The following is a 57,671-nucleotide window of genomic DNA, read 5'->3' on the forward strand; positions in this document are numbered from 1 at the left end:
TGCACGTGCGTGCAGCCCCGGAACCGGCATCCGGGCGCCAGCTCGCGGAATTCCCGGAAACACGAGGCGAGATCCGCGTCCTTGAGCTCCGCGAAATCAAGCTGGCTGAAGCCCGGCGTGTCCGCCACGTAGCCCCCGCCGCCGATCGGCACGAGCTCCGTATGCCGCGTCGTATGGCGGCCCCGGCCGAGCTTCTCGCTGATCTCGTTCGTCGCCAGCGTCAGCCCCGGCACGATCGCGTTGAGCAGCGACGACTTGCCGACGCCCGACTGACCGCAGACGACGGACAGCCGGCCGGCCAGCGCCTCGCGCAGCTCGTCCAGCCCTTCGCCGGTCCGCGCGCAAGTCGCGATCGTCCGGTAGCCGATCGCCGGATAGATGCGCGTGACGGTCTCCAGCGCTTCCCGTGCCTCCTCCCCGTCCGGCCCGTCGATCAGATCCTTCTTGCTCAGGCAGATCAAGGCGTCGATGCCCGCGTGTTCGATGAACGCCAGGAATTTGTCCAGGAGCTGCAGGTTGAGCGCGGGCTCCGCGACGGAGAAGACGACGACCGCCAGCTCGATGTTGGCGACCGGCGGACGGATCAGCTCCGAGGTGCGGGGATGGATCCGGTCGACGGTCCCCTCCCCGCTTCCGGTCACGGTATAGTCCACCCGGTCGCCGACGAGCGGCGTTTCCCCCCGTTTTTTGAAAATGCCGCGCGCGCGGCACCGGATCGGCCCTTCCGCCCCCGGTTCGGGCCGGTCCGGTGCCACGAAATAGTACCCAGCCAGCGCTTTGACGATGCGTCCGGTTGCCACGCGTCAATCCTCCTGATGCCCGTCTTCGGCCTGCGAACCGCCGCTTTCCGCTTCGCCGCCGTCGGCACCGGAATCGGCCGGTTCTCCGGCCTCCGTCTGTTCCGCATCCCGGCCGGGCGCCTGCACCGCACCGATCTCTTCCTGCGGGCCCGACGCCTGCTGCTCTTCCCGGGCCGCCGGCGTGCCCGGCACGGACTGGACGCCCCGACCTCCGGCCTTCGCTTCGTCATAGGTTACCGAGAACGTATCGGTGAACTGGCCGTCCCGGTAGATCGTCACGACCGCCTCGGTGTTCGGCGCGAGCACGACCTCGACCGGGAACGATTCCGTCTGCTCGATCCGGCGCGTACCCCATTCGATCTTCTCGCCGGTCGCGTCGGAATACTCGATCCTGACCTGGCTCGCCCTGCCGGCCACGGCCGGCGAGATCAGGATGTTGAACGTGTACCGCACCGCGTCCTCCGGCAGCATCCCGGAGCTGACGGTCAGCGTCACCTCGCTGCCCTTTGCGACGGGATCACCCGGCATGTACGGGAACTGGGAGATGACCGTGCCCTCGGGCTTGTAGCTCGGCTCGCGCGCGATGCCTTCGCCAGGCCCCAGTTTGAGGCCGGCTTGCTCCAGTTCTTTCAACGCCTGCTCCAGCGTCATGTTCGTCAAATCGGGCATCGGGAACGTTTCCCGTCCCTTGCTGACCGTGAATTTGATGCGGACCGTCTCCGGATCGAACCGTTCGCCGGGCGCGATCGACTGTTCGAGGATGTCACCCGGCTCGGAATCATCGAACACTTCCTCGTGCTCGATCCGGTCGGCCGTGACGCCGAGGGCTTCCAGCAGCATCTGCGCCTCGGCGAGCTTGCGTCCGACGAAATTCTCCATCGTCTCGAGCTTCGGCCCGCTGCTGACGGTCAGCTGGATGTACGAACCGGTCTTCACGCGCATGTTCATTTTGTTCTGCGCGATGACGACGCCCGCCGGCACCTCGTCGTTCTCCTCGTAAATCACCGGCTCCTCGACGTTCAGCCCGGCCTCCGCCAGCCGCTCGCGGGCCACCGCCTCCTGCAGGCCGACGACATACGGCACGTCGACTTCGTCAGTTTTGAGCAAATCGCGCGCCAAACGCATGCCCCATATCATCAGCGCGATGAAAATCCCCGTCAGGACGAGCGCCGCGACCGGCTTCACCCATCTGCGGCGCGGCCGCTCCTCGTCGATCCATTCCGACTCCTCGGGAAACGCCGGACCGGATTCGCCGCCCTCGTTCCTCTCCCTTTCGCGGGATCGCGACGTCGCCAGCGCGGCGGCCGTTCCGCGGATGGCCGGCATGACGCGCGTTTCCTCCAGATCGATGTCGTCGAACGTGATCTTCGGCTCATGCAGCCGTTCCGGATTCAGGCAGGTCTCCAGATCGTCCAGCATCTCGCGGGCAGAAGCGTACCGCTCGTCCGGGTTCTTGCGCATCGCGCGAAGGATGACGTTCTCGAGGCTCTGGGGGATGAGCGGATTGACCTTGCGCGGTTCTTCGAATCCGTCCTGCAGATGCTTCAGGGCGACGCTGATCGGGCTGTCGCCGAGGAACGGCAGGCGTCCCGTCACCATCTGGTACAATACGACGCCGAGGGAATATAAGTCCGATTTCTCGCCCGTGACGACGCCCTTCGCGTGTTCCGGCGACAGATAGTGCACCGACCCGACCACCGATCCCGTCTGGGTGATCGTCGAGGACGTGACGGCGCGCGCGATGCCGAAGTCCGTCACCTTCACCCGGCCGTTCTTGCCGATCAGAATGTTGTGCGGCTTGATGTCGCGGTGGATGATTTGGTTGTTATGGGCGTGGTCGAGCGCGTCGCAAATCTGCGCGGCGATCCGCACCGCTTCTTCCGGCTGCAGCGGCGCGCGCTCCTTGATGATGTCGTTCAGGTTGCGCCCCTCGACATACTCCATGACGATGTAGTGCGTGTCGTCCTGCTGGCCGACATCGTAGACGCTGACGATGTTCGGGTGGGACAGCGAGGCCGCGGCCTGCGCCTCCCGGCGGAAGCGCCGCACGAACTCCTCGTCGTTGGCAAACTGCTGGCGCAGAATTTTTACGGCAACGTTGCGGTTGAGGAGAATGTCGTGCGCCCGGTAGACGAGCGCCATGCCGCCCCCGCCGATCCGCTCGATGATCTCGTAACGGCCTCCGAGTTCGAATCCGATCATGCCGGCTGCTCACCCCCCGGATCTCCGCCCGAGTGCTCGATGAGCAGGACGGTCACGTTGTCTTCGCCGCCCGCTTCGAGAGCAAGCTCGATCAGCCGGTTCGCCTTCCCGTCGAGATCGAGCGCATCGTCGAGCAGCGTCTCGCGGATCTCCTCTTCGGACACCATCGCGTACAGACCGTCGCTGCAGAGCAGCAGCCGGTCCCCCGGCATCCAGGAGAAACCCTTCAGATCCACTTCCACTTCCCGCTCCGTCCCGAGCGCCCGCGTCAGCACGTGGCGGCGCGGATGGTTCGCGGCCTCCTCCGGGCTGATCTGTCCGGATTTCGCGAGCTCGTTGACGAGGGTGTGGTCTTCCGTCAGCAGCCGGAGCGTGTCGCCGCGCTGCCTGTACGCCCGGCTGTCCCCGATATGTCCGATGAACCCGGCGTCCGACAGCAGCAGCGCGGCCACCACGGTCGTGCCCATGCTGCGGTAGTGCTCGTTGCGGTTGGCCAGCTCGAACACCGCTTCGTTCGCCTGCAGGATCGCCTGACAGAGCGCCGTTTTCGCCTGTTCGTGCGTCAGCTCCGCCTGGACGGACGTGATCGCTTCGCGAAAGGTGTCAACCGCGATCTGGCTGGCGACGTCTCCGGCCTGATGCCCGCCCATGCCGTCCGCCACGATCGCGGCCGTCACGCCGCTCGGCAGCTCGGCCACCCAGGCGCGGTCCTCGTTCACGAGCCGGATGCGCCCGACGTCGCTTCGGTTGGCCGTTCTCAAACCGATATCACCTCATCGATTCAACGATTCCATGTATTTCGCCCGCAGCTGTCCGCAAGCCGCGGCGATGTCGTGCCCCTGCTCCCGGCGGATCGTCGTGTTGATGCCGCGGCTCTGCAGGATGCGCTGGAACGTGAAAATGTCCTTCCGCGGCGTGCGCACGTATTTCCGTTCCGGCACGTGGTTGACCGGAATGAGGTTGACGTGGCACAGCAAGCCCTTCAGCACGTCCGCCAGTTCCTCGGCGTGTTCGGGCCGGTCGTTCACGCCCCCGATCAGCGCGTATTCGAACGTGACGCGACGGCCCGTCTTCTCGATGTAGTACCGAACCGCCTTCATCACCTCGTCGAACGGATAGCGCCGGTTGACCGGCATGAGCTTCGAGCGGAGCTCGTCGTTCGGCGCGTGGATCGAGATCGCGAGGTTGATCTGCGTGTTCTCGTCCGCGAACCGGTAGATGTTCGGCACGATGCCGCTCGTCGAGACCGTGATGTGGCGCTGGCCGATGTTGAGCCCTTTCGGGTGCGTGACGATGCGCAGGAACGCCATCGTCGCGTCGTAATTCTCGAACGGCTCGCCCGAACCCATGACGACGATGCTCGAGATCCGCTCGCCGGATGCGTCGAGCATCCGCTGCGCCGTCACCACCTGCGCAACGATCTCGCCGGCCGTGAGGTTCCGCTTGAGCCCGCCCAGGGTCGAAGCGCAGAACGTGCAGCCGATCCGGCAGCCGACCTGCGTCGTGACGCAAATGCTGATGCCGTAATGGTGCCGCATGACGACCGTCTCGATCGCATGGTTGTCGTGCAGGCCGAACAGGTATTTCTCCGTGCCGTCCTTCGAAGTAAGCCGCGTGATCTCTTCAAGTGCCGCGAACGCGTAAGTCTCCTCCAGCTTCGCCCGGAGCGCCTTCGGCATGTTCGTCATCTCCGCGAACGACCGGACGCGCTTCACGTACAGCCAGTCAAACAGCTGGTCGGCGCGGAACGCGGGCTCGCCGGCTTCCTGCATCCATGCCTTTGCCTGATCATGCGTCAAATCGTATATGAACGGTTTCATGCTTTCGCCCCATCCGCCGGTTCGATTGACGTCATCCGCCGGAGGCCCGTCCGGACCGCGGCCGGCGGAAAACGCCTCAATCCATCCTATTGTACCACAGGCGGACGGGTCCGAACCACTTCGACCGGCATTTGCCTCTTACTTCAGCCTCCGCAGCCGCGCGATGAAGAAGCCGTCCGTCCCCGCCATGTGCGGCAGCAGCGTCAACGATCCGGTGCCGGGGTCGGGCTCGGGCAGCCCGGCGCCGCGGAACGCTTCCAGCACCGGCCGCGGCCAGTCGGCATCCGGCGCGAATTCGGGATGCGCGGCGAGAAATCTCGCGATCTGCTCCCCGTTCTCGCGCGGCTCGAACGTGCAGGTGCTGTAGACGAGCAGACCGCCGGGCTTCACGACCGCGGCGGCGGCCTTAAGCAGCCGGTACTGAACCGCGGCGAGCTCGTCGATGTCCTCCGGCTTTTTCTTCCAGCGGATTTCCGGCTTGCGGCGGATGACGCCGAAGCCGCTGCACGGCGCGTCCAGCAGCACGATGTCCATCGTTCCGCGGCCGACGCGGTACGGCAGGTCGGCGGCGTCGCCCACCAGGGTGCGGACGGACGTAAGGCCGAGACGCCCGGCCTGCTCGACGATCAGCCGCTCCTTGTGCGCGTGGATGTCGTTCGCGAGCACTTCGCCGACGTCGCCCATCAGCTCCGCGAGATGGGTCGACTTGCCGCCGGGCGCGGCGCAGCAGTCGAGCACCCGCATGCCCGGCTCGGGGTCGCAGATTTCCGCGACGAGCATCGCGGCCTCGTCCTGCACCGTCCATTCGCCGCCGCGGAACCCGTCCGTGTCGGCCAGGTTCCCGCCCCGGCGGATGACGATGCCGGACTGCGTGATCAGCGACAGCTTCGCGTCGTAGCCCTCCGCCCGGAGCCGCTCCAGCACCGATCGGCGTCCGCCGCGCAGCCGGTTCACGCGGATGCACGTCCTCGGCCGCTCGTTGAGCGACGCCATGATCCGGTCCGCCGTCTCCTCGCCGTACACCTCGATCCAGCGGGCGGCCATCCATTCCGGGAACGAATGCTTCAGTGACAGCCGGCGGACCGGATCGGGATCGTCCGGAAGCCCGAGCTCGTCCCGGCAGCCGGCCAGGCTGCGCAGAACGCCGTTCACCAGGCTCACGATGCCCGGATGCCCGCGCTTCTTCGCGATCTTGACCGCTTCGCCGACCGCCGCGTGCGGCGGAATCCGGTCCAGGTACACGAGCTGGTACAGGCTCATCCGAAGCAGCGCGAGCACCCACGGCTGCAGCTTGTCCAGCCCGCGCGCGACGAACCGCGACAGCCAGTGATCGAGGGTCAGCCGCCGCTGGATCGTGCCGTAGACCAGTTCGGTCGCAAGCGCCGCGTCGGCCCGCGAGAGGCCGGCCGCGCCCAGCGTCCGGTTCAGCTCGATGTTGCTGTAAGCGCCTTCCGTCTCGACGCGCAGCAGCATGTCGAGCGCAACTTCCCGCGCCGATGTGCCGCGTCTTGCAAGCATCGCCATCATCCTCCGAACGAAGCGCCGGGACTCAAGCGCACGCCCTTGAGCCATTCGGCGGCCGGCATCGCCTTCTTGCCGGCGGGCTGCACCTCGAGGAGCTCGAGCCAACCGTCGCCCGTGGCGACGAAGAGCCGGCCCCCCTCCGCCCGGATCGTCCCCGGAGGGGCGCCCGCCGCTCCGCCCGGCACTTCCGCCGGTCTGCATTTCCATACCTTGAACACTTCGCCGTTCAGCAGCGTGAAGGCGCCGGAGAACGGCACGAGCCCGCGCACCTGGTTGTAGAGCTCGCGCGCGCCGCGCGACCAGTCGAGGCGTTCGTCTTCGCGCGTCAGATTCGGCGCGTAGTTCGCCTCCTCGTCATTCTGCGGCACGGCCCGCGCCGTGCCCGCGATGATGTCCGGCAGCGTGCGGACGAGCAGTTCGGCTCCCGCCTCGCTGAGCTTCCCGAACAGCGTGCCCGCCGTGTCCTCCGGTTCGATCGGCACCTCGACCTTGCTGATCATGTCGCCGGTATCGAGCCCCTCGGCCATGTACAGGATCGTCACGCCCGTAACCGTCTCGCCGTTCATGATCGCGCGCTGGATCGGCGCACCGCCGCGGTATTTCGGCAGCAGCGAACCGTGCACGTTGATGCAGCCGAGGCGCGGGAGGTCAAGCAGCGGCTTCGGCAGAATCTGCCCGTAGGCCGCCGTGACGATCAGGTCCGGTTTGTACGCGGCGATCGCTTCGATTGCCTCCGGACGGCGCACGCGCTCGGGCTGCAGCACCGGAATCCCGAGCTCCTCCGCCGCCGCCTTCACCGGCGTCGGCACGAGCAGCTTCTTGCGTCCCTGCGGCCGGTCCGGCTGGGAGACGACGGCCGCGACCGTGTAGCCCGCCGACACGAGCGCGCGGAGCGACGGCACCGCGAACTCGGGCGTACCCATGAATACGATCCGGACGTCGCTCATGCTTCCTCTTCTTCCCGTTCTTCCGAATGTTCCGGGGGAACCCTGTAGACTTCGTCCGCGATGTCGGTGAACAGCACGCCGTTCAGATGATCGACCTCGTGCTGGAACGCGCGCGCGAGATACCCCTCCGCCTCGACGGTGAACGGGTTGCCGTTCCGGTCCTGACCCTTCACGACGACCCGCTGCGCCCGCCGGACAATGCCGTTAAGGCCCGGGATGCTGAGGCAGCCCTCGGGCCCGATCTGCTCGCCCTCACGCTCGACGATCTCCGGGTTCACCATCTCGATCAGCCCGTGCTCGTCGCCGATGTCGATGACGATGACGCGCTTCAGGATGCCGATCTGCGGCGCGGCAAGCCCGACGCCCTTCGCGTCGTACATCGTGTCCGCCATGTCCTTCAGCAGCTTGTGCAGGTTCGCGTTGAACTTCGTCACTTCCTTCGCGCGTTCCCGCAGGACGGGATCGGGATCCTTCACAATCAGCCTGATGGCCATTCGGTTACGCACATCCTTCTGGTCACAGAATCATTTGCGGGTCGACGTCGACGCCGATCCGGACGTCGCCCGCGTCACGGTCCGCGGCCAGCGCTTCGGCGGCCCGCCGGAAAAGCCCGGCCGCGTCGACATTTCCCCGATATTTTATCATAACTTGCCACCGGTAGCGATCTTTCAGGCGCGGAATCGGCGACGCGGAGGGTCCGACGATCTCGAGCGCGGTCTCCGCGCCGCCCGCCAGCGGCCTGAGCAGACCGGCTTCGGCGGCGGCGCTCCTGAGCGCCGCGGCGAACGCCTCGGCCGCCGCGGCGAGCTTCGCCGGATCGGGATGCGACAGCGTCGCGAGCGCAAGCCGCGAATACGGCGGATAGAAGAGCAGCCGCCGCGCGCGCAGCTCCTCGCGCACGAACCCGATGTAATCGTGGTGCTGTGCCGCGCGGATCGCGTAGTGGTCCGGCGTGTACGTCTGCACGACGACCTCGCCGGGGAGCTCGTGCCGCCCGGCCCTGCCGGCCACCTGCGTGATCAGCTGGAACGTCCGCTCCGCCGCGCGGAAATCCGGCAGGTGGAGCGACGTGTCGGCCGCGATGACGCCGACCAGCGTCACGAGCGGAAAATCGAGCCCCTTCGCGACCATCTGCGTCCCGAGCAGCACATCCGCCTCGCGCCGGCCGAACGCCGTCAGCAGCCTCTCGTGCGCCCCCTTCGTGCCGGTCGTGTCGACGTCCATCCGGATGACGCGGATGCCGGGGAACGTGCGCTTAAGCTCCTCCTCGACGCGCTCCGTCCCGGTGCCGAAATAGCGGATGTGCGGGCTGCCGCACGAGGGGCATGCCTCCGGCTGCCGTTCCGCATATCCGCAGTAATGGCAGCGCAGCACGCCGCTCCGCCGGTGGTAGGTAAGCGAGATTTCGCAATGCGGGCAGCCGGCCGCGTACCCGCAGGAGCGGCACATGACGAAGGTGCTGTAGCCGCGCCGGTTGAGCAGCAGCACGGTCTGCTCGCCCCGTTCGAGCCGCAGCGTCAGCGCCTCGCGCAGCCGGCGGCTGAACATCGACCGGTTGCCCGCGGCCAGCTCCGCGCGCATGTCGACGATCTCCACCGGCGGGAGCGGATTGCCGAGCGCCCTCCCGGGCAGCGGCAGCCACTCGGCGGAGCGGAGCGCCGCGCCGGGCGTGACCCGGACGACCGGCCCGCTTGCTTCCCTCGCCGCGGCCGCGGGCACGATCCGCGCGGCGGCGAAACTTTCGAGCGACGGCGTCGCCGAACCGAGGACGACGACCGCGCCGTGTTGTCCGGCCCGGTACACCGCCACGTCGCGCGCGTGATATTTCGGGCTTTCCTCCTGCTTGTAGGAGGATTCGTGCTCCTCGTCGATGACGATCAGGCCGATCCGCTCGAACGGCGCAAACACGGCCGAGCGCGCGCCGATCGCCACCCGGACGCGGCCGTCGCGGACCTTGCGCCATTCGTCGTACCGCTCGCCCGCCGACAGGCGGCTGTGCAGGACGGCGACGTCGCCGCCGAACCGCCCCTTGAAGCGATCCACCATCTGCGGCGTCAGCGCGATTTCCGGCACGAGCACGATCGCCTGGCGGCCGGATGCGATACACCGTTCGATCGCCTGCAGGTATACCTCCGTCTTGCCGCTGCCGGTTACGCCCTGCAGCAGCATCACGGCCGCTTGCCCGCTCTCCAGCGCCCGGCCGATGCGATGCAGCGCCGCGGCCTGCGCGTCCGTGAGCGGAAGCGGCCCGGTCGGCGCGAACGCGCGGCCGGCATACGGATCGCGGTCCTCCTCGACCGCTTCGATCCGGATCAGCCCCTTGTCCGCGAGCGCGCGGAACACCGCTTCCGACAGCCCGCTCTCTTCCGGCAGCCGGCGCAGCGGAACCGGCCCGCTCCGCTCCAGCATATGCAGAAGCGCCTGCCGCTGCTTCGCCAGCCGGGGCGGCATGGCGTCGGCCGCCGACCGGGCGGCCTCGCGATCTTCCGGCGGGAAAGCGGCCAGCACCTTCTTCACCGACAGTCGGTCCCGGACCCGCACCGATTCGGTCAGGATGCCGGCGCGCAAGGCGCCGACGATCGCGCGCTCATGTCCGGGATACCGCTCCAGCAGCAACTCGAGCTTCACCGGCCCGTAACGTTCCAGATAGCGGAACAGTTCTTCCGGCAGCCCCTCCGCGGCTTCCGGCTCCGGGACGTCTTCCCCGTCCCGGGTGCGGCCGTCCCCGGCCCGCGCCGGTCCGCCGTCCCGGGCGAGGCCGACCAGCCGCTCCGCCCGGCCCTTGAGCGCCGCGGGGATCATCGCCTGCATCGCCGCCGTCCAAGTGCAGCCGTAGGTGTCGGACATCCAGCGCGCCAGCTCGATCAGATCGGGACGGAGCGGCGGCGTCGGATCGAGCAGCTCGGCGATCGGCTTGAGCCGTTCGGGCTCCACTTCGGCTTCCCGCGCGAAGCCGACGACGAACCCCTGCACCGTCCGACCGCCGAACGGAACGGCGACGCGGCTGCCGATCCCGATCCACACGCTCGCTTCCTCGGGCACGAGGTAATCGAACGGACGGTCCGTCTGGCGCACGGCGACATCGACGACGACGCGGGCGATCACCCCGGATTGCCCTCCCGCGCGGCCAGCCGCTCCGCCGCGAGCCGCATGAGGCGCAGCCCGATCTCCCGCTTCGTAAGAAGCGTCCATTCGGCCGCCCGGCCGCCCGCGTCGAACACGATCACGCTGTTCGTGTCGGTATTAAAGCCCGCGCCCGGCTCCGTCACGTCGTTCGCGACCACCAAATCGCAGTTTTTGCGCCGCAGCTTGTCCATCGCGTTCGCCTCGAGGTCCTCCGTCTCCGCCGCGAAGCCGATGAGGAACTGCCGCGTCTTGCGCCGCCCCGCCTCGGCGAGGATGTCGGGCGTCCGCTCGAGCTCGATCGTGAGGCGGTCCTCCTTCTTTTTGACCTTGGCAGCGTGGCGCACCGCGGGGCGGTAGTCGGCGACGGCGGCCGCCTTCACGACGATGTCCGCCCCCTCGAACCGCTCCATGACCGCGTGCAGCATCTCTTCCGCCGACTCGACGCGGACGATTTCGACGCCGCCGGGCAGCGGGACGGACACGCGCGCCGCGACGAGCGTCACCTCCGCCCCGAGATCGCGCGAGGCTTCGGCGATCGCGATGCCCATCTTGCCGGACGAGTCATTCGTGATGTACCGCACCGGATCGATCCGCTCGATCGTGCCGCCGGCCGTCACGACGACCCGACGGCCCGCCAGCGGCCCCTTCGCCCCGCCGGCTCCCTTCTCCGCAAGCAGCGCCTCGGCGGCGGCCAAAATCTCCTCGGGTTCGGCCATCCGGCCCTTGCCGACGTAGCCGCACGCGAGCGGACCCGTGCCCGGCTCCGCGAACCGGACGCCGCGCTCGGCGAGCAGCCTCAGGTTCGCCTGCACCGCCGGATGCGCGTACATGTGGACGTTCATCGCAGGCGCCACGAGGATCGGGGCGGTCGTCGCAAGCAGCGTCGTGCTCAGCATGTCGTCCGCCAGCCCGTGGGCCATTTTCGCGATGATGTTCGCCGTCGCCGGCGCCACGATGAAGAGGTCCGCGCGGTCCGCGAGATCGATGTGCGAGATGACGGCGGGATCCCGTTCGTCGAAGATGTCCGTATGGACCGGATTGCGCGACAGCGCCTGGAAGGTGAGCGGTGCGACGAACCGGGTGGCCGATTCCGTCATGATCACCCGCACGTCTGCGCCCCGCTGCGTCAGCCGGCTGACGAGCGCCGCCGCCTTGTACGCGGCGATGCCGCCCGTCACGCCGACCACGATCGTCCTGCCCCGCAGGCTGCCCGTCTCCATGGACGTCCGATTCCTCCTTGCAAGCAAAACGCCCGGCCCGCTCGAGGCGGCGGGTCCGTTTTGCGATTCCGTGATGCGATGACGGCCCGTTGCTCCGGCCGCCAGTCCTTCCGGACCCGGGAACAAAAAAGAACAACCCGCGTCCAGGGGTTGTTGCCGTGTCCGTTATTTCGCGTTCTTGACGTTCGGTTCCTCTTCGATGACGACGAGGTCGTGATAAATCTCCTCGAGCGCCACGCCGACCGGCTTGTGGGATTTGGGCGATTCCAGCTTCGACTTCGCGCCGTCCTTGAGCATGCGCGCCCGCTTGGCGGCCGCCACGACGAGCGAATATTTGCTGTCGACCTTCTTCATCAGTTCGTCAATCGACGGATACAGCATCCGCATCACCTCTTCATGCTTTCTGGATGAGGGGCATCAGGCCCGCGTATTCCCGCACGACCCGGTCGCGCCGGCAATGCTCGGCGATGATGATGCTCTGGATCCGGCGGCAGGCCGCTTCGATCTCGTCGTTCACGACGGCGTAGTCGTATTCGGAAATCATGCTGATCTCCCGGCTCGCCTCCGACATCCGAGTGTCGATGACGGACGGCGTCTCCGTGCCCCTCCCGGAGATGCGCTGCCTCAGTTCGTCCAGCGACGGCGGCAGCAGAAAAATGAATACGCCCTGCGGATAGTTCCGCTTCACCTGAAGCGCGCCCTTCACGTCGATCTCCAGGATGATGTCCTTGCCTTCCGCGATCGTCCGCTCGACGGGCTCGCGGGGCGTGCCGTACAGATTTCCGACATACTCCGCGTATTCGAGCAGCAAGCCGCGGTCGATCATCTCCTGGAATTGTTCCCGCGTCTTGAAATAATAGTCCACGCCGTCGGCCTCGCCGGCCCGCGGCGCACGCGTTGTCGCAGACACCGAATAGACGAGCTCCGGCATCATGCGGCGAAGCGCCTTGCAGACGGTGCCCTTGCCCACGCCGGACGGTCCCGACAACACGATCAGCAATCCTTCTCTCATGATGCGCCCCGATTCACTCGTCGTTGTCTTCGTCCTTCACGGACAGGCGGTGCGCCACCGTCTCGGGCTGCACCGCGGACAGGATGACATGGTCGCTGTCGGTGATGATGACGGCCCGCGTGCGTCTTCCGTACGTGGCGTCGATCAGCATGTGCCGGTCGCGCGCCTCCTGGATGATCCGCTTGATCGGCGCCGATTCCGGACTGACGATCGAAATGATCCGGTTGGCTGAAACGATGTTTCCGAATCCGATGTTGATGAGTTTGATTGCCATAGAGGTCTCCTCCCGGTCGTCACACCCGTTCCGCGCGTTCCGAAAGCCGCGGCGGAGGACCGCCGGAATGAACGGGTACGACGCTTGCGCGCATCGGCGCTGCGTATGCGGGCGGCTTGCACTATTGTTGACAACCGTCGTCCGGTGCATACGTCCGCGCCGCCACCGTTCGGCCTCGGGACCGCTGGGCATCCCGGCCGGGCCGCGGCGGCTTCCGGTCCGATCCGTGGCAGGTGTAACCATTGGACTCTATTTTAATTCATTTTTGCCGGAGGAACAAGAGATTTCGCACGTTTCCAGGCGCGCTTTCGCCCGGACGTACCCGGTGAGCCTCACCGTCATGTCATAGAACATGAAAGGCGTCATCAGATAAATGCCGTTGAAAAATTGCAGCGCCGCGTCCAGGAGCTCCTCCGCGATCCGGATCCCCTCCGCCCGGCCGGCTTCCCCCTCCAGCCCGGCCATCCGCCTGCGGACCTCGTCCGACAGCTCGATGCCCGGCACCTCGTTGTGGAGAAACTCGGCGTTGCGGCCGCTCGCCAGCGGCATGATGCCGATGAAGATCGGCACGCCGATGTGGCGGGTGGCGTCGGCGATCCGCTCGATGAGCGCGGCGTCGTACACCGGCTGCGTCATGATGAAATCGGCACCGCATTCGACCTTCTTCTCGAGCCGCCTGACCGCCTTGTCCAGGTGCTTCACGTTCGGATTGAAGGCGGCGCCGACGATGAACCGCGCCCGCTGCCGGAGCGGCTTGCCCGAAAACGCGATCCCCTCGTTCAGCTGCTTGATCATCCGGATCATGTCGAAGCTCGTCAGATCGTAGACCGAGCTCGATCCGGGCAGATCGCCGAACTTCGCCGGATCGCCGGTGACCGCGAGCACGTGGTCGATGCCGAGCGCATGCAGCCCCATCATGTGCGACTGCGTGCCGATCAGGTTCCGGTCCCGGCAGGCGACGTGCACGAGCGGCCGGATGCCGACCCGCTCCTTCACGATCGCGCCGAGCGCGAGATTGCTCATGCGCGTCACCGCGAGCGAATTGTCGGCCATCGTCAGCGCGTCCGCGCCCGCATCCCGGAGCGCCCGCGCGCCGGCCATGAACTTCGTGATGTCGAGATCCCGCGGCGGGTCCAGCTCGACGATGACGGTGGGCCGCCGGCGCACGAGCTCGACGAGCGTCGGATCGTCCCCGCCTCCCGGAGCCTCGCCCCCCGGCGCGGACGGCGCGGGCTCCGCCGTCACCCGGATCCGCGGCCGGGATTCCGCGGCCGGCGCCGCGTCGGCGGCCTTCGCCCCGGCATCCCGCATCGCGGCCGCCCGGGCTTGTCCGCCGGCGGGTGCCCCATCCTGCGCCATGCCCGCCAACGCGGAAGCGATCGCCCGGATGTGTTCGGGCGTCGTGCCGCAGCAACCGCCGATCAGCCGCGCGCCCAGCCCGGCGAAACGCTTCGCGCAGTCGCCGAAGTACGCCGGCCCGGCGGCGTACGTAATCCGCCCGTCGACGTAATCGGCGCCACCCGCGTTCGGATACACGGAGATCGGCAGGTTCACCGCTCCGCCCAGCGCCTCGATCGCATGCAGGATGCCGTTCGGACCGCTCTCGCAGTTGAAGCCGACGGCGTCCGCGCCGGCCGCCTCGAGCCTGCGGAACGCTTCGGCGATCGGCAGCCCCGTGTAGAGCAGTTCCGTTCCGACGGCCGCGAGCTGGCAGATGACCGTCGTGTCGGACCGCTGCCGCACGAGGCGAAGCGCGAGCAGCAGCTCGTCGAGATCGTAGAACGTCTCGAGGAGAATGCCGTCCACGCCCGCTTCGAGCAGCGCGTCGATCTGCTCGGCCAGGGCGCGTTCGATCGCCGGGAGCCCGACGGCCCGCAGCCGGCCGGCGCGGATCGCGCCGACCGCGCCGACCACCCACGCGTCCGCGCCGACCGCCTCGCGCGCGATGCGCACCCCCTCGCGGTTGATGCGCCTGGCTTCGTCCTCCAGCCCGTATCGGGCCAGACGCTCCGCGTTCGCGGAGAACGTGTTCGTCTCGATGACGCGCGCGCCCGCTTCATAATATTGCCGGTGCACGGCGGCGATCGTCTCCGGACGGGTCATGTTGAATTCCTCGTATGACACGCCGATCGGATGCCCGAGCTGATGCAGGTACGTCCCCATCGCTCCGTCGCCGGTCAGAACCGAAGTCCTGAGCGCATCCCGCAGAACCGGTCTCATCCGTCTTCCTCCCCAGCGGCGCCCGGGTCCCGCAGACAGCAGAAAAGCAGCCCGGTGAATCCGGCCGCTTCTCCCGTCCTTCCGGGGCATTGCTCATGCCCTTATGTTAACCGTACGGGCGCCGTCAGGCAAGCGTTCCGGAGAACACTTCCGCCGCCGGGCCCGTCATGTACACGCGGTTGTCCGCTTCGCTCCATTCGATGAACAGATCGCCGCCCGCAAGCGACACCGTCGCCCTCCGGTCGGTGAGCCCGCAGAGCACCGAAGCGACCAGCGTCGCGCACGCTCCCGTGCCGCATGCGAGCGTCGGACCCGCGCCCCGCTCCCAGACGCGCATGACGGCGTGCGACCGCGAGACGACCGTGACGAACTCGACATTCGTCCTGCGCGGGAAGAGCGGATGCGCCTCGAGCAGCGGTCCCCAGCGGTAAAGATCGAACGACGGCGCGTCGTCCACGAAAATGACGCAATGCGGATTGCCCATCGAGACCGCCGTGAAGCGGAACGTGCGGCCGCCCGCCTCGATCGGATGGTCCACGACCGGCGTCCGGTCGACCGTCGTCGGCACGTCAAGCCCGCGCAGGATCGGCTCGCCCATGTCGACGCGCACCCGGACCGCCTTGCCGCCCACGGACGTGATTTTGAGCCGCTGCACGCCCGCGCCGAGCGTCTCGATCGCGATCTCGTCCCGCGCGACGAGCCCGCGGTCGTAGACGTACTTGGCGACGCAGCGGATCGCGTTGCCGCACTGCTCGGCCTCCGAGCCGTCCGGGTTCAGGATGCGCATGCGGAAATCGGCGCGTTCGGACGGCAAGATGTAGACGAGTCCGTCCGCGCCGACGCCGAAGTGGCGGTCGCACAGCCGGACGGCGAGATCGGACGCGTCTCCCGGCAGCTCCCGCTCGCCCGCCACCACGATGAAGTCGTTCCCGAGGCCATGCATTTTCACAAATTCCACGGTTTTGCACTCCCTTGTCTCCGGCGATGCCGCCGGGTCCGCTTGTTCTGCTGTCAGCATACCCCAAGCGGCGGAAACGGGAGTATTGATCCTGGCGTCTTTTGTTTGCACTTGACCGCATGCGGCGGCAGGGCGCCGGCGGGAGCGGCGCGGGAACGTCCGGCGGAAGACGGCGCCGGGGCCGCCGACGGACGGAGACGGTCATCGGGGGATGGTGCCGGCGCCGCCGTACACGATGCGCCTCCGCTTGCGGCGGCCGGGCGTGCCGAGGACGCTGCCGATGCCCATGACGAACGTCGGAATGCCGGCGGCGACGAACACGAGCGACCAGTCGCGGAAATCCAGCGGCACCGTCTTGAAGATCGCCTGCAGCGGCTCGACGTACAGCACCGGAATCATGAGCGCGAGCGACGACAGCACGGCCAGCACGAGCCAGCGGTTTTCCAGCAGGTTCCGGTGGAAAATGGACCGCGAGCTGCGGCAGTCGAACACATGGATGAGCTGGGCCATCACCAGCGTCGTGAACGCGACCGTCTGGGCATGCCTGAGATCGCCGCTCGACCTCAGCGTCAGGACGAACGCGCCGAGCGTGCACAGGCCGATCAGCACGCCGCGGCTGAGGATCTTCCAGCCGAGCCGGCGCGCGAAGATGCTTTCCTTCGCCCCGCGCGGCGGCTGGCGCATCAAATCCTTCTCCGGCGGATCGACGCCGAGCGCCATCGCCGGCAGGCCGTCGGTCACGAGATTCACCCACAGGATCTGGATCGGCACGAGCGGCAGCGGCAGCGCCAGCAGCATCGCGAGGAACATGGTCAGGATTTCGCCGACGTTGGAGGCGAGCAGGTAGCGGATGAATTTGCGGATGTTCTCGTAGATGCCGCGCCCCTCTTCGACCGCCGCGACGATCGTCGCGAAGTTGTCGTCGGCCAGGACGAGCGACGACGCTTCCTTCGCGACGTCCGTACCCGACTGTCCCATCGCGATGCCGATGTCCGCCGCCTTGATCGCCGGCGCGTCGTTCACGCCGTCGCCCGTCATCGCGACGACGTGGCCGCGGCGCTGCAGCGCCCGGACGATGCGCAGCTTGTGCTCCGGCGCGACGCGGGCGTAGACGTAGGTGTCCTCGACGATCCGGTCGAGCTGCTTATCCGACATCGCCGCAAGCTGCCGCCCGTCGATCGACCGGCCGCCGCGCGGCAGGATGCCGAGCTGGGATGCGATCGCCTCGGCGGTGAGCCGGTGGTCGCCGGTGATCATCACCGTCCGGATGCCCGCCTGCCGGCACATCGCGATCGCGTCCCGCACCTCCCGGCGCGGCGGATCGATCATGCCGGCGAGACCGACGAAGATGAGCTGCTTCTCGACGTCGGCATCGCGCTCCGCCGGCTCCTGGGGATGCAGGTCGCGGTAGGCGAGGGCGAGCACGCGCAGCGCCGATCCGGCCATCCGCTCGGCCGCCTCGGCCGCCTTCTGCCTCAAGCTGGGCGTGAACGGCACGACCTTGTTGTCCCAGAGCGCGTAGGCGCACCGCTCCATCAGCAGGTCGGGCGCCCCCTTCGTGCAGACGAGGCGGCCGCCCTGGTGGCTGACGAGCACGGACATCCGCTTGCGTTCCGAATCGAACGGATATTCCTTTTCCCGGCGGTACAGCCCTTCGAGCGACGAGACCGTGACGCCGAGCTTGGCCGCGAGCACGATGAGCGCACCTTCCGTCGGATCGCCCTGCAGGACCCAGTCGTCCGCGTTATCCGCGCGCCTGCCCGCGCGCCCCGGACGCCCGGCCTCTTCGGCGCGGACGAGCCGCGCGTTGTTGCACAGCGCCGCAACCTGCACGAGCCGGCGCAGCGCGGCGTCCCGTTTCAGATCGACCGGCCTGCCGTTCTCGAGCACTTCACCCCGCGGCTCGTAGCCTTCCCCGGTCACTTCGAGCGTCCGGCCTTCCGTCCAGAGCCGGACGACGGTCATCTTGTTCTGTGTCAGCGTGCCCGTCTTGTCCGAACAGATGACCGTGGCGCAGCCGAGCGTCTCGACGGACGGCAGCTTGCGCACGATCGCCCGCCTGCGGATCATCCGCTGCACGCCGAGCGCCAGCGCGATCGTGACGATTGCGGGCAGCCCTTCCGGAATGGCCGCGACGGCGAGGCTGACGCCGGCGAGGAACATGTCGTAGGCCGGCTGGCCGTGCAGGATGCCCGCGATCACGACGACGACCGTCAGCGCGATCGCCGCCGCGATCAGCACCTTGCCGAGCTGCGCGAGGCGCCGCTGCAACGGTGTCTCGGCCTCCCCGGCCTGCTCGATCATGCTGGCGATCTTGCCCATCTCGGTCCGCATGCCGGTGCGGATGACGATGCCCTTGCCCGTGCCGCGCGTCACCATCGTTCCCATGAACGCGATGTTTTTCAGATCGGCCGTGCCCGGCTCGTCCCCTTCGATCGGCCGGGCGTGCTTGCCGACCGGCACCGACTCGCCCGTCAGCGCGGATTCTTCCACGTACAGGCTGTTCGCTTCCAATAGCCGCAGGTCGGCCGGCACCCGGTCGCCGCTCCCGATCAGGACGATGTCGCCGGGCACAAGTTCGGCGGCCGGAATCACGCGCTCCTTCCCCTCCCGGACGACGCGCGCCGTCGGAGCGGACAAGGCCTTGAGCGAGCGCAGCGACCGCTCGGCGCGATATTCCTGGATGAAGCCGAGCACGCCGTTCAGCACGATGATGGCCAGAATCGCGGCGGCGTCCATCCATTCGCGGAGAAATCCCGAGATCAGCGTCGCTCCGGCGAGCACCAGCACCATGAAGTCCTTGAACTGGTTCAGAAACAGCGCGATCGGCGGCGTGCGCTTTCCTTCGGCGAGTTCGTTCCGGCCGTGTCCGGCCAGCCGGCGCTCCGCTTCCGCCGCGGAAAGCCCACGCTCCGCGTCGCTCTCGAGCGCGTCGACGAGTTCGCGCGGGTTCATCCGGTGCCACATCGTCTGTTCCATCCGTCTCCCTCCCGAAATCCGCTCTCCGGCCCACCCCGGGAACGAATGGGCGGACAGCCTCGTTACAGGGATAAATCTATTCGGACAACCGGGGAAATATCCCAACGGAGCGGGACGGCGTGCGGCGGAACGCGGCCCCTTAAGTTTTTCTCCGAACTATGGCATGATAGAGATTGGTCCGTGTACGCATATTTCCACGCATTTTTCGTCAAGGTGGTCATGTTCCGATGTCACTCGACGGCATGGTCGTGCGCGCGATCGCGCACGAGCTCCGGCAGCTCGCCGGAACCCGGATTCACCGCATTCATCAACCCGACGACCATACGCTCGTGCTGCAGCTCAGGGGCGGCGGGCTGCGCGGACAGCCCCGCCTGCTGCTCTCCGCGAATCCGACGTATCCCAGAGTCCACTGGGTCACGCGGCCGCAGCAGAATCCGCTGGAAGCGCCGATGTTCTGCATGCTGATGCGCAAGCACTGCGAAGGCGGCGTCATCGAATCCGTCACGCAGCCGGGATGCGAGCGGATGCTGTACATCGACATCCGCCAGCGCGACGAACTCGGGGACGACTCGCTGAAGCGGCTCGTCGTGGAGCTGATGGGACGGCACAGCAACCTCATCCTCATGGACCCCGCGACGGGGCGCATCTTCGACGGCATCCACCACGTCACGCCGGCGATCAGCAGCTACCGGGTCGTCCTGCCCGGCAGCGCCTATACGCCGCCGCCCGTGCAGGAGAAAGCCGACCCGATCAAGACGGAGGACTTCGGTCGTTTCGCCGAAGCGCTGTCGTCGGCCGGAGACGCGCCGCCGGAACGGCGGCTGGTCGACGCGTTCACCGGCCTGAGCCCGCTGATCGCGCGCGAGATCGTGCACCGCGCGGCCGCATCCGGCGCGCCGGACGATCCGGAGGCGCTGTGGGGGGCTTTCCGGGAAATGATGGCGGCGTTCCGCGCGCATGCGTATGAACCGAACATCGTGGAGAGCGGCGGGAAAACCTTTTTCTCGGTGACCCGGCTGACCCACCTGGACGGCGCGGCGCGCCCGTTCGCTTCGGTCCTCGAGTGCCTCGAGGTCTATTACGGGGACAAGGCCGAGCGGGATCTCGTCCGCCAGAAATCGGCCGATCTGTACCGCTTCCTGCAGAACGAGAAGGCGAAAAACGAGAAAAAGCTCGAGAAGCTGGAAGCGACGCTGAAGGAGGCGGAGGAGGCGGACCGGTACCGGGTCATCGGCGAGCTGATCATCGCGAACCTGCACGCGATCCGGAAAGGAGCGTCCAGCGTCCAGGTCGTCAACTACTACGACGAGCGGCAGCCCGTGATCACGATCGAGCTGGACCCGCAGCTTACGCCGTCGGAGAACGCGCAGCGCTGGTTCAAGCGCTACAACAAGGCGAAGAACGGCGCGGCGGCCGCGGCGGAACAGATGGAGGCCGCGCGCGCGGAAATCGCGTATTTCGATACGCTGCTCGCGCAGCTCGAGAACGCGTCGCTGCAGGATATCGAGGAGATCCGCGAGGAGCTCGAGGAACAGGGGTATCTGAAGCGGCGGGCCGGCTCCGCGGCGAAGAAGCGGAAGCCGTCCCGTCCGGCGCTGCTCTGTTACACGTCTTCGGAAAACGTGCCGATCTATGTCGGCAAAAACAACACGCAGAACGACTATCTGACGAACCGGCTGGCGTCGCCGAACGACACGTGGCTTCATACGAAGGACATTCCGGGATCCCACGTCGTCATCCGCGGCACCGGCTTCGGCAACGCGACCCTGGAGGAGGCGGCGATGCTGGCGGCCTGGTACAGCCGGGGAAGATCGTCCAGCCTCGTGCCGGTCGACTACACGCTGGTCCGGCACGTCCGCAAGCCGAACGGCGCGAAGCCCGGCTTCGTGATCTACGATCACCAGAAGACGCTGTTCGTGACGCCGGATGAGGAACGCATCAAGGCGCTGCCGGTCCGCACGGTGACGTGAGGCGCGGCTTTCGGCCGGCAATCGAAACGAAAAGGCAATCGAAACGAAAAACGGCGGAAAAAACTTCGCCTGACGCATCCGCGGAAGGTCCGAGCCGATCAGCGGCGCAAGCGGAGGCCGCGAGCCGGGCCCGGTCCGCTGTGCGGCCGGCATGACCGTGCCGCGCTTTCCCGGATCAGCGATGCTTCCGGCTCGCCGCCTCCAGCAGGTCCACGACGGACGCATCCACCGTCCGGCCGCCCAGCGGGCCGTGGAACGCCTTGCCGTCGCGCTCGCCGTGATAATCCGATCCTCCGGTCGCGATCACGCCGAGCCTTGCGGCCATGTCGGCATAGCGCGCCTCGTCGTCCGGGCCGTGATCGGAATGATACGCCTCGATGCCGTCGGCTCCCGCGCGAAGCAGCGCCTCCACGAGATCGTCCCGCCCGTACAACCCGGGATGGGCGATGACCGCCGCGCCGCCCGCCTCGTGGATCCAGTCCACGGCTTCCCGCGGCGTCGGGCGGGGAACCCGCACGTAGGCCGCGCCTCCGTTGCCGAGATAGCGTTCGAACGCCTCGGCGACCGACGAGACGTATCCCCGCGCAACCAATGCCGCCGCGATATGCAGCCGGCCGATCACACCGCCGGACGCCCGCCCGTCCGCCGCGCGCTCCACCTCTTCCCGGTCGACCGGCAGGCCGAGCTCGGCCAGCCGCTCCAGCATCATCGCGTTGCGCCTCGCCCGCGCGTTCCGCTGCGCGCGAAGCCGCTCCCGCCAGCGTTCGTCCCGCCAGTCCACAAAATAGCCGAGCACGTGGATCTCCACCCCGTCCTGCATCGTGCTGAGCTCGACACCCGGCACGACGCGGACGCCGAGGCGCGCGCCTTCCGCCAGCGCTTCCTCGATCCCCGCCGTCGTGTCGTGGTCGGTGATCGCGACGGCGGCAAGCCCCGCTTCGCGCGCCAGCCGCACGTTGACGGCCGGAGCGCCTTGACCGTCCGACGCGGTCGTATGCGTATGCAGATCGGCGCGCCCCGCCGAAACGGCAGTTTTCACAACCATTGCTTCAGATCCCTCTCCCTCAGGAACGTCAGGAACGTCACGGCCGAGATCGGCAGCAAGGCCGATTTCAGATGGATCGAGTAGAATTCCCGCGTGAACACGGCATCGACCAGCGGGATCATCTTGATCAGGCCGAGGGCGACCTCGTGCTTCACCGAAGAGGCCGAGACGAACGAAATGCCGATCCCCGCCTCGACGGCCGATTTCACCGCCCCGGTGCTGCCGAGCTCCATGACAATTTTGAGGCTGCACGGATCGATGTTCCGGGACTTGAGCTGCTCTTCCATGACGAGCCGCGTGCCGGATCCCTGTTCGCGCAGCACGAACGGGTACTCGATCGCTTCCGCCAGCGTCACCTCGCGCTTCTGCGCAAGCGGATGCGACGCGGCGGCGATCAGCTTCAGCTCGTCGCTCATGACCGGCTCCATGTGCATGTCGGGGTGATGGACCGGCGCCTCGACGAGGCCGAAATCGAGCTGATGGTTCAGGATTTCCTCCATGATCTGCGCCGTGTTCATCACCTTCATGCGGATCGAAATGTGCGGGTACTCTTTGCCGAACGGACCGAGGAGCCGCGGCAGGATGTACTCGCCGATCGTCAGGCTGGCCCCGAGCTGCAGCCGGCCTTTGAGCTGCCGCGTGAACCGGGACATCGCCGCGTCCGCCTCGCGGAGCAGCTCGATCGACTGCCGCGCGTAAGGAAGCAGCGTCCGGCCCGCTTCCGTCAGCTCGATCCGCTTCGTCGAGCGGTGCAGCAGCTTCGTGCCGAAATAGTCTTCCAGCGACTGCACCTGCATCGTCACGGCGGGCTGGGTCATGTGCAGCGCCTGGGCGGCCGCGGAGAAGCTCCCCTTGTCGACGACGGTGTAGAAAATATGCAGTTGGTGAAAGTTCAGCGGCACGGACACCCACTCCTCTGCGTGCGTACCCCCATTATACCTGAAACGCGCATGCCGGCATCCGTCCGCCCGCAAAACGCCATAAAAAAAGCGCCCGTCCGGCGCACGTGCGGGAACCCCTTCATTTCCGCTTGCGGCTGTTCTTGATGAGCGTCATCCGCCGCGAATGGCGGAGCCAGGAATAATAGGTTTTCAGGTCGCGCAATTCGATCGTCACGGACATTTTGCCGAGAAACGTGACGACGATCATCCGGTGCAGCGGCTGGCCTGCCAGGTCGGTCTCGTCCGGCAATTCGGTAAACTCGGCCACGAACACGAGATCGTCGTCGATGACGAAGACATCGTTCTGATTGCGGTAATACGGTTCGATCCTTCCCTGTTTGAGGCATTCCCACAGGAACGCCGCGATCTCCTCCGGTTCGGACCTCGTCTGCTCGATCCGGTCGATCCACCGCATTCTGGCGTGGTTCGTGATGACGATGTCGGCCACTTTCTTGCCGACGAGCTCGACATGGAACGTTTCATACGTTCCCCAACGTTCCGTCGACTTGTCCTTCATCACGAACACCTCCATCACGCGGGAATCAACCTTAGCACCTTCTTTTCCATTTTATCACAAACGCCCATTCCTGCGCGAACGCGCCGGCAGGACCGTTCAGATGCTGTACGAGCGCGTCTTGTCCGGCACATCCTTCGAATACTCCGTCCGGATCTCGCCCCTGTACGATCGTTCCACCTTTTTGACGTACGGCAGACGTTCGATGTTGCGAATGGTATCTTCCGCCTTGTCCGCGTCCATGTAGAGGACGGCGTAATGCATTCTCCGCGAAATGTAGTGCAACGTGCCGTACTTTTCCAGATTCCGGGCCTGGCGATGGTCGCTGACCCACACGACATATCCGACCCGGTCCGGGAAAAGACGTTCTTCGTAACCGCTTTCTTGTCCGAACGCACCGTTCATCCGCTTTCTCCTCCGTTCTGGAACTGGCCGCCGCGTTTTCCTTCCGCGGAACGCCTCCGCGGACCGCCGCGGCGGAGCGGAAACGGGAGGCGGCGATGGCCGGCCCGTGGCACGCACCGCCGCCTCCCGCCCGCCGTCGATATGCACGCATCCATGTGCCGAAGCGCGGCACGACGCGGTCCCCTGCAGCCGGATGTCAACGTCCCGCGCCCGCTTCGTCCCATGCGCCGGATAGCGGCCGCGTCACGCGGTGTTCCGCAGCCGCCGCATGGACCGCCTCCGGCGCAGACCGCACCGTTTCCGCGCGCCCGCCGCGTCCTGTGCGCTTCGGGCGCGGGTTTCGTCCGCCTTCAGCCGCAGGCCGCGCATCCGCCGCTGCAAGACCCGCCTCCGCAGCCGGTCCGCACCGCATCGCCGTACGGCACCTTGATGTCGTCCGACACCGCCCGCGCGATCAGGACGGCGATTTCGTGCAGCATGTCGTCGACGGCCTTTTCGGCTTCCTTGAACCGGCGCACCGTCAGGCACTCGTCCAGCCGGCGCTTCAGTTCGGCCGCTTCCCGCTTCGCCTCGTCGTAATCCGGGTGAAAGCGGCCGAACCGGCTGCATTCCTCGAACCGTTCCTTCGCCCTGCGGAAGCGCCGGATCAGCTCCTGCGCCTCCTCGTCCCGCTCAAGCTGCGCCTTCCAATATAGATAATCGGCGGCATCGGCCGATTGATTGATCATGTCGCCCAATTCGTAGGCCTTGATCAGCAGCGCCGCCATGTCCAGCGGTCCGGCGGACGGACCGTCGCGACGCGCGGCCTCCCCGGCTGCCGGCATTTGCATGGCCACTGTCCTCACCCCCGTGACAGCCGTTCTCTGTTCACTATCATACCATTCCACGGGGGCAAATTCGAATGGTTATTTCCTCTCGCCGATCCATTCGGGGAGAACGAGCGCCATCTCGGACCACGAATTTCCATCCAGCGAGACGCGGGCCGACGGATCGGAGGCATCCGCGGGCCGGCCGAAAAACCGCCAGCCGTCGTCCGTCTCCTCCAGCCGCTCCGGCCAAACGTCCATCGCCGCTCCCCCGCGGACGATCCGGACGGCCGCGCCGATCTCGATTGCCCGCCGCACCATTTCGCGCCGGGTGGACGGATGGACGCGGCGCGGCGTGCCGAACCAATGCGCGGGCAGACCGGAGGCGCGGATCGCCCGCATCCGCGCGTCGCCGCCCGGCGGCGGGGCGGAAACGGCGGGCCGCGGGTTCCTTCCGATGGCGCCGGGATCCGGGGAGGGGTCGGACGGCCGGACCGCACGTTCGACGGCGCCGTCGGCGGAGTCCGGCGCGGACGATTCGGCCGACCGGGCCGCGCGCCTGCGCCCGGCGCCGCCGGATGCGGATTCGGCCCGTCGTGATTCGGCCGCTCCGGCGCGCAACGGCTCCGCGAAGCCGGACGCGGGCGGCGGCGGGAACGCGCTCCGGCCGTCCCCGGCGGGAAGCGCGGGATCCGCCGCGGACGGCCGAATCTCCGGATCCGGCGCATACCGCTCCAGCCGGAGTCCGGTCAGCAGCCCGGCGGCGATCGCCGTGACGTCGTCTCCCGCGGCGCAAGGCGCCGTCCCGTCGCCGGCGCCGGACCTCCGCACGGCCGGATACGGTTCCCGCTCTCCTGCGTTCGAACCGGCGATTCCGGAGCGCGCCGGAATGCCGGCCTTCGCGAGCAGTCGGCGGAGTTCCGCCGCATGCCGGCGGTCGATCAGGAAATGCCGGTCGCCGATCCGTTCGCCCAGCCGCTCTGCCACCGCCGGCTCCGCGGCGGCCCGGTCCGCGACGGCCCGGTCGTCGCAGACGAGCAGCAGCGCTTCCCGGAACGCGATCCGCCCGGCCGATCCGTCCCATTCCCGGATCAGCCGCTCCAGATCATCCGGAACGGCACATCCTCCGGCCTCCTCCAGCAGCTCCAGCGCTTCTTCGGCCGTGCGGCCGTCCTCGATCCAGCGCACGTACGATTCGGCCGAAAGGCGCATGCCCGCCATCGGCCCGGGCTGCGTCCGGTCTGCAAGGAGCTCCAGCTCCCACCGGAGCCTCAGGTCGAGATCGGGCGGCACGGCGAGCTCCGCGCCGGGCATGAAGCGGATTCGCCCGGACGGCTCCGCCGCGCCGGCGGACGTCCCGGGATCCTGCGGGTCGATCAGCCAGCGGACGGCCGGCTTGCCCTCCGCCGTGACGCCGGTCTGCATCCAGCCGAGTTCGGCGAGCAGCCCGGCCCAGACGCGCCAGTGCGCCGCCGCTTCCGGAACGTGCCGCGCAAACCAGGCATCGATGCCTTCGGCCGGATACCAGGCGCCGCCCGCGAGGGACCTGAGCAGCGCGCCGGCGTGCATGAAGCGCGCGTCGCTGGCTGCGAGACGGTCCGTCACGAACGCGAGCAGATCCCGTTCGCGGCGTCCGGCCTCCTCCGCGAGCCAGGCGGCCAGCGCATCCCGGCGCCAGGCGAGCCGGCCGCCGGTCGGCGCCAGCAGGCCGAGGTGAAGCGCCGCGGCCAACCCGAGCCTGAGCGGCGATGTATGCCGGCCGTTCGGGCCGAAGCGTTCCGCAAACGGCTCGAGCGCTTCCGGCCCGAACGACAGCCTGGCCGCGGCGGCGGCCGCCGCCTGGGCCGGAACGGAGCCGTCCGCCGGAATGACAACGCCCCGTTTGGCCCATTCGGCGAGCATCTGCATGAGCTGCAGGCCGAACGGTTCCCGGTAATCCTGCAGCGGACGCGCGGATTTCCGGCCGTCCGCGAGCGGACGCACATCCGCCGGAAGCAGCGCCGCCGTCCACGCGGCCATCGCGTCGGACGCGACGAAATGAAGCCGGTCTCCCCAGGTTTTGCGCACCGTGAACACGATGCCGGCCGCGCGCAGCCGTTCGAGCACCCGCGCGGCCCTTCCGGATGACAGGCCCGCCTCTCCGGCCGCCGCTTCGAACTGCTCCGGTTCGAAGGGCAGCGAACCGAACCGGATCAGGATCGCCCGCAGCGCGTCGGCCGTCCCGCGGCCCATGGCGGCGACCGCCTTCGCCGTCTCCTCCGGACGGACCGCGCGCTCGGCCCAGCAGCCGCCTTCCCCGCCCCCGTTCCAGGGCGGCTCGGCGGCGAACCGGTCATCGGCCCCGGGCGGCAGTCTCCGCAGCCATTCGCGCGTCAGCATTTCGCCGCCTCCGTTCCGTCCGCGCCCGCCTCCGGCCGCCGCACGATCCGGTAGCTGTAGCCCTGTTCGGCCAGGAAAAGCTGACGCCGGCGCGCGTATTCCTCCTCCTTCGTCCCCTCGGTCACGACGGTGTAGAACCAGCATTCGTTCGTCCCCGGTTTCGGCCGCATGATGCGCCCGATCCGCTGCGCCTCCTCCTGGCGCGAGCCGAAGCTGCCCGAGACCTGCACGGCGACGGCGGCGTCCGGCAGGTCGACGGCGAGATTGGCCACCTTCGAGACAATCAGGACCGGTTCCTCGCCGCGGCGGAAGCGGGCGTACAGCCGCTCGCGCTCTTCATGGCCGACCTCGCCCGTGATCAGCGGCACTCCCCAGGCGGCCGCCATCTGCCGCAGCTGGCGCAGATACTGACCGATGATCAGCACCGGCTGCCCCGCATGGCGGTCGAGAAGCTCCCGGACGACGCGCAGCTTCGCGGGATTCTCGGCCGCGATCCGGATGCGCGCCCGCGGGCCGGCGGACGCGTACTCCGCGGCGGCGGACGGATCGAGCGGGATGCGGATCTCCGTGCACGACACCCGGGCGATCCATCCCCTGGTCTCCAGCGTCTTCCAGAACAGATCGAACCGCTTCGGGCCGATCAGCGAGAACACGTCCTCTTCCCGCCCGTCTTCGCGGACGAGGGTCGCCGTCAATCCCAGCCGCCGCCTCGCCTGCAGGTCGGCCGTCATGCGGAACACCGGCGCGGGAAGCAGATGCACTTCGTCATAGATGATGAGTCCCCAGTCCCGCTCGCCGAACAGCCTCATGTGGCGGTAGTCTTCCGATTTCGGACTCCGCGTGGTCAGGATCGGATAGGTCGCGATCGTCACCGGGCGCACCTCGCGTTCTTCGCCCGCGTACACGCCGATGTCGCGCTCCGTCAGCGTCGTTTTGTCGAGCAGCTCGGACCGCCATTGCCGCGCCGCCGTCACACCGGGAGTCAGGATGAGCGCTTCGCATTGCAGCCTCGCGAGCGCCGCGACGCCGACGATGGTCTTCCCCGCGCCGCAGGGCAGCACGATGACGCCGCTTCCCCCCTCCCCGCAGAACAGCTCGACTGCGCGCTCCTGATAGTCGCGCAGGCGGAAGGGCGCGCCCGATCTCGTCACGGTCCGGAGTTCGACCGCAAGCCGTCCGCCCCGGCGGTACCCCGCAAGGTCGAGCACCGGATACCCCTGCCTCGCCAGCTCCCGCTTGAGCTCTCCGCGGCGCCCGGCCGGCACGCGCCAGCGGACCCGTCCGTCCTCCGCCGGCTCGCCGCGACCCGGCAGCAGGCCGAGCCCGCAAAGTTCTTCGGCGATGCCGCCGTCGACCGTCAGGACCAGCGATTCTTCGCCGTCTCCGTCCGCTTCCAGCGTGATTTTGCCGTATCGCCCCGCCCAGACGCCGATCCGCTCGAGCAACCGCGCGGACACATCGTATCGGCTCCAGGCGATCAGGACATCCGCCATTTCTTCCGCCGTAAGGCCGGATGCCACCGCGTTCCAGACGGAGAGCGGCGTGATCCGGTAGGTGTGCAGATCCCCCGGCCGCTTCACGGGTTCGGCGAAGCGGGCCAACTGTTCGCGCGCCGCCCCGGCGTCCGGATGACGGGCATCCAGCAGCACGCAATCATCGCCCTGGATTATCAGCGGACCGCCGGCCGCATGCATCGCATCCCACCTCACACGTTTTGGTAACAGTATGGGAGCGGGGCATTCTTTTTATGCCGGCCGAATTTAAAAGAAAAAGCGGGCCCATGCCCGCCGGGCAATCGGCAACCTCCGCCGGAACGCACGATCCGGCCCGCAACTCCGGCGCAATGCGGGATGCCGCTGCCGGGTTTGCCGCAGCGGGTCGCCTTGCCCGGTTGGGGCAGGGGCTGCCGCGGGCGGACAACCCGAACGGGAAAAGCCCGAATATCCGGGTTTTTGCACAAGACGGGTCCCCTGCCATCCGACCGCAGGGGACCCTCTGTCCGCCGCCGGACGTCAACCGTTCTTCGGCGCGCGGAATCCCGCCGCTTCCGCCTCTTCCTCGGTGCAGAACCAGACCTCCGCGATCGTCCGGTCGTAATGGCGGCTGCCGGGGACGTGATAGATTTTCTCGCCTCGCGAGTTGATGTTGCCCTTGATGGCGGGCGACGGACAGGCATTCGACCGCGCGACGTCCGAAGCGCCGGCTGCGCCGCCTCCGTCCGCCGGCTCCCCGCCGGATGCGGATTCGGCCGCCTCCGCCGCCCCGTCGCCCCAGAGGCCCGCTTCGGCTTCCCGCGCCTTGCGCTCCGCCTCGCGGAACCGGTCCGCGAGGCTGACGTCGGGCGGATAGGTCGCCGCATTCGCGTACCCTTCCAGGACGAGCCGTTCGTTGAACATGAGCCGGTCTCCCGGAAGAAAAACGAACCGCAGCAGGCGGCCGTAGCGGTCGGTCTCCGACACGTCGCGGAACATCCAGACGAGCTGTCCGGTGAGCATGCGCTTCGCGTAGTCGGCGGCTTCCCTCCCGAAGTATTCGACGGGTCCGGAAATTTCCGGCGCGTTCACGCCGATCAGCCGCACCCGCCAGCCTTCGCGGGTCACGAACGTGTCGCCGTCGATCACGCGCTCCACGACCGCTTCCTCGGCCTTCTTGCCGCGCAGTTCCGGATAGTCATCCCATACGGACTCCCATGCTCCCGTCCGTTCGTTCCCGGCCGCGCAACCCGCGGCGGCCGAAATGGCCGCGGCGAGCAGCAGCAGGCCCGCCATCCGCCGCCACCCTGGCGATATGTCAATGCCCATGATGTATGTATGCCTCCATTGATGCGAAGAAATCCGATATCGCCATCACCGGAATGTTCGGGTTCCCCCGCGGGGAAACTCCCTTCGGCGGTAAGCCGAAGGGCCCCGTCCGTCAATGGACCGCCGACGGCTCGCGGTGTTCGTGCTCGGAGATGGCGCTGAGCGCTTCGCCCGCTTCGTTGACGAAGATCTCGCGGACCGCCAGGTCGCCGATCGAGACGACGCCGACCAGATCGCCGTTGTCCACGACCGGCAGACGCCGGATCTGGTTCTCGGCCATCATCCGCGCGCACTCGTCGACGCTCATCGAAGAAGGCACCGTGCGGACATCCGTCGTCATCACTTCGGTCACGGAAGTCGATCCCGAGTGCTTCTCCGCATAACCGCGGACGACGAGGTCGCGGTCCGTCACGACGCCGACCAGCCTGCGGCCGTCGACGATCGGCACGAATCCGATGTCGTGCCGCTTCATCAGCAGGGCGCATTCGTAGATGTTGTCCTGCGTCGTCGCCGTCACGGGATTGGTCGACATGATGTCCCTGACCGTCTTCGCCATGGCTTACCCTCCTCAGACGGATCATTGCCGGCCGGCCCATCTTGCCTCACAGCCTGCGCGCCGGCCCTCCGTTAGGCTTGCCGGATCGGCTGCGGGGCATACGAAGCGATGAATGCCAGGCGAGCCAGGTCACACGGCGTGTGCGGCCGTCGACCGCGGCCGCGCATCACGCGGACGCCGCTTCTTCCGCGCGATGCTCGGCCATCGCGACGAGCAGCCGCGCCGCCTGCAGCATCGCCCGCTCGTCGATGTCGAATCGCGGATGATGGTGCGGCCAGGCGGCGCCGCATTCCGCGTTCCCCGCCCCGACGAACATGAAGCAGCCGGGAACGCGCTGCAGATAGTAGGCGAAATCTTCGCTGGTCATGAACGGCCGGATCCTCCGGACCGCTTCCTCGCCGAACAGTCCGCGGGCCACCGCGAAGAACCGCTCCGCCTCCCGCTCGTCGTTGACGACCGGCGGGTAGCCGTGCCGCCAGTCAAGCGAATATTCCGCGCCGAACTGCCGGCAGACCGCCTCCGCCGAAGCCTGCAGCCTCTCCCGCACCCGCTCCCGCACGTTCATGTCAAACGTGCGGACGGTTCCGGACAGCCGGCAGACCTCCGCGATGATGTTCGGTGCCGAGCCGGCATGGAACATGCCGATCGAGACGACGGCCGGCTCGAGCGGATCGACCGACCGGCTGACGATCGTCTGCACGCCCTGGACAAACGCGGCGCCGGCCGCGATCGCGTCGACCGTCTCATGCGGCATGCCGCCGTGGCCGCCCCTGCCCCGGAACTCCAGCTCGAACTCATCCTCGGTCGCCATGACCGGCCCCGGCGCGCTCGCCACCGTGCCGACGGGCAACGGCGTCCACAGATGGACGCCGTAAATGGCGGACACGCCGTCCAGCGCCCCGCCTTCGATCATGCCGACCGCCCCGCCGGGCGTCATCTCCTCCGCCGGTTGGAAGATGAGCCGCCGTTCCCCGGCCATGCCGTTCCGCTTAGCCGCGTAGTGGGCGGCGACGCCGAGCAGCGCCGCCGTGTGCGCATCATGACCGCAGGCGTGCATGACGCCGGGCACGGTCGAACGGTAGGGCACGTCCTTTTCATCCTGGATCGGCAGCGCGTCGATGTCGGCGCGAAGCGCGATCGCCGGTCCGGGCCTCGATCCCCGGATGACGGCGACCACTCCGGTGCCGCCGACGCCCGTGCGCACCTCGTCGCATCCGAATTCCCTGAGCCGCTCCGCAATCCAGGCGGATGTCCGTACCTCGCGGAACGACAGCTCCGGATGCATGTGCAGATGCCGCCTCCATGCCGTCATGTCCGGCAGGAGCCGCGCCAGATCTCCGGCGGATCCCGTCTTCTCCCGCATGCTTCCGCCTCCTCTTTCCGGCCGCCGCCGCAGGATTCCACTCCATCAGTTTATCAAAACCGGCTTCCCGTGTGAAATTCGCCGTGCCTTGCAGGCTTGCGCGCGCAGGGTCAAACATACTAATATGAGTTAAGAGAATCGCCGGCCCAAGATTCAGCCCGGCACAACCGAAGGAGGAACCGCAATCCATGATTCTCGAAGAGACCGGCCTGAACGGCATCACCTGCGATCTTGAACATCTCGACGAATCCGCGGAGAAGCTCGGGTTCGTACGCTGGCAGTGGGAATATAACCGCGCGACCTACGATCTGAAGCTGGAAGACAAGGCGAACGGAGACGACTACTACCTTCGCATCAACGCGCGCGCCGTGGAAGGCAGGCTGGAATCTCCCGACGCCATTCTGGCCATCGAGCACGTCTATATCGGCAAGGCGACGTTCCCGCACGGACTCGACTACGAATCGCCCATTCCCGAACCGATCCTGAACGCGGCGAAGCAGCGGCTGAATGAACTGAAAACGCTGCTGAGCTGACCGGCGGATTTCCATGAACGCGCAGCAGAACAGCGGCCCGCGCGGCAGACCGGACTTCCCGCTGCTCATTCTGACGCTGCTCCTGGTCGGATTCGGGCTCGTCATGGTGTTCAGCGCCAGTTCGAACTATACGCTCGCCTCCGATGTGTTCAACCGGGATCCGCTCTATTTCACGAAAAGGCAGCTTGTCTGGATCGCGGCGGGCACGTTTCTGCTGCTGGTGCTGATGAACATTCCGTACCGACGGTATAAAAGGGGCTATGTGCTGTTCTTCATTCCGGCGATGATCATGCTTGCGCTCGTGCCGTTCGTCGGCGTGGAGCGCAACGGCGCGCGAAGCTGGTTCGGCGTCGGCCCGCTCGGCATCCAGCCGACCGAATTCGCGAAGCTGGCGCTCATCCTGTACCTGGGCGCCGTCATCACCAAGAAGGACGAGCGGTTCCGCGATTTCAAGCGCGGCCTGCTGCCGGTCGCGCTGGTCATCGCGTTCGTTTGCATCCTCATCATGCTGCAGCCGGATCTCGGCTCCGCCTTGGTGGTGGCGGTGTTCGCGTCGGTCATCCTGTTCACCGGCGGCGCCAGGCTGAAGCACCTCGCCGTGCTCGGCCTGGTCGCGGCGATCCTGATGACGGCGTTCGTGAGCGTCTCGATGTTGACGGACCCCAAAACATGGTCGTACCGGATCGACCGGCTCACCTCGTATCTCCATCCGCTGGAGGACGAGCTGGGCAGCGGCTATCATCTGGTCAAGTCGCTCGAAGCGCTCGGGCACGGCGGGCTGACGGGCGCGGGATTCGGGCACAGCGTGCAAAAGCTGAAGTATCTGCCCTTTCCGTACAACGACTTCATTTTCTCGGTCATTGCCGAGGAATTCGGATTCATCGGATCGGTCATCTTCCTGCTGACCTATCTCGCCTTCATCTGGCGCGGCCTCGTCATCGCGCTGCGCTGCCCGGATCCATACGGCACGCTCGTCGGCGTCGGCATCATGAGCATGATCGGATTCCAGGCGTTCATCAACATCGGCGGCGTCATCGGAGCCATTCCGATCACCGGCGTAACGCTGCCGCTCATCAGTTACGGCGGCTCTTCGATCATCGTCACGCTCGCGTCGATCGGCATCCTGCTCAGCATCTCGCGGGAATACAATCGGGTAACGCGGCTCGAACAGGAACAGGCGACGCGCGGCACGAGGCCCGACGCTCCGAGGTTCGCCACGATCCAGGCGCGCCGGAGATGAGCCTCATGCGGCAAAAAAGCGGGACCGCGTTCCCTTCCGGGAACCGTCCCGCTTTGCTTGAACCTCTTGATCAATTGACGCGCTGCGGCGTCTCCTCCTTCTCCTCGTCCTTGAACGCGACGCCTTCCACCTTCACGTTCACCTCGACGACGCGAAGCCCGGTCATGTTCTCCACGGCCTGACGCACATTGTCCTGAAGCTGACGGCACACCGTATGGATCGGAATGCCGAACTGCACGATCACGCGGAGATCGATGGCGGCTTCCAGTTGTCCGACTTCGACCGTCACGCCTTTTTGCGCATTTTTGCCGCTGAGCCGCTTGGCGAGCCCTTCCGAAATGCCGCCCGACATGCCGGCGATGCCCGGCGTCTCCAGCGCCGCCATCCCGGCGATCGTGGCGACGACGTCGTCCGATATGCGAATGTTGCCGCCGAGAACGTTGTCGGTCATCTTCGTCATCTCCTCTGCTTCCATATGTACCCATTGTATCGAAAGGAACCGGAAGCTCGCAAGTAAGGGACAGCCAAGCACGAAAGGCCGCCTTCAGCGAGGCGGCCTTCCTTCGCCCAGCGCTTCGTAGAGCAACGCAAGTTTCCGTTCCAGCGTCTGGATCATCTGCTTGCCGATCGATTCGCTGATGAGTCCGGCACGGACCGCAAAATCGACCTCGCGCGAGAATCCGTACATCTGGGTGTCCAGCACTTCCTCGTAGAGCGGACATTTGCGCGTGGTCAGATTGTCCATCTGGACCTTGATCAGTTTCTCGATTTTATCCGCATCTTCCTGAAGAAGAAGGAGCGCCTTCTGATTCAGGTGAACCATGACATCCGACGGTGAAGACACGGTACTCTCCCTCCTCCGGCCGCCCGCGCCGCCTTATACAAAAATATATTAGACGAATTCGGGGCAAACCTCAACCTCAACCTCAAGTTCGGGCGTCCGGGCGCGCAGGCCGCGACCGGGGACACGGGACGGGAGGGTGAGAGCGGGAGGAATCAGTCCGAGACGATCTTGACGTTCAGATTGTGCTTCGCGAATACCTCCGCCATCGCCGCCTTCGCCTCTTCGGCGTCCGGTCCGTGCACGTGCAGCTCGTACGAATGGCCGCTCACCAGCGTCGTGAACAGGCCGAGAATGCTCTTGACGTCGATGTACTTGTTCTCGGCTTGCAGCACGATCGACGAACGGAACCGGTTGGCCGTCTGGGAAATATCCACGATTGCCGCATTGTTGGACATGTCGATTCCCTCCAAAGGAAAAAGGTTGAGCTTTCCTTCATGATAACGTGATTTCCCGCCGTCTACAAGAGGAACCTGCTTGATCGGGCAATCTACGTCAAATTTTCCGGATTCAGCCCTTCCAGCTCGGGGATGACAAACCTGCCGTCCTTGCGGATCAGCCGGTCGTCGAACCACACCTCACCGCCGCCGTACTCGGGACGTTGAATGAGCACGAGATCCCAGTGGATGGCGGAGCGGTTGCCGTTGTCGGTTTCCTCGTAGGCCTGCCCCGGCGTCAAATGGAGGCTGCCCGCGATTTTTTCGTCGAACAGCGTATCGTTCATCGGGTGCAGGATGTGCGGATGGAACCCGAGGCTGAATTCGCCGATGTATCGCGCTCCTTCGTCGGTGTCCAGAATCCGGTTGAGGCGCGCGGTGTCGTTCGCTTCGGCATCGACGATGCGGCCGTCCCGGAACGTGAACCGGATTCCCTCGAACGTGAATCCGTCGCGGTTGCTCGGCGTATTGAAGGTAATCGTGCCGTTCACGGAATCGCGCACCGGCGCCGTAAACACCTCGCCGTCGGGGATGTTGCGCCTGCCCGAGCATGTTTTCGCGCCGATGCCCCGGATCGAGAAGCCGAGATCGGTGCCGGGGCCCGTGATTCTCACCCGGTCGGTGCGCTCCATCAGCGCCTTGAGCGGCTCCATCGCCCGTTCCATCTTCGCGTAATCGAGGTTGCACACCCGGAAATAGAAATCTTCGAACGCTTCCGTGCTCATGCCCGCAAGCTGCGCCATCGACGCCGTGGGCCAGCGCAGGACGACCCATTTCGTGTGCTTGACGCGCTGCTCGAGATGTACCGGCTTCATGTACAGCCGTTCGTACATTCGCATGTTCTCCTCTGGCACGTCGGCCAGCTCGCTGATGTTGTCGCCGGCACGGATGCCGATATAGCCGTGCATCCGGCGCATGCGCTCCAGGTCGAACGCCGCCCACGCTTCGAGCTGTTCGCGCGTCGCATGATGCAGAACGGCGCGCAGCACGGACCGGTCGGTGAACGAGACGAACGGCCGGCCGCCGCGCTTCGCGACGGCTTCGACCAGCGCCCTGGCCAGCTCCTTCCCGCCGTCGATCGTCTCGATCAGCACATTTTCGCCCGGCTGAACCTCGATGGAGTAGCCGGCCAGCAAGTCCGCCAGTTCGATCATCCGCGGATCCCGCATTTTCTCCACCTCCCGCAAATTTCCGCAACATGAGGGTTACGAAGGCCTTCCGTTGAAGCCGTCCAGCGTCATCCGGGTCACCTGCTCTTCGGTGCGCTTCCTGCCGCCCGCCTCGTACCGGAGCACGGTCGTTTCCTCAAGCTCGAGCGGCAGCATCGTCCTGCGGTCGATCGTGACGAGCACGGTCATCTCCGCCTCGAGCCCGTCCAGCAAGCCGGCCAGCTCCCGCCGGAAGCGCTCCGTCTCCCGCGAGACGGCCGCCCGGTATCTTTCCGCGGCCCCGGCGTCCGCGCCCGCCCGCAGCGACCGTTCGGATGCCGCCCGCTCCGCGGCCCGTTCGAACCGCTTCACCAGCCTCTCCCTGACCTGCCGCACCGCCGCGTCGCCCTCAAGCGTCACGCGCAGCATCAGGCGGCGCGCGTCCCGGTCGGCGAATTCGACCCGCGCCCTCTCCCGCGCAAGCGCCGCCAGCCGGGAAGCCGGGGTTTCGACCGCGGCGGCCGCCCGCGCGCTCCCGCCGGACAGGCTGCGGATCGCGCGCACGGCATGGCCGGCGATCTCACCCTCGCAGGATTCGAGCTCCTGCAGCTCGATTCCGCCGGAGCGAACGAACGAACGGATCCGGAAGGTATACCGGTCGACCCCTTCCAGTCCGGCGGAGGCGACGGAGAGCACCTTCTCCGGATTTTCATCCGCATCCGGTCCGGCGCATCCGGCCTGAACGGACGCGAGCAGCGCGACGAGCAAACATCCGAAACGGCGGATGTGAAATCGGCGGTTCATGCAACATTCCTCCCGCACTTCCGGGTTTCTCCGCTATAGGCTGTCCCCGCCGTCCGCCCGGTTATGCGGAAGGAATCCGAAAGCAAAAAAGCCGGTCGGTCCGGCGCCGCAGGAGGATCCGCGACCGCCTACCCGGCGATCACCCTGTTCCGGCCGTGATTCTTGGCCGCGTAGAGCGCCATGTCGGCGCGGTAGAACAGCGTCTCGGGGCTGATCTTCTCGTCGTCCCGCGTCCATTCGGACACGCCGCAAGAGACGGTGACGTCCGGGTCGGTCTCCGCCTCGACGCGCTGCCGGATCCGCTCGGCGACGCGCAGCGCCTGATCGATGCGCACGAGCGGCAGATAGACGGCCAGCTCCTCGCCGCCCCATCGCGCCGCGATATCGGTCTCGCGGATGCAGGACTTGATGACGTGGCTCACCTGGATCAGGATCCGGTCGCCGATCTGATGTCCGTAGGTATCGTTCACGCGCTTGAAATAATCGATATCGACGAGAATCAGGGAGCCCGCGGGATCCTGGCGCTGCCTGAGCTGGATCTGCTCGTTCAGGTAATGCCGGGCGTGCAGGCCGGTCAGATGGTCCGTGATGACCATTCGCCGGACGGCGGCATGGAGCGTGGCGTTCGCGACGGCAAGCCCGACGTGCGACGAGATGACCTGCAGCAGCTTGTAATTGTCGTACGAGAAGAAATTCGGGCTTCGGTGGGCGACCAGGATGACGCCCCCGACCTCTCCGTCGACGAAGATCGGCGAGGCGATGAGCGACCTTGCCCCGGTGATCTCCATCAGCTTCGATGGCACGTTGCCCGTTTCCCTGTAATCGGATATGATGAGCGGTTCCCTCGTCCGCATCACGACGCCGCAGAAACCGTAATCCGACGGGAATCTCTCGTTCACCAGCTCCGGTATGTTGGAAGACACCACGACGAACCGGCGCTCGTCGCGGTCGAATTGCAGCACGCAGCAGAATTCGGCCTTGAAGACGTTCAGGAACTCGGTCGTCACGAACTCGAAGATCTCTTGCGGACGGAGCGACCGGTTGAGCCGCTTCGCCATGTCATTGATGAGCTGCAATTCCGCGATGAGCTGATTCGACTGCTCGTACAGCTTCGCATGTTCGAACGCGGATCCGGCTTCCTGCGCCAGCATGACGAAGTGGGGCAGCTCCGCTTCGTTCCATTCCCCGGCCTTCAGCTTCAGATCCAGCACGCCGTACACCGCCTGCTTGCCGGAGAACGGCACGGCGACCTCGACCGATCCGTCTTCGCCGTATTCCGTAATCGGGCGGCTTTCGAGGAAGGAACGCGCGCAAATCTCGTCGACGCCCTGCTTGAAGACAAGCGGTTTGATGCGCCGGTCGACAGCCGCATGGTCCTGGGAGAGGTGCAGTTCCAATTCCGCGCCGGGGAACAGCGTCTCGATGATGCGGATGATCTCCTTGAGCAGGGACGGGACGTCGATCTGATCATGCAACCTGCGCACGGAGTCGTAAAGCAGATCTTTTCGCTTCCATATCTTGTCGGCTTCCCGCTGGAACAGCATGATGCGGTGCAGCAGGCGATGTTCCGCGGCGGACGCGAGCTTGCCCCGGAAATGCAGGGCTCCGGATTCCGTCAGCAACCGGCAGGCATCCGTTCCGAGATCGGACGGCATGACAAACCCGAGCGCAGCGCAAATGCTCCGGTTGTCCGGCTCCGCCACGGGATACGCCGCCAGAAAGGTTCCGTCAGGTGTCCGGTCCGCCTCCACGGCGGCGCCGGACCGGACGGCCCGAAGCGCGCAATGCTGAAGCGCCGCTTCGGCTTCTTCCGGCACGTCGCCGGATCGCGCCAGCGTTTCGCCATCGATGCCGAACAGGAGAAACGCGCACCCGGACCATGCCCTGCCGTCCCTGATCTCTTCCAACCACTTCCCGAAACTGTCCGCAAGCAGCGGCCGGATCGGCCTATTTCGCTCTTCACCCGCGTTCCGGGCCGGGGAAGGCGAACCGTCGACTTCGTGATCGCGCATAGGCAACCCTTCCTGCCGCATACGGCGATTCAAGTTGGAACCTTTCGATTCCATCCGGTCACATAATAACCCTATCATACCTTATTTTTAATCTTTTTGCACTAGTTTTTCATTTCATGCCGAACCCTGCGGACGCAGGATCGGGACCTTTTTCCTAATCGGGAAGATGCTTCCGACGGCATCCGCATTCACCGCCTCCGGAAACCGGATGCGTCCGCGGCCGGTCGGAGGAACGGAAAGCGCCAGAAGCGCCTTGACATTGTTCCGCATTTCTCTATAATATCTATATTGTTGAATGGGGCTACGGTTTGTGTGTCACCCTCCCGGCGTTGCCGCCGGCGGGCCGCGGCTGGATTCTGCCCGCTGGGACCGGCTTGTCCGGTTGCAAGGCGGCGTCGGCGAATCGTTACCCTTTTTCAAACCACCATTTGAAGAAGGAGAACATTCACACACATGGCACGCTACACTGGACCCAGATTCAAATTGAGCCGTCGGCTCGGCATTTCGCTGAGCGGCACCGGCAAGGAACTGAAGCGGCCCTATCCGCCGGGACAACACGGCCCGGGCCAGCGCCGCAAGCTGAGCGGCTACGGCCTGCAGCTGCAGGAAAAGCAAAAGCTGCGCTTCATGTACGGTCTGAGCGAGAGACAGTTCCGCAACCTCTTCGAAAGGGCCTCCAAGATGAAAGGGATCGTGGGCGAGAACTTCATGATCCTGCTGGAGAGCCGGCTGGACAATCTCGTCTATCGCCTCGGCTTCGCGACGAGCCGCCCGGCGGCGCGTCAACTGGTCGCCCATGGCCACGTGACGGTCAACGGCAGGAAGGTCGACATCCCGTCGTATACGGTTCAGCCGGGCGACGTCATCAGCCTGCGGGAGCGCAGCCGCAACCTGAAGGTGGTCAAGGAAGCGCTTGAAGCTCGCCGCCACCTGCCGGCTTACCTCGAGTACAACGAGCAGACGATGGAAGGCCGCTACGTCCGGCTGCCGGAACGTTCCGAGCTGTCGCAGGACATTGACGAACGTCAAATCGTCGAGTTCTACAGCCGCTGATGCCGGCCGGAACGAACAAGGGCCCCTTCCCCTGTCCGGGGAAGGCGGCCCTTTTGCCGTTTCGGCGGTTTGTTCAAACCAGCCGGATTTTTGCGAATTTCCGCTTGCCGACCTGCACGATGTCGCCGTCCTGCGGACGGATGAGCTCGTTCGGGTCTTCGATCCGGCGCCCGTTCACCCGCACTGCGCCCTGCTGCACGCTGCGCCGCGCCTCGCTGCCGGACTGCTGGAGCCCGAGCGCCGTCAGCAGCTTTACGATCCGGATCACGCCGTCCTCCAGCTCGCCGGCCGAAAGTTCCACTTCCGGGATGTCCTCGGGCAGCTCGCGCTGCTGGAATACGGTCACGAAATGCCGCTCCGCCGCCTCCGCCGCTTCTTCGCCGTGATACAGCCGGACAAGCGTGCGGGCCAGGCGCATCTTCGCATCGCGCGGATGGACGGAACCGTCCTCAAGTCCCCTCCGCAGCGCCTCCAGTTCCTCGAGCGTCATGTCCGTCGCGAGCTCGAAATATTTCAGCATCAGCTCGTCCGGCACGGACATCGCCTTGCCGTAAATCTCGTTCGGGTCTTCGTCAATGCCGATGTAATTGCCGAGGCTCTTGCTCATCTTGTTCACGCCGTCGAGCCCTTCGAGCAGCGGCAGCATGATCGCGACCTGCTGCGCCTTGCCGTATTCCTTCTGCAGCATCCGGCCCATGAGCAGGTTGAACTTCTGGTCGGTCCCGCCGAGCTCGATGTCGCTTTCCAGCGCCACCGAATCGTATCCCTGCATGAGCGGATAGAAGAATTCATGGATGCTGATCGGCTGGCCGGACTGGTACCGCTTCGTGAAATCGTCCCGCTCGAGCATGCGGGCGACCGTCATCTTGGCGGCGAGCCCGACCACGTCGGCAAACGTCATCGGCGCCAGCCATTCGGAATTGTAATGGATCGAAGTCCTGTCCGGATCGAGGATCTTGAAGATCTGCTTCCGGTACGTTTCGGCGTTGCGCTTCACGTCTTCTTCGGACAGCTGCTTGCGCGTCTCGGATTTGCCGGTCGGGTCGCCGATCCGGCCGGTGAAGTCGCCGATGATGAGCTGGACGTGATGGCCGAGCTCCTGGAATTGCCTCAGCTTGTGCAGCACGACCGTATGACCGATGTGGATGTCCGGCGCGGACGGGTCAAGGCCGAGCTTCACCTTGAGCGGCCTCCCCGTTCGGACGGATTCGGCCACCTTCGCCTCCAGCTCCTCCTCCGGCACGATTTCCACGACGCCGCGGCGGATGACCGCAAGCTGCCGCTCCACTTCCGCCCGCTGGGCGGGCGTGAGATCCGTGCGTTCCGACATGTTTCCGACTCCTCCATTCACCGGTATCGTTCCTGTCCGTCCGCGCGGCGATGCAGACCGCGGATCAACAAAAAAAGCCCTTCTCCCAAGGGACGAGAAGGACTGTGCCACCCGCGGTACCACCCTCGTTAAAGCGCCGCCGCACGGCGTACGCTTTCGCTCGATGCGCGCTGTAACGGGCGCAACCGGGTCCGGCTACTCGGGACGGCGCCCGTTCGCCGGACCGGCTCGGGGAGGTAATTCGCGCGGCGGCCCGCAGCCGGTTCGCAGCCCCCACCGGCTCTCTGGATGCGGCCATCCGCCGGCTACTCGTTCCCGTCATCGCCTGTCCTGCCGACATCTTCTGTCATGCAAATCCGACACCTGCGTTATACCACACGCCCGCGGGGATCGTCAACCGGACGCGGCGCGTCGCCCCCCACAAAAATGTGCTATAATGGTAGACGTGACTCGGAGGGGGAGATACAACCATATGGACATGGGCAAACGGTCGTCCGTGAAAAGAGGGTGGCTGATTTTCGGTTACACCGTATGGGCGACCTTCAAATGGCTCGTCATCTTCGGCATCATCACCGGCATGTTCGTCGGCGGCGCCGTGACCGGCTACGTCGCTTCCCTCGTAAAGGACGAACCGGTCCGGCCGCGTTCCTATATCGAGAGCAAGATCGGCGAATATGACGTGACGGGTTACGTCTACTTTAACGACGATACGCCGATCGGCCAGCTGCGCACCGAAGAGGACCGGCAGCTCGTCCAGTTCGACGAGATTCCGCAGGTTGTCATCGATGCGGTGCTCGCGATCGAGGACGACGATTTCTTCAAGCACCCGGGCGTCGACATCTGGGCGCTGGGCCGCGCCATCAAGCAGAAGGTGCTGAACGAAGACACCCAGACGGGCGGCAGCACGCTGACCCAGCAGCTCGCAAGGCGCGTGTTCCTGTCCCTCGAGGTGACGGACAGCCGCAAAGTGCGGGAGATTTTCCTTGCGCTCCGGCTCGAGCGCTTCCTGTCGAAGCAGGAAATTCTGACCGCCTATCTGAACAAGGTGCCGTTCGGCAACGGTTCGTCCGGTTACAATTTGTACGGCATCAAGGCGGCGGCCAAGGGCATCTTCGGCATCGACGACCTGCATGACCTGAATCTCGCCCAGGCGGCCTTCCTGGCCGGGCTGCCGCAACGGCCGTCCGCCTACTCGGTCTTCACGAGCAAGGGCGAGTACAACGAGAAAGGCATCGAGCTCGCGATCAACCGGCAGAAGCTCGTCCTGCGGCGGATGCTCGAGACGGGCCGCATCACGAAGCAGGAATATGAAGAAGCGTTGGCCTTCGACATCCGCGCTTCGTTCGCGAAACCGGAGAAAAAGGCATACAACACCTATCCGTACCTGATGCTCGAAGCCGAGCGCCAGGCCGTCAAGATTTTGCTTGAGCTGGAAAATCCGGAACTGAAGGAACATTCCCCGGAATACGCCTACCGGTTCGAGGAGAAGCGCGAAGAGCTGCTGCGCGGCGGTTACCATATTTATACGACGATCGACAAGGAAGTTTATGATCTGATGCGGAAGATCGCGTCGGATCCGAACAACTTCTCCCCCGACCACGAGGAGAAGGGCATGGAGCAGGTCGCGGCCATGATGATCGACCACAAGACCGGCGCGATTCTCGGCATGATCGAGGGGCGCGACTTCTACGAGGAGCAGATGAATTTCGCGACGCAGATGACGCGCCAGCCGGGCTCGACGATGAAGACGATCGCCGCCTACCTGCCCGCCATCGAGATGGGGCTCGTCCAGCCGGCGTCGATCCTGGACGACGCGCCGATCGTGCTCAAGGACGGCCAGAAGGGCTTCCACTTGCCGAAGAACTCGGGGGGCAATTCGTCCCACGGGGGCTACAACGGGCTCGTGACGGCGCGCGAGGCGCTCAACCGCTCGCTGAACCTGCCGGCGCTCAAAATCTTCCTGGAGAAGGTGACGATCCCGAAGGCGTGGGAATTCGTGCGCAAGCTGGGCATCACGACGCTGCAGCCGGAGGATGATTATGCCCAGACGGGCGTCATCGGAGGCCTGAGCCGCGGCGTCACGGTCGAGGAGCTGACGAACGCCTACGGCGCGATTCCGAACGGCGGCGTATTCCATGACGCGTTCCTGATCCGCAAGATCACGGACTCGAACGGCAAGGTGATCTACGAGCACAAACCGCGCCCGGTCCAGGTGTTCTCCGAACGGACGGCGTTCCTCGTCACGGACATGCTGCGCACGGTCATCACGAACGGTACCGGCTCCGTCGTACGTCGGGAATACGCGAACAAGGAGATTCCGATCGCCGGCAAGACGGGATCGACGCAAAGCTACGGCGACGTCTGGTTCATCGGGTTCACGCCGGACATCACGCTCGGCGTTTGGGCGGGCTACGAGAAGCCGATCCATACGTTGACCGGCGACGCGCGCTACCGGGCCCAGCACATCTGGGCGAAGATCATGAACGAGGTGACGCAGGCCCGGCCCGACCTGTTTCCGACGAAGGAGTTCCCGCAGCCGGAGGGCGTCGTGAAGGCCACGGTGTCCGGCGTGAGCGGCAAGCGCCCGACCGAGCTGACCCGGGCATACGGCAAGCTCGTCACGGACTGGTTCAACGAGGATTATCTGCCGAAGGAGAGCGAAGACGGACTCGTCAAGATGCGGGTCGTCGAGTACAAGGGCGTGCTGTACATTCCCCAGCCGACGACGCCGGAAGATTTCATCCGGGAGAAGGTGCTCATCGTCCGGGAGAAACCGCTCGACGAGCTGATGGAAGAGATCGAGGCCGCGATGGCGAAGATGCCGGCGTCGAGCCGGAAGCCGCTTTCCTACTTCCTGCCGAAGGACGCGGCCCTCAGCGCGCCTTCGAAGGTGGATCCCCGCGTCGACGACGGCCGCAATCCTTCGCCTCCGACGGGGCTCAAGGTGGAGGAAGTGGACGACATGTCCGCCGTCCGCATCACGTTCAAGGGTTCGCCGGAGGAAGACGTCGTCGGCTACCGGCTGTACCGTTCGCTGAACGGCGGCCCGTTCGTCAAGACCGGAGAGTCGATTTACCACGGCAACAACTTGCGGTTCGTCAATTATGTCTCGCCGTCCTACCGCTACAGCTATTACGTCACGGCGGTCGACGTCGCGGGACGGGAATCGGCGCCGAGCGCCATCGTCACCTGGGGCGGCGGATCCCCCGGGCAATCGGAAATGCCGTACGGCCCGCAAACACCGCCGTTCCTGCCGCAGGATCCGCAGCAGACGCCGCAGGATCCGGCGCAGGTTCCGCAGCATCAGGAGCCTGTACCGGACGGCGGAACCGCGCAGGAACCCTACGGCGCCGAACCTTCGGCGCCGCGCGGGCTCGCGGTCGAGCGGACCGATATCGGCTTCTCCGTCAGCTGGAATCCGAATCCGGACGCCGAACGCGTGGAGAAATACCGGATCTATTTCAGCGAGGACGGCAACCGGTTCCGGCGGATCGGCGAAGTGAACGCGAACCGGTTCGAGTATGTCTCGCCGCTCGCCAGCGGCTTCATCCGGATTACGGCCGTCAACGAGTACGGCGAATCGCCGGCGTCCGAATCTGTCGCGCTGCCAAGCCCGTGACGCCGGTGATGACGGGAAAAGGGCGCCCCGGTCCCTGCGGACCGTCGGGCGCCCTCTGTCATGCTTGCGGAAGATGCCGGGCCGGTCAGTCCTCCATCGTCGACAGGTCGCCGGTCGGCAGATTCAGCTCCCAGGCCTTCAGCACGCGGCGCATGATCTTGCCGCTGCGGGTTTTCGGCAGTTTGTCCCGGAACTCGATTTCCCGCGGCGCCGCGTGGGCGGCCAGCCCTTCCTTCACGAACCGCATGATGTCCTGCTTCAGCTCCTCGGAGGGCGTGTAGCCTTCGCGCAGCGAGATGAACGCCTTGATGATCTCGCCCCGGACCGGGTCGGGCTTGCCGATGACGCCGGCTTCCGCGACCGCCGGGTGCTCGACGAGCTTGCTCTCGACTTCGAACGGTCCGACCCGTTCGCCCGCCGTGTTGATGACGTCGTCGATCCGGCCCTGGAACCAGAAATAGCCGTCCTCGTCCATGTAAGCCGAGTCACCGGAGATGTACCAGCCCGGAATGCGGAAATATTCCTCGTACTTCGCGGGATTGTTCCAGATCTTGCGCATCATGGACGGCCAGGGCGTACGGATCGCGAGGTTGCCCATCCGGTAGGGCGGAAGCTCGTTGCCCTGGTCGTCGATGATGGCGGCCCGGATGCCCGGCAACGGCCGGCCCATCGAACCGGGCTTGATGTCCATGCACGGATAATTGCAGATGAGCTGCGCTCCCGTCTCCGTCATCCACCAGGTATCATGGATGCGCTGACCGTACACCCTCAGGCCCCAGCGGACGACTTCGGGGTTGAGCGGCTCGCCGACGCTCATGACATGGCGGAGGCTGGACAGATCGTATTGCTTGACGATCTCGTCGCCGGCCCCCATCAGCATGCGGAACGCCGTCGGCGCGCTGTACCAGACCGTCACGCGATATTTCTCGATCGTGGCGTACCAATCCTGCGGGCTGAATCGGCCGCCGCGCACGACGTTCGTCACGCCGTGCAGCCAGGGCGCGAAGATGCCGTAACTCGTCCCCGTCACCCATCCCGGATCCGCCGTGCACCAGTAGATGTCATCTTCCTTCAGGTCGAGGACGAATTTGCCGGTGACGTAATGCTGGATCATCGCATTCTGCACGTGGTAGACGCCCTTCGGCTTGCCGGTTGAACCCGAGGTATAGTGGAGGATCAGCCCGTCTTCGCGGCCGAGCCATTCGATTTCCGCTTCGTCCGAAGCCTGCGCCATCTCGGCGTGGAAATCGACATGGCCCTCACCCGGCGGCACATGGTCGCCGACGAGGATGATGTGCTTCAGATCGGGCAGTTCTGCCTTCGGAACGCGGTACAGGAGCGCCGGAGTCGTCACGATCGCCACGGCTCCCGCGTCCAGCAGCCGGTCCTTGACCGCCGTCTCCATGAACGCCTCGAACAGCGGACCGACGATGGCGCCCACCTTCAGGGTGCCGAGCAGGCTGATGTACAGTTCCGGCGTCCGCGGCATGAAGATGAAGACGCGGTCGCCCTTCCGTACGCCCAGCTTGCGGAGCACGTTCGCGAACCGGTTCGACAGCTTCGAGAGCTGGGCGAACGTGTACGATTCGTCGCGGGTGGCGTCACTGTACAGCAGCGCGATCTTGTCACCCCGGCCGTTCTCGACATGCCGGTCGATCGCTTCATACGCCATGTTCACCTTGCCGGTCGTGTACCAGAAGAAGCATTTCTCCGCCTCCTCGAACGAGAACGTGGCGTACGTCTCCTCGTAGTTCTTCATGTTCGGGTTGGTCGCGACCGGCGGAATCCGTTCCTGGTGACGGTCATCCATGCTGGAAATCTACCTCCCGTGTGACGTGGACTGAGGGATACCCGCAAGAATGCGCTTTCACTCCGGCTGTCGTGACACCTCTCCGATGTTGCGCGCGTCATGCAGGCAGACAAAGCCATTATAGCACATCGGCCCGCCGATCGCCTATACTTTCCGCTCTTCCCGCGGGCGGCCGAATCTGCTACGATGGACTGAGAACGCTGCCATTTCCGGAGACACGCCTGATCAGGCGGACAGGAGGCCGCAGGTCATGGAGCACCGCAAAATTTACCATTGCGAGCGCGTATCGACCCCGAAGGGCGAGCTGATCGTGGAAGGACCCGTTCCCCCGGAGAAACTGGCCGGCTACCGGATGCACCCGAAACTGGACGCCTTCCGCCGGCCGGCCGAGCAGCACGCCGCGCTCGTCGAGATCGCCGGCCTTCCCGAGGGGCGGATCATCGTCGCCCGCGACGGCGATACGATCGTCGGCTACGTCACCTTCCACTATCCCGACGAGCTGGAACGCTGGTCGTCCGGCGGACTCGAGGATCTGATCGAGCTCGGCGCGATCGAGGTGGCGGACGACTACCGTTCGTGCGGGATCGGCAAGCGGATGCTCCGTCTCGCGTTCGCGGACGGCCAGCTCGACAATGCCATCGTCTTCACGACCGAATATTACTGGCATTGGGATCTCGAAGGAAGCGGTTTGAACGTATGGCAGTACCGGGAGATGATGGAGAAGCTGATGAAATCCGTCGACATGGTCTGGCACGCGACGGACGACCCGGAGATTTGCGCGCACCCGGCCAACTGCCTGATGGTGCGCATCGGCAAGGAAGTGCCGATGGAGTCGATCGAGAAGTTCGACCGCGTCCGTTTCCAGCGGCGGATCATGTATTGATCCGGCGCGACAGAAGCCAGGCGGAAAGGAAGACCAACGGAATGCCGGAACATGCCGTTTTCGTCCACCACGCGGGCGAGACGAAATACCGATTCGGCGACAGCCATCCCTTCAATCCGAAACGCCAGCTGCTCACGATCGATTTGCTGCAACGGATGGGCGCGCTTCGCGCGGATCGGATCGCGGCGCCCGAACCCGCTTCGGACGAGCAAATCCTGTTGATCCACCGCGAAGATTACGTGCGGATCGTGCGCGCGCTGAGCTTGCCCGAGCCCGCGCAGGCCGATCTGGACGAAGCGGAGCGTTACGGACTGGACACCGAGGATAATCCCGTATTCCCGGGCATGCACGACGCGGCCTCCCTGATCGTCGGCGGATCGCTCCACGCCGCCGAGCTCGTCATGTCCGGCCGCGCGCAGCACGCCTACCACATGGCCGGCGGGCTGCACCACGCGCTCCCCGGCCGGGCGGCCGGCTTCTGCATTTACAACGACGCGGCGGCCGCAATCGCCCATATCCGCCGGAAATGGGGCGCCCGGGTCATGTACATCGACACGGACGTCCATCACGGTGACGGCGTGCAGTGGATGTTCTATGCCGATCCCGACGTCCTGACGTACTCGATCCACGAGACGGGGAAATACCTGTTCCCCGGGACGGGGTTCGTCCACGAGCGCGGCGAAGGCGAAGGATACGGCCGCACGGTCAACATGCCGGTCGAGCCGTACACGGAGGACGCATCCTGGCTGGAATGTTTCCGGGAGACCGTGATGCGCGCCGCGGAGTCGTTCCGTCCCGACGTCATCGTCAGCCAGCACGGCTGCGACGCCCACGCCTGGGATCCGCTGTCGCACATCCATTGCAGCATGGCGATCTACGCCGAGATGCCCGCCGTCATCCACGAACTGGCCCACCGGTACGCGGACGGAAGGTGGATCGCCGTCGGCGGCGGAGGCTACGACGTCTGGCGCGTCGTGCCGCGCGCCTGGTCGCTCGTCTGGCTCGAGATGACCGATCATCCGGCAGCGGAGAGGGCCCGAAAGGGCGGCGACGGCGGACGTCTCCCGGAGGACTGGATCCGGGTTTGGCAGGCCGAAAGCCCCGTGAAGCTGCCCGAGACCTGGCTGGACGATGTGGAAAGCTGGACGCCGATGCCCCGGCGGGACATCATCACCGAAACGAACCGCCGCACCAAAGAGCTGGCTGTTCAGTTCCTGTAGTCAATAAGGAGCCGGCCGTCCAGTTCCTGTAAAAAAAAAAACGGCCGTCCCGGAGCCAATGGCCCCGGTCGGCCGCTGCGCCGTCTCCCGCGCGTCATTTCCCGTCTTCCATGCGCATGAGCATCGCTTCGACAAGCCGGTACGAGCGGTTCGCCGCCTCGACGGTGAACGCCTCGAAGCTCTCCGGCGCGCCGCCGTCGGCGCGGTCCGACATCGAGCGGATGATGACGAAGGGCACGCCGTTCATCGCGCACACCTGCGCGACCGCCGCGCCTTCCATCTCGACGCAGACGCCGCCGAACGTCTCGCGCAGTTCCCGCACGATCTGGCGGCTTGCGATGAACTGGTCGCCGGACAGCAGCTTCCCCGTCCGGCACCTGCCGGGATACAGCGCTTCGCCGGCGAACACGGCCAGCCGGACGAGCCGCTCGTCCGCCTCGAACTCCGACCGTTCCTGGAACGGAATGACGCCGCGCGGAAATCCGAGCGCCGACACATCCACGTCATGCTGCTGGCAGACGGTCGAAATGACGATGTCACCGATGTCGAGCGTCGGATCGAGCGCGCCGGCCACGCCGGTGAACACGACGCAGTCCGCGCCCTGGTCGATCAGAATCTGCGTGCATACGGCCGCATTCACCTTGCCGACTCCCGAGCGGCAGAAAATGACCCGCTTGCCGTGAAGCTCGCCCGTCGCATAGTCGATGCCGGCCTTCGAGCGGACTCCGCTCACCCGCACATGGCGGTGCAGAAGCTCAACTTCCTCCTTCATCGCGCCGATGATGCCGACGGTGTTGAAAGGCATGCCGCCACCTCCCCCGAATACAGACAGAAAACGGCTGTCCGTCCCCCCCCCGGCGCCCCGCGGGGACGGAAGCCGTTCGTGCGCTTGCAGCAACCGGTTCGACGACCGGATCAACGCGCCGCGACGGATTGCCGCGATATGAGCTCGTGCGGCAGGATGACGCGGAGCTGATCGACAGGCTCCTTCCGCATCAGCTTCGTCAACAGGCGCATCGATACGGCGCCGATGTCATACATCGGCTGTGCGACGGCGGAGAGCTGCGGCCGCACCATCGACGCCATCCGCGTGTTGTCCACGCTGATAACGGATACATCCTCCGGCACGCGCAGACCGAAATCCTGGATATAGTGGATCGCGCCGATCGCCATTTCGTCCGAAGCGGCGAAAACGGCCGTCGGACGCTCCTCCAGCTCGAGGAAATACTTCATCGCCTCGACGCCGGACTCGTAACGATAGTTGCCGACGCGGACCAGCTTCTCGTCGTACGGGATGCCGGCCGCTTCCAACGCCCTGCGGTAGCCCTGGAACCGGGCATATCCGTTCGTCGGGTCCTGCAGCGTGCCGCTGATCATCGCGATGCGGCGATGGCCCGCGCCCGTAAGCGCCGACACCGCATCGAACGCCGCCGACTCGTGATCGATGTCCACGCACGGCATCGTGCCGTGCTCGTCGGAGGTGGCGCACAGCACGACCGGTACGTTCGCGGATTTGAACGCCGCGAGGTGATCCTCCGTCACGGCGCCTCCCATGAACAGGAGGCCGTCCACCTGCTTCTCGAGCAGCGTGTTGATGACGCGGATCTCCTTCTCCTTGCGCTTGTCCGCGTTGCACAGGATGATGTTGTAGTGGTACATGTTGGCGATGTCTTCAATGCCCCGCGCCACTTCCGCGAAGATCGCGTTCGAAATGTCGGGGATGACGACGCCGACCGTCGTCGTCTTCTTGCTCGCGAGTCCCCGCGCGACCGCGTTGGGCCGATAGCCGAGCCGTTCGATCGCTTCGAACACCTTCTTGCGCGTCTGCGGCTTCACGTTCGGGTTGTTGTTCACAACCCGGGACACCGTCGCCATCGAAACACCGGCTTCACGCGCTACGTCATAAATGGTTACCGTCACGTTTTTTCTCTCCATGTCTCGCATTGGTCGTCCAACCGCCGTCCCGTGAAAAATACTTTCATTGGTTATCATTGTACGACAAATCGGGGACGAGCGCAACGAAAACCGTCGCGGGAACAGGCAAAACCTTATGTATTCGGCATCCTTCTCGCAATGCGGGCCAGGCGGGCGCGCAGTTCCTCCTGCCAGGCGGCGTCGTTCAGCGACTGCGCCAGCAGATGCAGGTCCAGAAGATCGTTCACCCGCTCCTCCACGAGCCGTTCGATCTCCCGGGCGTCGGGTTCCTTCCCGCCCATGCCGGCCTGCAGCAGCAAATCGGCCCATTCGCTCCATTCGCTGAAGGAAAGCGACTGCTTCGGCGGCTTGTCGCCGAGCTTTCCGATGAGTCCCGTCAAATCCTGCTTGACCTCCGGGATCACCTCGCTCCGGTTGCAGGCCGGACACGAATAGATCGGAACATCGTCAATCTCGACGCGCCCCGAATAAATGACGGTGGACAGCCGGATTTTCATCTCGCTGCCGCAGGAACACCGTTTGCGCAAGTCCGTCACTCCTCCTCGAACAGGAAGCGAACAGCCGCACCGTGCCGGAGGCATACCGGTGCCTGTTCGCATCGGAGTTACTATTCGACCCGCGCAGTCAAGACTCCTGCTCCTTCCGGGTATCAATATTTGACTGTCCGGGCAGCAAACGCCAGATGCGCCGCACTCCCGGAAGCGCCGTGAAGCAGACGCCCAGGGCGGCGCCGATCGCGTCGCTGAGCAGATCCTTCGGATCCGGCATCCGGCCGTCGACGAACGACTGGTGATATTCGTCCGTCACCCCGTAGAGCACGCAGGCGAGGACGACGGCCAGTTTGACCGCGGGCCGCCGGGACGCGGCGCCGATCGCAAATTCGAACGTCAGCGCCAGCACAAAATAGGCGACGTAATGTCCCCAGTCGAAGCCGTTCATGCCGGGAACGAACCGGCGGAACAACGGCAGCATGGCGTCCAGTTCATCGGCCGGCCGCGACGACAGCGCGAAGATGACCGCCATCCAGACGATCGGCGCCAGCCACCGCACGGCACCCGGCGGAAGCCGGCGGCGGCCGCCCGCATCACGCCGGAAACGGAACGAACCGGCCATCAGGAAGCCCCCGCCGTTCCCGCCGGCCGCGCCGCATTCGGGGCGCCGGGCCCGGCCCCCGGAACGCGAGCATCCGGTTCGTTGCCGGCGCGCGCGTCATTCCCGGCCGATTCCGGCGCGGCCGCGCCGTCCGCCTTCATCCGGGCCTCGACCGTCAGGCGGAATGCATCCAGCAGGCGCAGCGCCTCCTCCTGCGTCCGGCATTCCCAAAGCCGGTTCAGCAGGTCGATGCTGTCCGAGCGATGCGTATGGAGCAGCCGCTCCTTGATCGGCAGGATGGAATGTGACGACATGCTGATGCTGTCCACGTCCAGGCCGAGCCAGATCGGCAGCGCCCGGGGGTCGCCCGCCATCTCCCCGCAGACGCCGACGTGGATGCCCCGGCGCTTCGCCGCGTCCACCGTCATCCGCAGCATGCGGAGCACGGCGGGATGGTACGGCTGATACAGGTTCGAGATGCGCTCGTTCATCCGGTCCACGGCCAGGACGAACTGGATCAGGTCGTTCGTGCCGATGCTGAAGAAGTCGACCTCCTCCGCCAGCAAATCGGCGATCGTGACGGCGGAAGGCAATTCGATCATGATGCCGCACGGCACGTTCGGATCGAACGGGAGCCCTTCCGCCTCGAGCTCGCGCTTCGCTTCCGCCAGGATCCGGTTGGCGGCGCGCACCTCCTCGACGGACGAGATGAGCGGATACATGATCTTGACCTTGCCGAACGCACTGGCCCGGAGGATCGCCCGAAGCTGCGTCTTGAACAGATCCGGCCGGTCCAGGCAGATGCGGATCGCGCGATAGCCGAGGAACGGATTGGCCTCTTCGCCGATCTCGAAGTAATCGAGATGCTTGTCGCCGCCGATGTCCAGCGTCCGGATGATGAGCGGCCGCCCGCCCAGCTTCTCCGCTACCGCCTTGTATACGTCAAACTGTTCCTCTTCGCCCGGAAACTGGTGCCGGTCCATGTAGAGGAACTCCGTACGGAACAGCCCGACGCCGGCGGCGCCGGACTGGAGCGCCACCTCCAGCTCCTTCAGCGAGCTGATGTTCGCTTCCAGCGCGATCTCCTTGCCGTCCGGCGTGACGGAACGGACGTCCGCCAGGCGGCGCAGCCGGCTCCGATGCTCGGTCTGCCTGCGCTGAAGCTCGGTGTAAATCCGGATCTGTTCCTCCGTCGGCCGCGGAATGACCAGCCCCTCATCGCCGTCGATGATCAACAGGTCGCCGGTCTCGGCCAGCGACTCCAGCGGCACGTCAAGCCCGGTGACGAGGGGAAGGCCGAGCGCGCGCGCCATGATCGCGGCGTGCGACGTCATGCTTCCGGTGATCGTCACGATGCCGAGCACGTGCTGCGGATTGAGATGGACGAGCTGGGAAGGCGAGACTTCGCGCGCCACCAGGATGAACGGCTGCGCGTCCGTCGGCAGCGATACCTCGGGCATGCCGAGCAGATGTTTGAGCAGCCGGTTGCCCACGTCCTTGATGTCGAGCGCCCGCTCCTTCATGTATTCGTCGTCGAGGAGATCGAACATCGCCACGAAGTGGTCGATCGCTTCCTTGACCGCCGCTTCGGCCGCCTTGTACTGGCGACGGATGATGCCCTGGATCTCGTTCATGAATATCGGATCGTTCAGAATGGCCAGGTGGGCGTCGAAAATGCTGCGCTCCTCGCTGCCGACGACTTCGGCAAGCTCGCCCTTGATTTGCTCGATCTCCCGCTTCGACGAACGGATGCCCTCGTACAGGCGCTCGAACTCGCGGGCCAGGTCGGCGACGTCGATCTTCTTGTCCGGCACGTCCCACTCCCAGTCCGGCAGGACGAACGCCTTGCCGATCGCAATGCCCGAAGAAGCGCCGATCCCCTTGATCATCGTCTCTCTCCCCCCTCGTCTCTCTCTTCCAGCACGACGGACATGACCGAAGCCTGCCCTTTCTTGACGGCCGTATACGGAGCGAACACCCAGGAACGGACGCGCTCCGGATTCGTGATGACCATCGGCGTGACCGGCGACTTGCCCGCGGCGCGGATCCTCTCGGGATCGAACCGGAGCAGCGGCTGGCCGGGAACGACCGTGTCGCCTTCTTTCACCAGCGGCAGAAAGCCCGCGCCGTTCAATTCCACCGTGTCGATGCCGACGTGCAGCAGCACCTCCAGTCCCTCCGGCGTTCGTATGCCGATGGCGTGCTTCGCCGGATGGACGTGGATCACGACCCCTCCGACCGGCGCCGCCAGCTCGCCGCGCTCCGGCACGAAGGCGACGCCGCTCCCGACCAGCTTGCCCGCGAAGATCGGATCCGGCACCTCCTCGAGCGGGATCATCCGCCCCTGGACGGGCGACTTGAACTGCACCCGTCTCAAATCGCGTTTCATCAGCTTCAGGATCTCCTCCCGGATCAGTTCGGAGAAGGTGCCGAACACGACCTGCACGTGGCCGCCGCCCAGCCGGATGACGCCGGCCGCGCCGAGGCTGCGGAGCGCCGCCGCGTCGAGCAGCCGGTCGTCGTGCAGTTTCAGGCGGAGGCGCGTGATGCAGGCCTCGATCTGGATGATGTTGTCCTTGCCGCCGATCGCCTGGAGAATGAGCGGCGCGCGGTATGGGATGTCGCCCGCCCATTCGTCGAGCGGCGATCCCTCCTCCCGGCCGGGCGTCGGAATGTCGAACCGCCGGATCGCCCAGCGGAACAGCCAGTAATAGCCGATGCCGACGGCGAGGCCGATCGGCAGCAGCAGCCAGCCGTTTGTGGACAGATGCAGGTTGATCAGAAATTCGAACGCGCCCGCCGAGAACGAAAATCCGTGGAGAATGCCGAGCTCGTACGTCAGCCACATGACGAACCCGGACAGGAACGCGTGCAGCACGAACAGATACGGAGCCGCGAACATGAACGCGAACTCGACCGGCTCCGTCACGCCCGTCAGGAAGGAGGACAGGGCGGCGGAGACGAACGTCCTGCGCACCTTGGGCTTCAGGTCTTCCCGCGCTTCATGGATGATCGCCAGCGCGATCGCCGGCAGGCCGAACATCATGATCGGATACAGGCCGGCCATGTACGAACCGGCCGTCGGATCGCCGGAGAAATATCGCGGCAGATCGCCGTAGACGATCATGCCCGCTTCGGTCTCGTAGGCGCCGACCTGGAACCAGAACACATGGCTGACGAGGTGGTGGAGTCCGAAGGCGACCAGAATCCGGTAGGTGAATCCGAACAGGAAGATGCCGAACCCGCCCGCGCGCTGCGCCGCTTCGCCGAGTACGACCATCGCGTCCTGGATCGGCGGCGCGATCTCGATCATGATGATCGAAAACGCGAGCGCCGCGAAGCTGACGAAGATCGGCACGAACCTCGGACCGCCGAAGAACTGCAGATATTCCGGCAGGCGGAAATCCTTGAACTGTTCGTAGCTGTAGCCGGCCGCGATGCCGATGACGACGCCGATCAGCACCGTCGGCTGGATGTCCAGCCCCGCGTACGAGCCGGTGACGGCCGTATAGATGAACATGCCCGCGAGCGCCGAGAAGCCGGCCGCCGCCGCGTTGCCGGTCAGACCGAGCGCGACGCCGAGCGCGAACAGATAGGGAAGCGCCTGGAACAGGATGTCCCCGGCCTTCGCCAGATGGCCGGCCATCGGCGTCATGCCCCAGTCGTCCCAGGGCAGCCCGCTCAGGAACAGGAAGACGGCCGCCGCCGGCAGCATCATCATCGGGAGCATGAGCGCGCGGCCGAATTGCTGCAGATTGCCGATGAGCTTCACGCCTTCTCCTCCCGCGCTTCGCGGATCGCCGCGTCGAATCCCGCGCGATTGTACCGCAAAGTCTATCTCGATGGTACGCGTTCGCCCGCCTTTTGTCAAAAAGAATCCGGCCCTCGGACGGATGAATTCCGCCGGAACGACCCCGGAAAACGACCCCAATGAAAAAAGGACGGACCCCAACGTCCGCCCTTTCGAACTTCGCCGGTCAGACAGCCGTCAAGCTGACCGGACGGTCACGACTGATAGCCCAGGCGCTGGATGACCGGGCCTTCCTGCTGGTACGCGTTCGTCGCGCGGTAGACCGGGTGCTGCGGACCGGCCGATGCGAACGTCTGCTGGCCGGCCGGTTGCTGCATGGCCTGCTGGCCGAACGCCTGTTGACCGGCCGCTTGCGTGAACTGCTGTTCCTGGACGCCCGCCTGGTAGCCGAAGCGCTGGATGACCGGGCCTTCCTGCTGGTACGCGTTCGTCGCGCGGTAGACCGGATGCTGCGGGCCGGCCGATGCGAACGTCTGCTGGCCGGCCGGTTGCTGCATGGCCTGCTGGCCGAACGCCTGCTGACCGGCCGGTTGACGGAACGGCTGCCCCTGGACGCCCGCCTGGTAGCCCAGGTGCTGGATGACCGGACCTGCCTGCTGATACGCGTTCGTCGCGCGGTAGACCGGATGCTGCGGACCGGCTGATGCGAACGCCTGCTGGCCGGCCGGTTGCTGCATGGCCTGCTGGCCGAACGCCTGTTGACCGGCCTGATAGCCGAACTTCGCCGTTACCGGCCCGGAAGCGGCCTGACGCGACAGTTGCCCCTGATATTGGGACTGCACGAAGCCCGCCGGCTGATACTTGTTCTGGGCGCCGGACGGCTGCGTGCTCTGGAACGTGGATTGATGAATCATACGGCGTTTGCCTCCCGAATGCGGTATGGTGAGTCTCCTGACGTGCGAAGACGTCGGAAGCCAACCTTATTGTGGGAGGCGCGCGCCGCTTTTATCCGGGCCGGCGGCTGGATTTCCCTTCCGGCAGCAGGATCGAATCCTCGACCTTGATGCAGCGGTCCATGACGACGTTCATGCCCGCCGCGCGCGCGATCTCCGCCGCCTCCTCGCTCACGATGCCGAGCTGCAGCCAGAGCGTCTTCGCGCCGATCTCCGCCGCTTCGCGCGCGATGTCCGCGCAGTATTCGCTCCGCCGGAACACGTTCACGAGATCGACGGGAAAGGGGATCGCCTTCAGTGACGGGTAGCATTTCTCGCCGAGGATCGTGTCCGCGTTCGGATTCACCGGCACGATCCGGTATCCCTTCGCCTGCATCGCGGCGGACACCTGGTAGGAGGCGCGGTCCGGATTGTCGGAGAGGCCGACGACCGCGATCGTGTCGGTCTCCTCCAGGATGCGCCGGATCGTCTCCCGGTCGGGATGCGTATAGGCCATGGTGCCACGCTCCTTCCGCATTTGCGTTCAGCCGATCCGCTCGACGCGGCCGCCGATGCTTTCCAGATGTTCGAAGAAATCCGGATACGACTTCGCCACGTGGTGCGCGTCGCGGATCACGATCGGTTCCTTCGCGCGCAATCCGACGATCGAGAGCGCCATGATCACGCGGTGGTCATAGTGCGAATCGATGACGGCGCCGCCCCTGACGCCCTCCGGCTTGCCGTGCACGATGATCTCGCTGCGGCGCTCCTCGACGTCGGCGCCCGCCTTGCGCAGCTCCGCGAGGAAGTCGGTGATCCGGTCGCATTCCTTGTAGCGCAGATTCTCGACATTGTAGAAGCGGGACGTGCCCTCCGCGAACACGGAAGCCGCCACCATCGCGAGCACGCCGTCGGTGAAGGCGTCGCCGTCGAACTCGCCGGCCTTGAGATTCCCGTTGCCCCGCACGCGCACGCTGCCGCCCTCGTGCGTGAGCGGCACGTTCATGCTCCTGAGCACGTCGACGACCGCGCGCTCGCCCTGCAGGCTGTCCTCCCGGAGCCGGTGAACCGTGACGTCCGACCGCGTCACCGCGGCCGCGGCGAGAATGGCCGCCGAACCGGGATAGTCTCCCTCCACGGTGTACGTCCCCGCCCGATAGCGTTGGCCG

At 65.9% G+C, this 57,671-nt stretch carries 49 protein-coding genes and 1 other annotated feature (2 of these 50 cut by a window edge); of the genes, 7 read left to right on the top strand and 42 right to left on the bottom strand.

The features are described from left to right. The 15 genes from rsgA to A9Z00_RS04525 all read right to left on the bottom strand — a co-directional run. On the bottom strand, window positions 1-800 hold the 5' portion of the coding sequence (gene rsgA, locus A9Z00_RS04455) for a ribosome small subunit-dependent GTPase A (protein ID WP_296974899.1). It extends 115 nt beyond the left edge of the window; only the first 800 of its 915 coding nucleotides appear in the window; its start codon is at window positions 798-800; its stop codon lies off the left edge, out of view. A gap of 3 nt (window positions 801-803) precedes the next feature. Then, entirely contained in the window at window positions 804-3,002 is a 2,199-nt protein-coding gene (gene pknB / locus A9Z00_RS04460; protein ID WP_296974902.1) for a Stk1 family PASTA domain-containing Ser/Thr kinase, read from the bottom strand. Further along, window positions 2,999-3,763 carry a Stp1/IreP family PP2C-type Ser/Thr phosphatase gene (locus A9Z00_RS04465; RefSeq protein WP_296974905.1) on the bottom strand — a complete coding sequence of 255 codons (765 nt, stop codon included), beginning with the start codon at window positions 3,761-3,763 and terminating at the stop codon, window positions 2,999-3,001. Before A9Z00_RS04465 ends, pknB begins: the two co-directional genes overlap by 4 nt. Window positions 3,764-3,775: 12 nt before the next feature. Beyond that, window positions 3,776-4,822 carry a dual-specificity RNA methyltransferase RlmN gene (gene rlmN, locus A9Z00_RS04470; RefSeq protein ID WP_296974906.1) on the bottom strand — a complete coding sequence of 349 codons (1,047 nt, stop codon included), beginning with the start codon at window positions 4,820-4,822 and terminating at the stop codon, window positions 3,776-3,778. Window positions 4,823-4,960: 138 nt separating this feature from the next. Further along, window positions 4,961-6,340, bottom strand: coding sequence for a 16S rRNA (cytosine(967)-C(5))-methyltransferase RsmB (gene rsmB / locus A9Z00_RS04475; RefSeq protein WP_296974909.1), 1,380 nt, complete (start codon window positions 6,338-6,340; stop codon window positions 4,961-4,963). Between the two features lie 5 nt (window positions 6,341-6,345). Further along, window positions 6,346-7,293 carry a methionyl-tRNA formyltransferase gene (gene fmt, locus A9Z00_RS04480; RefSeq protein WP_296974912.1) on the bottom strand — a complete coding sequence of 316 codons (948 nt, stop codon included), beginning with the start codon at window positions 7,291-7,293 and terminating at the stop codon, window positions 6,346-6,348. Further along, entirely contained in the window at window positions 7,290-7,787 is a 498-nt protein-coding gene (gene def / locus A9Z00_RS04485) for a peptide deformylase (RefSeq protein ID WP_296974915.1), read from the bottom strand. The genes fmt and def overlap by 4 nt, the downstream gene beginning before the upstream one ends. A gap of 22 nt (window positions 7,788-7,809) precedes the next feature. Further along, the gene (priA, locus tag A9Z00_RS04490) at window positions 7,810-10,398 is read right to left on the bottom strand and encodes a primosomal protein N' (protein WP_296974917.1); all 2,589 of its coding nucleotides are present in this window, start codon (window positions 10,396-10,398) and stop codon (window positions 7,810-7,812) included. Beyond that, window positions 10,395-11,639 carry a bifunctional phosphopantothenoylcysteine decarboxylase/phosphopantothenate--cysteine ligase CoaBC gene (gene coaBC, locus A9Z00_RS04495; protein ID WP_296974918.1) on the bottom strand — a complete coding sequence of 415 codons (1,245 nt, stop codon included), beginning with the start codon at window positions 11,637-11,639 and terminating at the stop codon, window positions 10,395-10,397. Before coaBC ends, priA begins: the two co-directional genes overlap by 4 nt. A gap of 165 nt (window positions 11,640-11,804) precedes the next feature. Then, window positions 11,805-12,020 carry a DNA-directed RNA polymerase subunit omega gene (gene rpoZ / locus A9Z00_RS04500; protein ID WP_296975024.1) on the bottom strand — a complete coding sequence of 72 codons (216 nt, stop codon included), beginning with the start codon at window positions 12,018-12,020 and terminating at the stop codon, window positions 11,805-11,807. A 13-nt stretch (window positions 12,021-12,033) separates the two neighbouring features. Then, complete coding sequence (gene gmk, locus A9Z00_RS04505; RefSeq protein ID WP_296974922.1) at window positions 12,034-12,651, bottom strand: guanylate kinase; 618 nt, start codon at window positions 12,649-12,651, stop codon at window positions 12,034-12,036. Window positions 12,652-12,664: 13 nt separating this feature from the next. Further along, window positions 12,665-12,925 carry an extracellular matrix/biofilm regulator RemA gene (gene remA / locus A9Z00_RS04510; RefSeq protein WP_296974924.1) on the bottom strand — a complete coding sequence of 87 codons (261 nt, stop codon included), beginning with the start codon at window positions 12,923-12,925 and terminating at the stop codon, window positions 12,665-12,667. Window positions 12,926-13,174: 249 nt separating this feature from the next. Further along, complete coding sequence (locus A9Z00_RS04515; protein WP_296974927.1) at window positions 13,175-15,145, bottom strand: bifunctional homocysteine S-methyltransferase/methylenetetrahydrofolate reductase; 1,971 nt, start codon at window positions 15,143-15,145, stop codon at window positions 13,175-13,177. A gap of 124 nt (window positions 15,146-15,269) precedes the next feature. Beyond that, window positions 15,270-16,103, bottom strand: coding sequence for a diaminopimelate epimerase (gene dapF, locus A9Z00_RS04520; protein ID WP_296974929.1), 834 nt, complete (start codon window positions 16,101-16,103; stop codon window positions 15,270-15,272). Window positions 16,104-16,304: 201 nt separating this feature from the next. Next, the gene (locus tag A9Z00_RS04525; protein ID WP_296974932.1) at window positions 16,305-19,082 is read right to left on the bottom strand and encodes a calcium-translocating P-type ATPase, SERCA-type; all 2,778 of its coding nucleotides are present in this window, start codon (window positions 19,080-19,082) and stop codon (window positions 16,305-16,307) included. 227 nt (window positions 19,083-19,309) lie between these two features. On the opposite strand from A9Z00_RS04525, the gene A9Z00_RS04530 reads away from it, so the two are divergent. Then, the gene (locus A9Z00_RS04530; RefSeq protein WP_296974934.1) at window positions 19,310-21,052 is read left to right on the top strand and encodes an Rqc2 family fibronectin-binding protein; all 1,743 of its coding nucleotides are present in this window, start codon (window positions 19,310-19,312) and stop codon (window positions 21,050-21,052) included. Window positions 21,053-21,227: 175 nt separating this feature from the next. Here the strand turns inward: A9Z00_RS04530 and A9Z00_RS04535 are convergent, their stop codons facing one another. The 10 genes from A9Z00_RS04535 to A9Z00_RS04580 form a co-directional block, all read right to left on the bottom strand. Then, window positions 21,228-22,097 carry a PHP domain-containing protein gene (locus A9Z00_RS04535; protein WP_296974936.1) on the bottom strand — a complete coding sequence of 290 codons (870 nt, stop codon included), beginning with the start codon at window positions 22,095-22,097 and terminating at the stop codon, window positions 21,228-21,230. Beyond that, window positions 22,088-22,999: a selenium metabolism-associated LysR family transcriptional regulator gene (locus A9Z00_RS04540; RefSeq protein ID WP_296974938.1), complete on the bottom strand. Its 912-nt coding sequence runs from the start codon at window positions 22,997-22,999 to the stop codon at window positions 22,088-22,090. The genes A9Z00_RS04535 and A9Z00_RS04540 overlap by 10 nt, the downstream gene beginning before the upstream one ends. Before the next feature lie 118 nt (window positions 23,000-23,117). Continuing rightward, window positions 23,118-23,555 (bottom strand): hypothetical protein, encoded by a 438-nt coding sequence (locus A9Z00_RS04545; RefSeq protein WP_296975025.1) that lies wholly within the window; start codon window positions 23,553-23,555, stop codon window positions 23,118-23,120. Between the two features lie 96 nt (window positions 23,556-23,651). Continuing rightward, window positions 23,652-23,957 (bottom strand): YlbG family protein, encoded by a 306-nt coding sequence (locus A9Z00_RS04550; protein ID WP_296974940.1) that lies wholly within the window; start codon window positions 23,955-23,957, stop codon window positions 23,652-23,654. A gap of 350 nt (window positions 23,958-24,307) precedes the next feature. Further along, window positions 24,308-24,787, bottom strand: coding sequence for a YlbF/YmcA family competence regulator (locus tag A9Z00_RS04555; RefSeq protein ID WP_296975026.1), 480 nt, complete (start codon window positions 24,785-24,787; stop codon window positions 24,308-24,310). A gap of 75 nt (window positions 24,788-24,862) precedes the next feature. After that, window positions 24,863-27,142, bottom strand: a complete 2,280-nt coding sequence (locus tag A9Z00_RS04560) for a helicase-associated domain-containing protein (protein WP_296974942.1) — start codon at window positions 27,140-27,142, stop codon at window positions 24,863-24,865. Beyond that, window positions 27,136-28,836, bottom strand: coding sequence for a DNA repair helicase XPB (locus tag A9Z00_RS04565; protein ID WP_296974944.1), 1,701 nt, complete (start codon window positions 28,834-28,836; stop codon window positions 27,136-27,138). Before A9Z00_RS04565 ends, A9Z00_RS04560 begins: the two co-directional genes overlap by 7 nt. A 318-nt stretch (window positions 28,837-29,154) precedes the next feature. Continuing rightward, window positions 29,155-29,910 carry a thermonuclease family protein gene (locus tag A9Z00_RS04570; protein ID WP_296974946.1) on the bottom strand — a complete coding sequence of 252 codons (756 nt, stop codon included), beginning with the start codon at window positions 29,908-29,910 and terminating at the stop codon, window positions 29,155-29,157. 145 nt (window positions 29,911-30,055) lie between these two features. Continuing rightward, window positions 30,056-30,499 (bottom strand): CBS domain-containing protein, encoded by a 444-nt coding sequence (locus tag A9Z00_RS04575; protein ID WP_296974948.1) that lies wholly within the window; start codon window positions 30,497-30,499, stop codon window positions 30,056-30,058. 166 nt (window positions 30,500-30,665) lie between these two features. Further along, window positions 30,666-31,862 carry a M20 metallopeptidase family protein gene (locus A9Z00_RS04580; protein ID WP_296974950.1) on the bottom strand — a complete coding sequence of 399 codons (1,197 nt, stop codon included), beginning with the start codon at window positions 31,860-31,862 and terminating at the stop codon, window positions 30,666-30,668. Window positions 31,863-32,050: 188 nt separating this feature from the next. Between A9Z00_RS04580 and A9Z00_RS04585 the strand changes: the two genes are divergently transcribed. Together A9Z00_RS04585 and ftsW are read left to right on the top strand one after the other, a co-directional pair. Next, the gene (locus tag A9Z00_RS04585) at window positions 32,051-32,395 is read left to right on the top strand and encodes a YugN family protein (RefSeq protein WP_296974952.1); all 345 of its coding nucleotides are present in this window, start codon (window positions 32,051-32,053) and stop codon (window positions 32,393-32,395) included. 13 nt (window positions 32,396-32,408) lie between these two features. Further along, window positions 32,409-33,635 carry a putative lipid II flippase FtsW gene (gene ftsW, locus A9Z00_RS04590; protein WP_296974954.1) on the top strand — a complete coding sequence of 409 codons (1,227 nt, stop codon included), beginning with the start codon at window positions 32,409-32,411 and terminating at the stop codon, window positions 33,633-33,635. A gap of 70 nt (window positions 33,636-33,705) precedes the next feature. Here ftsW and A9Z00_RS04595 read toward each other — a convergent pair whose 3' ends face one another. The 6 genes from A9Z00_RS04595 to A9Z00_RS04620 form a co-directional block, all read right to left on the bottom strand. Further along, window positions 33,706-34,086, bottom strand: a complete 381-nt coding sequence (locus A9Z00_RS04595) for an Asp23/Gls24 family envelope stress response protein (protein WP_296974956.1) — start codon at window positions 34,084-34,086, stop codon at window positions 33,706-33,708. Between the two features lie 93 nt (window positions 34,087-34,179). Continuing rightward, window positions 34,180-34,458: an Fpa/YlaN family protein gene (locus A9Z00_RS04600; protein WP_296975027.1), complete on the bottom strand. Its 279-nt coding sequence runs from the start codon at window positions 34,456-34,458 to the stop codon at window positions 34,180-34,182. Window positions 34,459-34,631: 173 nt separating this feature from the next. Beyond that, window positions 34,632-34,874, bottom strand: coding sequence for an HPr family phosphocarrier protein (locus tag A9Z00_RS04605; RefSeq protein ID WP_296974959.1), 243 nt, complete (start codon window positions 34,872-34,874; stop codon window positions 34,632-34,634). A gap of 92 nt (window positions 34,875-34,966) precedes the next feature. Then, entirely contained in the window at window positions 34,967-36,082 is a 1,116-nt protein-coding gene (locus tag A9Z00_RS04610) for an aminopeptidase (protein WP_296974962.1), read from the bottom strand. A gap of 36 nt (window positions 36,083-36,118) precedes the next feature. After that, complete coding sequence (locus A9Z00_RS04615) at window positions 36,119-36,865, bottom strand: hypothetical protein (RefSeq protein WP_296974964.1); 747 nt, start codon at window positions 36,863-36,865, stop codon at window positions 36,119-36,121. Between the two features lie 128 nt (window positions 36,866-36,993). Continuing rightward, window positions 36,994-38,877 carry a sensor domain-containing diguanylate cyclase gene (locus A9Z00_RS04620; RefSeq protein WP_296974967.1) on the bottom strand — a complete coding sequence of 628 codons (1,884 nt, stop codon included), beginning with the start codon at window positions 38,875-38,877 and terminating at the stop codon, window positions 36,994-36,996. 453 nt (window positions 38,878-39,330) lie between these two features. Here A9Z00_RS04620 and rpsD point away from each other — a divergent pair, with 453 nt between their 5' ends. Continuing rightward, entirely contained in the window at window positions 39,331-39,930 is a 600-nt protein-coding gene (gene rpsD, locus A9Z00_RS04625) for a 30S ribosomal protein S4 (RefSeq protein WP_296974970.1), read from the top strand. A gap of 73 nt (window positions 39,931-40,003) precedes the next feature. On the opposite strand, the gene tyrS is transcribed toward rpsD, so the two are convergent. Beyond that, on the bottom strand, window positions 40,004-41,260 hold the full coding sequence (gene tyrS / locus A9Z00_RS04630; protein WP_296974973.1) for a tyrosine--tRNA ligase: 1,257 nt from the start codon (window positions 41,258-41,260) through the stop codon (window positions 40,004-40,006). A gap of 85 nt (window positions 41,261-41,345) precedes the next feature. After that, window positions 41,346-41,591: a binding site (T-box leader), on the bottom strand. Between the two features lie 141 nt (window positions 41,592-41,732). Between tyrS and A9Z00_RS04635 the strand changes: the two genes are divergently transcribed. Further along, on the top strand, window positions 41,733-44,879 hold the full coding sequence (locus A9Z00_RS04635) for a transglycosylase domain-containing protein (protein WP_296974976.1): 3,147 nt from the start codon (window positions 41,733-41,735) through the stop codon (window positions 44,877-44,879). An 85-nt stretch (window positions 44,880-44,964) separates the two neighbouring features. Here A9Z00_RS04635 and acsA read toward each other — a convergent pair whose 3' ends face one another. After that, the gene (gene acsA / locus A9Z00_RS04640; protein ID WP_296974978.1) at window positions 44,965-46,689 is read right to left on the bottom strand and encodes an acetate--CoA ligase; all 1,725 of its coding nucleotides are present in this window, start codon (window positions 46,687-46,689) and stop codon (window positions 44,965-44,967) included. Window positions 46,690-46,939: 250 nt separating this feature from the next. Between acsA and A9Z00_RS04645 the strand changes: the two genes are divergently transcribed. Next, on the top strand, window positions 46,940-47,572 hold the full coding sequence (locus A9Z00_RS04645; RefSeq protein WP_296974979.1) for a GNAT family N-acetyltransferase: 633 nt from the start codon (window positions 46,940-46,942) through the stop codon (window positions 47,570-47,572). Window positions 47,573-47,613: 41 nt separating this feature from the next. After that, window positions 47,614-48,792, top strand: coding sequence for an acetoin utilization protein AcuC (locus A9Z00_RS04650; RefSeq protein WP_296974981.1), 1,179 nt, complete (start codon window positions 47,614-47,616; stop codon window positions 48,790-48,792). A 94-nt stretch (window positions 48,793-48,886) separates the two neighbouring features. Here A9Z00_RS04650 and A9Z00_RS04655 read toward each other — a convergent pair whose 3' ends face one another. The 9 genes from A9Z00_RS04655 to aroA form a co-directional block, all read right to left on the bottom strand. Continuing rightward, window positions 48,887-49,597 (bottom strand): 5'-methylthioadenosine/adenosylhomocysteine nucleosidase, encoded by a 711-nt coding sequence (locus A9Z00_RS04655; protein WP_296974983.1) that lies wholly within the window; start codon window positions 49,595-49,597, stop codon window positions 48,887-48,889. Between the two features lie 110 nt (window positions 49,598-49,707). After that, window positions 49,708-50,712, bottom strand: a complete 1,005-nt coding sequence (gene ccpA / locus A9Z00_RS04660) for a catabolite control protein A (RefSeq protein ID WP_296974984.1) — start codon at window positions 50,710-50,712, stop codon at window positions 49,708-49,710. Between the two features lie 128 nt (window positions 50,713-50,840). Further along, window positions 50,841-51,254 (bottom strand): hypothetical protein, encoded by a 414-nt coding sequence (locus tag A9Z00_RS04665; RefSeq protein WP_296974986.1) that lies wholly within the window; start codon window positions 51,252-51,254, stop codon window positions 50,841-50,843. A gap of 97 nt (window positions 51,255-51,351) precedes the next feature. After that, window positions 51,352-51,840 carry a VanZ family protein gene (locus A9Z00_RS04670; protein ID WP_296974988.1) on the bottom strand — a complete coding sequence of 163 codons (489 nt, stop codon included), beginning with the start codon at window positions 51,838-51,840 and terminating at the stop codon, window positions 51,352-51,354. After that, a complete protein-coding gene (gene ptsP, locus A9Z00_RS04675; protein ID WP_296974989.1) occupies window positions 51,840-53,708 on the bottom strand; it encodes a phosphoenolpyruvate--protein phosphotransferase in 1,869 nt (622 codons plus the stop codon). The genes A9Z00_RS04670 and ptsP overlap by 1 nt, the downstream gene beginning before the upstream one ends. Next, on the bottom strand, window positions 53,705-55,549 hold the full coding sequence (locus tag A9Z00_RS04680) for a glucose PTS transporter subunit IIA (RefSeq protein ID WP_483316266.1): 1,845 nt from the start codon (window positions 55,547-55,549) through the stop codon (window positions 53,705-53,707). The genes ptsP and A9Z00_RS04680 overlap by 4 nt, the downstream gene beginning before the upstream one ends. A gap of 275 nt (window positions 55,550-55,824) precedes the next feature. Then, window positions 55,825-56,484, bottom strand: coding sequence for a hypothetical protein (locus A9Z00_RS04685; protein WP_296974992.1), 660 nt, complete (start codon window positions 56,482-56,484; stop codon window positions 55,825-55,827). Between the two features lie 91 nt (window positions 56,485-56,575). Further along, the gene (locus A9Z00_RS04690; protein ID WP_296974994.1) at window positions 56,576-57,019 is read right to left on the bottom strand and encodes a CoA-binding protein; all 444 of its coding nucleotides are present in this window, start codon (window positions 57,017-57,019) and stop codon (window positions 56,576-56,578) included. A gap of 27 nt (window positions 57,020-57,046) precedes the next feature. Next, window positions 57,047-57,671, bottom strand: partial view of a 3-phosphoshikimate 1-carboxyvinyltransferase gene (gene aroA / locus A9Z00_RS04695; RefSeq protein ID WP_296974995.1) — the 3' portion only. The gene runs 668 nt beyond the window's last position; only the last 625 of its 1,293 coding nucleotides appear in the window; its start codon lies off the right edge, out of view; it ends in the stop codon at window positions 57,047-57,049.

Source organism: Thermobacillus sp. ZCTH02-B1 (assembly GCF_002159085.1).
Taxonomy (GTDB): domain Bacteria; phylum Bacillota; class Bacilli; order Paenibacillales; family Paenibacillaceae; genus Thermobacillus.

Bases quoted from the DNA above. Each gene is read 5' to 3' on its own strand.
- pknB (WP_296974902.1), bottom strand. From the start codon at position 3,002: ATGATCGGATTCGAACTCGGAGGCCGTTACGAGATCATCGAGCGGATC.
- rlmN (WP_296974906.1), bottom strand. From the start codon at position 4,822: ATGAAACCGTTCATATACGATTTGACGCATGATCAGGCAAAGGCATGG.
- rsmB (WP_296974909.1), bottom strand. From the start codon at position 6,340: ATGCTTGCAAGACGCGGCACATCGGCGCGGGAAGTTGCGCTCGACATG.
- fmt (WP_296974912.1), bottom strand. From the start codon at position 7,293: ATGAGCGACGTCCGGATCGTATTCATGGGTACGCCCGAGTTCGCGGTG.
- def (WP_296974915.1), bottom strand. From the start codon at position 7,787: ATGGCCATCAGGCTGATTGTGAAGGATCCCGATCCCGTCCTGCGGGAA.
- coaBC (WP_296974918.1), bottom strand. From the start codon at position 11,639: ATGGAGACGGGCAGCCTGCGGGGCAGGACGATCGTGGTCGGCGTGACG.
- rpoZ (WP_296975024.1), bottom strand. From the start codon at position 12,020: ATGCTGTATCCGTCGATTGACGAACTGATGAAGAAGGTCGACAGCAAA.
- gmk (WP_296974922.1), bottom strand. From the start codon at position 12,651: ATGAGAGAAGGATTGCTGATCGTGTTGTCGGGACCGTCCGGCGTGGGC.
- remA (WP_296974924.1), bottom strand. From the start codon at position 12,925: ATGGCAATCAAACTCATCAACATCGGATTCGGAAACATCGTTTCAGCC.
- A9Z00_RS04515 (WP_296974927.1), bottom strand. From the start codon at position 15,145: ATGAGACCGGTTCTGCGGGATGCGCTCAGGACTTCGGTTCTGACCGGC.
- A9Z00_RS04525 (WP_296974932.1), bottom strand. From the start codon at position 19,082: ATGGAACAGACGATGTGGCACCGGATGAACCCGCGCGAACTCGTCGAC.
- A9Z00_RS04530 (WP_296974934.1), top strand. From the start codon at position 19,310: ATGTCACTCGACGGCATGGTCGTGCGCGCGATCGCGCACGAGCTCCGG.
- A9Z00_RS04535 (WP_296974936.1), bottom strand. From the start codon at position 22,097: ATGGTTGTGAAAACTGCCGTTTCGGCGGGGCGCGCCGATCTGCATACG.
- A9Z00_RS04545 (WP_296975025.1), bottom strand. From the start codon at position 23,555: ATGAAGGACAAGTCGACGGAACGTTGGGGAACGTATGAAACGTTCCAT.
- A9Z00_RS04550 (WP_296974940.1), bottom strand. From the start codon at position 23,957: ATGAACGGTGCGTTCGGACAAGAAAGCGGTTACGAAGAACGTCTTTTC.
- A9Z00_RS04555 (WP_296975026.1), bottom strand. From the start codon at position 24,787: ATGCAAATGCCGGCAGCCGGGGAGGCCGCGCGTCGCGACGGTCCGTCC.
- A9Z00_RS04560 (WP_296974942.1), bottom strand. From the start codon at position 27,142: ATGCTGACGCGCGAATGGCTGCGGAGACTGCCGCCCGGGGCCGATGAC.
- A9Z00_RS04565 (WP_296974944.1), bottom strand. From the start codon at position 28,836: ATGCATGCGGCCGGCGGTCCGCTGATAATCCAGGGCGATGATTGCGTG.
- A9Z00_RS04570 (WP_296974946.1), bottom strand. From the start codon at position 29,910: ATGGCGGGCCTGCTGCTGCTCGCCGCGGCCATTTCGGCCGCCGCGGGT.
- A9Z00_RS04575 (WP_296974948.1), bottom strand. From the start codon at position 30,499: ATGGCGAAGACGGTCAGGGACATCATGTCGACCAATCCCGTGACGGCG.
- A9Z00_RS04580 (WP_296974950.1), bottom strand. From the start codon at position 31,862: ATGCGGGAGAAGACGGGATCCGCCGGAGATCTGGCGCGGCTCCTGCCG.
- A9Z00_RS04585 (WP_296974952.1), top strand. From the start codon at position 32,051: ATGATTCTCGAAGAGACCGGCCTGAACGGCATCACCTGCGATCTTGAA.
- ftsW (WP_296974954.1), top strand. From the start codon at position 32,409: ATGAACGCGCAGCAGAACAGCGGCCCGCGCGGCAGACCGGACTTCCCG.
- A9Z00_RS04595 (WP_296974956.1), bottom strand. From the start codon at position 34,086: ATGACCGACAACGTTCTCGGCGGCAACATTCGCATATCGGACGACGTC.
- A9Z00_RS04600 (WP_296975027.1), bottom strand. From the start codon at position 34,458: ATGGTTCACCTGAATCAGAAGGCGCTCCTTCTTCTTCAGGAAGATGCG.
- A9Z00_RS04605 (WP_296974959.1), bottom strand. From the start codon at position 34,874: ATGTCCAACAATGCGGCAATCGTGGATATTTCCCAGACGGCCAACCGG.
- A9Z00_RS04610 (WP_296974962.1), bottom strand. From the start codon at position 36,082: ATGCGGGATCCGCGGATGATCGAACTGGCGGACTTGCTGGCCGGCTAC.
- A9Z00_RS04615 (WP_296974964.1), bottom strand. From the start codon at position 36,865: ATGAACCGCCGATTTCACATCCGCCGTTTCGGATGTTTGCTCGTCGCG.
- A9Z00_RS04620 (WP_296974967.1), bottom strand. From the start codon at position 38,877: ATGCGCGATCACGAAGTCGACGGTTCGCCTTCCCCGGCCCGGAACGCG.
- rpsD (WP_296974970.1), top strand. From the start codon at position 39,331: ATGGCACGCTACACTGGACCCAGATTCAAATTGAGCCGTCGGCTCGGC.
- tyrS (WP_296974973.1), bottom strand. From the start codon at position 41,260: ATGTCGGAACGCACGGATCTCACGCCCGCCCAGCGGGCGGAAGTGGAG.
- A9Z00_RS04635 (WP_296974976.1), top strand. From the start codon at position 41,733: ATGGACATGGGCAAACGGTCGTCCGTGAAAAGAGGGTGGCTGATTTTC.
- acsA (WP_296974978.1), bottom strand. From the start codon at position 46,689: ATGGATGACCGTCACCAGGAACGGATTCCGCCGGTCGCGACCAACCCG.
- A9Z00_RS04645 (WP_296974979.1), top strand. From the start codon at position 46,940: ATGGAGCACCGCAAAATTTACCATTGCGAGCGCGTATCGACCCCGAAG.
- A9Z00_RS04650 (WP_296974981.1), top strand. From the start codon at position 47,614: ATGCCGGAACATGCCGTTTTCGTCCACCACGCGGGCGAGACGAAATAC.
- A9Z00_RS04655 (WP_296974983.1), bottom strand. From the start codon at position 49,597: ATGCCTTTCAACACCGTCGGCATCATCGGCGCGATGAAGGAGGAAGTT.
- A9Z00_RS04670 (WP_296974988.1), bottom strand. From the start codon at position 51,840: ATGGCCGGTTCGTTCCGTTTCCGGCGTGATGCGGGCGGCCGCCGCCGG.
- ptsP (WP_296974989.1), bottom strand. From the start codon at position 53,708: ATGATCAAGGGGATCGGCGCTTCTTCGGGCATTGCGATCGGCAAGGCG.
- A9Z00_RS04680 (WP_483316266.1), bottom strand. From the start codon at position 55,549: ATGCTCCCGATGATGATGCTGCCGGCGGCGGCCGTCTTCCTGTTCCTG.
- A9Z00_RS04685 (WP_296974992.1), bottom strand. From the start codon at position 56,484: ATGATTCATCAATCCACGTTCCAGAGCACGCAGCCGTCCGGCGCCCAG.
- A9Z00_RS04690 (WP_296974994.1), bottom strand. From the start codon at position 57,019: ATGGCCTATACGCATCCCGACCGGGAGACGATCCGGCGCATCCTGGAG.